This window comes from Bacteroides sp. CAG:189 (assembly GCF_000432295.1).
GTDB lineage: Bacteria > Bacteroidota > Bacteroidia > Bacteroidales > Bacteroidaceae > Bacteroides > Bacteroides salyersiae.
Genome location: NZ_HF991022.1, coordinates 51,794 through 97,955, shown reverse-complemented (window position 1 = coordinate 97,955; position 46,162 = coordinate 51,794). Strand labels below are relative to the sequence as shown.

The following is a 46,162-nucleotide window of genomic DNA, read 5'->3' as shown; positions in this document are numbered from 1 at the left end:
ATTTCAGACATAACTTTAAGTTTTTAATTAATAAATAGTTTTATTTCTTTAATTTTGCGGTGCAAAGGAATAAATATTTATCGTTCTGCGCAAATATTTGATTAAATAAATGCAATCTTTTGCACATTTTTCACTGTTTTGTGCATAGAATAAGCTGATTATGAAGAAAAACATCGCAATTTTTGCTTCCGGTTCCGGCACGAATGCCGAAAATATTATCCGGTATTTCCAAGAGAATGATTTGATTAGGGTGGCGTTGGTGCTTTCTAACAGAAGCGATGCGTATGTTTTAGAGCGTGCACATCGGTTACAGGTGCCCTCAGAGGTGTTTCTGAAGGAAGATTGGGTCTCCGGTGAGCAGATTCTTGCTTTGTTGCATGAATATCATATTGATTTTATTGTTCTGGCCGGTTTTTTGATACGTGTTCCGGAGAGACTTTTGCATGCTTATCCCGATAAAATTATAAATATACATCCTGCTCTGCTTCCGAAATTTGGTGGAAAGGGGATGTACGGCGATCGTGTACATGAGGCGGTGGTTGCTGCCGGAGAGACAGAAAGCGGAATTACTATACATTATATTAATGAACATTATGATGAAGGTGATACTATCTTTCAGGCGAAGTGTCCGGTACTGCCGGATGACTCTGCAATTGATGTGGCACAGAAGGTACACTCTTTGGAGTATAAACATTATCCTTTAATAATAGAGAGGACAATACTTGGGAAATAACAACATCCCCATGTTCCTACAAAAAACATCCGGATGTTGTGCATGACAACATCCGGGTGTTTTAATAATATGAATTTATGGCTGATATAAGAAGAAGCCTGATAATCTCAAGTGCACATGCTTACATGATTGACTATTAATGATCTACATCTTCTTCCTCTGAACAGTTGCGACTCTTCTTGTTTTTTTATTTCTTAAAACGGAAGGTAACCAGTAATCCTTTATGGTCGGTTGGCCATACGTTTTTGGGAGTGAGGAATTGATCTTTTGACGTTTCTTCTACTCTTTGGCTCCGTACGATAGAACCTTTAGGGCCGAATATAACCGCCTTTTCTGCTTGAAGGCCTTTCCCTTGATAAAAGATGAAATCAATCCGGTCCCGTTCGTCGGCTTTGGGAGCCCATGTGAGTTTTTCGGGAGTTTTTAAAGGGTTGTCCGATGGATAAGTAAATCCGGGATGGGTGAGTGGGTTAGGATAAATTTCGCGATAGCTGTCAATGAATCCTGCATCTTCGAGCAGAGTGGTTACTGTCCAGGGGATTACCATGCCATTATGGTCGTACAGATTTTTGTTTGCTTCCACCCAGTCACGATGGGAAGGTTCGTTGAAGTCACCACCCAAAATGATGCTGTATCCTTCTGCTATATCTTTACGTGCCTGTTCAATAAATAAGCGAATCGCATCATCACGTTGTGAATCAGTATTGACCTTTAGAACTTCTTCTACTGTTCGTGGTCTGGCTATTTCTTTCCAAGTAGAACCGTCGTATCCGCGTACATTATAATATGCGCAATCCAAATAATCCAGATGAGCCGTATAAATGGCCACTTTATGTCCGTTTACGGTAGATAACAATCTGTAAATGCTGCCATGATCCTCCTTCTCGGGAAATACAGTCAGGGAATCCGTAATGGGATGTTTGCTCAATAAGCCACTGTCGTAGCTGTAAAAAGAGTAATAAGTCATGCCTTTTTCACGCAATGAAGACAGGACTCGGGCACTGAAGTTGCTATTCTTATAATTTCTGACTTCACTGAATGTGACGAAATCCGGTTTCAGACGAACGATTTCATTAATGATTGCTTCATAGCCACCTGGCACAGATGTTCCTTCCTGCCAGATATTCCATTGCAAAACAGTAAATTCCCCCGCCTTTTTGCTACTTACCGGGAGAGTACACAAAAGAAGAAAAGTAAATAAAAGAATTTTTTTCATGATTTCTGAAATTTAAATAGGTTATGGTTGGTTTTAATATAGTAGTTCAAAAAATACGGCAAATATGGACGTTTTAGCTTATGCTTATATGATAGGCCTCTTTTTCCCTTCTTAGGGGATAGTCTCCCCGGAGCTGTTCGAATTGTTCGGGATGGGCTTTCAGCCTGTTGCTGTCTTGTTGCGGATCATATATTTTCAACCATGCTTCTTCCGTGGTTGCCGCTTGTATCGCGAGGTTTTCCGGTTGTATGGGAGTAATGTTATATGTTGTTTTTATTCCGAAATACCGGCAAAGAGAGTCCAATGACATGCGGGTCGCATTGGCTTTTCCGTCTGCCGAATAACCGGCAATATGGGGAGTGCCTATCATTACCTTATTTAATAGTTCGAGGTTTATATTCGGTTCGTTTTCCCAGACATCGATAATGGCTTCGGAAATATAACCATTCTGCAGGGCATTTAACAGTGCTTGGGTTTCTATCACTTCTCCGCGAGAGGTGTTGATGATAACCGGTTTACGCTTTAATGACCGGAAAAAAACTTCATCGGCCAGATGGAAAGTCTTGTATTTCCCGTCTTTATATAAAGGGACGTGAAAAGTTATCACATCGCATTCCCGGGCAATTCGCTCCAGTGAACAGAAGTTCGTGTTCCCTTCCTTTTCTTCTCTGGGAAGGTCGTTTAGTAACACTCGCATACCTTGTTTTTGAGCAACGTCGATGATTTTGCCTCCTACATTTCCTACTCCCACGATGCCTATACACATTTTGTGAAGTTCTTTTCCTTTTACGAGTTTGAGAAGGGCAAGTACAGACTCTATATATTGTGCTACGGAGGCAGAGTTACATCCCGGAGCATTGGCCCATGTGATGCCGGCTTTCCGGCAGTATTCCGTATCGATGTGATCGAAGCCGATGGTAGCAGTTACAATAAACTTCACTTGGCTGCCTTCCAATAACTCGCGGTTGCAATGTGTCCGTGTACGGATAATTAATGCATCCGCATCGCGGACCAGTTCCGGAGTGAAGTCTTTTCCGGGAATATATACCACTTCATCGGCGATTCTCTCAATGGCTTTTTGTATGTAGGGTATTTTGTTGTCTACAATAATTTTCATATACATTTTTCTTTAGAGACAAGCAAAGATAGAATAAAAAAGTAAGAAAGGGTTGCTTGTGTGAGAAATATTCTTTAGCTTTGTCTTATTGTACATATATATAAGCAAGTTAAGATTATGACATTTAGTAACCTTTGCAATGACATCTTTTGGAAATCGACTAACGATTATCATATTACGGACAGTGTAGACGCTCCGATGAACAATCCTTACGAGCTGAAGTCGATAGAATATTATTTGTATCTGAAGAACTGGATTGATGCCGTGCAATGGCATTTTGAGGATATTATACGTGATCCCCAGATTGATCCGGTGGAGGCATTGAAACTGAAGCGTAGAATTGATAAATCCAATCAGGACCGTACGGATCTGGTAGAGTTGATCGACAGCTATTTCCTTGATAAGTATAAAGAAGTGCTTGCTCTACCGGATGCAACGATCAATACGGAAAGTCCGGCTTGGGCAATAGACCGCCTTTCTATTCTTGCATTGAAAATTTATCACATGCAACAGGAAGTGGAACGCACGGATACAACAAAAGAGCATCATGACCAGTGTCAGGTGAAGCTTGCTATCTTGCTGGAACAGAAAAAAGACCTTTCAACGGCGATCGACCAGTTGTTGGCAGATATTGAGGCCGGAAGGAAATATATGAAAGTATACAAACAGATGAAGATGTATAATGATCCGGCTTTGAATCCGGTGCTTTATGCTAAAAAATAAGAAATGTCCCGTATTCTTGTAATTCGTTTTTCTGCGCTCGGTGATGTCGCTATGACTATTCCGGTGGTCTATTCGCTGGCGGCTCAATATCCTCAACATGAAATAACCGTATTGAGCCGTGCGGTTTTGCAACCGCTTTTTCAGGGATTGCCTGCCAATGTGCATTTTATGAGTGCCGATCTGACCGGTAAGCACCGGGGATTATGGGGATTGAATACATTGTATTCAGAGTTGAAAAAGCAACATTTTGATTATGTGGCTGATTTTCATAATGTTCTGCGTACGAAATATCTTTGTCTAAGATTCCGGATGTCTGGAATACCGGTAGCATCCATTGATAAAGGGCGTAAAGGAAAAAAGAAACTGGTACGCCGTCATGATAAAGTATTAGAGAATCAGAAAAGTTCTTTCAGGCGTTATGCCGATGTCTTGGAGAAGTTAGGCTTTCCGGTTTTATTGAATTTTACCTCGATCTATGGTGAGGGAAAAGGAGACTTTTCTTTGATAGAGCCGGTGACGGGACCTAAAGGTGATGGGATAAAGTGGATTGGTATTGCTCCTTTTGCCAAACATGAAGGCAAAATATATCCTATAGAATTGGAAGAACAGGTAGTAGCTCATTTTGCCGGTCGCCCCGATGTAAAGGTATTCCTTTTTGGGGGAGGAAGGAGTGAACAGGAGGTTTTTGACTCGTGGATATTGAAATACCCGACTGTAGTATCGATGATCGGTAAGCTGAATATAAGCACCGAACTGAATCTCATGAGTCATCTGGATGTAATGCTTTCTATGGATTCTGCCAACATGCACCTGGCTTCATTGGTGAATACGCCGGTTGTCTCGGTATGGGGAGCGACTCACCCTTACGCCGGATTTATGGGATGGAAACAGTTGCCTACCAATACGGTACAACTCGATCTTTCCTGTCGTCCTTGTTCGGTATACGGGCAGAAAACCTGTTTTCGCAAGGATTATGCGTGTATGCGGAATATTAAGCCCGAGCAGATCATACAGAAGATAGAAGGTATGTTGGTTGATTAGGAATATTGTTCAGAGATAACCGTTTGAAATACATTGTTTGATTACATGGAATCTTTATTATACTATCTGATTTTTGCTTTTTGGTTTGTTGTTTCTCTTTTGCCGTTGCGAGTACTTTATTTTTTTTCAGATTTACTTTATTTCCCTCTTTATTACTGTATTCGATACCGCAGGAAAGTGGTACGCCGAAATTTGGTAGACTCATTTCCGGAGAAAAGCCTTGAAGAGATTGTTCGGATTGAAAAGAAGTTTTATTCTTATTTCTGTGATTATTTGATGGAAACGATAAAGCTTTTTACAATTAGTGAAAAGCAGATGCGGAAGCGGATGAGGTTTGAAGGAGTGGAAGACGTAAAAGCTGCTTTTGAAGAGGGGCGTTCGTGTTGTGTTTACCTGGGGCATTACTGTAATTGGGAGTGGATCACTTCGCTTCCCTTGCATTTTGATAAAGAAAAAGTTGTATTAGGACAAATTTATCATGTGTTGGAGAATAAGACCTTCAATGATCTTTTTGTGCGTGTCCGTAGTCGTTTTCAGGCTGTGAATATCCCGATGGCAGAGACACTCCGTAAAATAATCTCCTATCGCCGTGAAGGAAAAAAGATGATTATCGGGTTTATATCGGATCAGACTCCTTTTTGGAACAACATTCATTATTGGACAAATTTTCTGAATCATGACACACCGGTACTGACGGGTGCGGAACGCATAGCGCGACAGGTGGATTTTGTGGTCTATTATGCGGATATTGTCCGTGTGAAGCGTGGGTATTATGTATGTCGGTTGAAGAAGGTTGCTCACGACCCTCGTCAGTTGGAAGAGTTTCAACTGACGGAATTGTATTTCAGAGAGTTGGAAAGAACAATTCAACAAGCTCCGCAATATTGGTTGTGGACTCATAACCGTTGGAAACGTACCCGCGAAGAGTTCAATCGACGATACGATGAAGAAAGTAAACGGGTGAGACTTGATTAGATTGTTTTTCTATACACGTTTAAAAGGTCTTTAGTGAGCTTTTCTTCTTCGAATAATAATGCGTACTTTTTCCCTTCCTTTATCATTCTTTCTCTGAGCGATTGATCGGTTAATGTCTGCTCTATGGCTTTTGCCAGCCCTTTATCGTCTTCGGGATGTATGTATATGGAATGGGGGCCGCCGGCTTCTTCCAGACAGGAACCTGTGGCGCCGATTGCCGGTACGCCGCTGTTTAATGCTTCCAGTAAAGGTATTCCGAATCCTTCAAAGAAGGAGGGATATACGAAAGTGGTTGCCATCTGATAGAAAGCGGGTAATTCTTTGAAAGGAATGTTGCTTAATAAACGCATCCGGTTTTCCAGGTGGTTCTTTCTTAAGAAATCTTCTACGGTTTCCGCATACGGTGTCCGTTTGCCAATGGCGATAACGGTTATCGGCTCTTGGATATGTAGCAATGCCTTGGCTATCAATAACAGATTTTTTCTGCTTTCAATGCTTCCTAAATATAAAATATAGCGTTGTGGAAGCTGGTATTTTCTTCTGATTTCCTCCTTTGTATTTTCGGGTACTGTTTGCTTGAATTGTGCATCACATCCTTGATAAACAACATCGATCTTTTCTTCGGGAATATGAAAGAAAGATATGATATCCCGTTTGGTGCATTCACTGACTGCGATGATCCGGTCGGCATTCTGACAGGCTTTACGGAACTTGTATGCATATATTTTGCGATCGATATAGTGATAATATTCAGGATATCTTAAAAAGATAAGGTCGTGGATTGTGACAATGCTTCGTGTGTTTTCCGCTTTACGGATATTCAAAGGGAGTTCGTTACTCAATCCGTGAAAAAGACGGATATTTTCTTTTTCAATATCGGAAGTAATTCCCCATACCCGCCAGAGTGAGCGGAATTTTTTCCAGAATGTGGTTTGAGGATAACGCAGTTCCACGTTGTTCGCTTTTTCTATTCCGTTTAGCGAAGAAGTCCGGTTCGGATTGGGAATATAGAGTAAATAGCGTTCATTGGGTGCAAACCGGGTCAATGCTTCAATGACGAAGCGACTGTAATTGCCTAAGCCGGTTTTGTTCTGTGCGGCGCGTTTTGCATCGAAACCTATCATCATGATCAGTTTGTATATGAGTTGAACAGATTATCTTTATTTTATTGCCAAAGATAATTATTTGTACCCAATATTCAGGTACATTTATCTGTCATTCTTTTTAATAGATAATATTTTGGGTGAGTTCCATAAAAAAAATGTAACTTTGCAAATAAAAACAGCGAGTGTAATGATATTGCTAAGTTTTGATACAGAAGAATTTGATGTTCCCCGTGAGCATGGGGTAGATTATCCATTGGATGAGGCTATGAAAGTATCAGTCTACGGGACAAATCGTATCTTGGACTGTTTGTTGCGTAATGACGTGAAAGCGACTTTCTTTTGTACCACGAATTTTGCAGAGAATGCCCCGGAAGTGATGAAGCGTATAATCGATGAAGGGCACGAAATTGCTGCACATGGCTGTGACCATTGGAATCCGAAACCGGAGGATGTGGCCCGTTCCAAACAAGTCTTAGAGAAGTTAACGGCATGTACTATCTATGGTTATCGTCAGCCGCGTATGTTTCCGGTGTCTGAGAGTGAGATAGCCCGGCAAGGGTATTTGTATAATTCTTCTTTGAATCCGGCTTTTATTCCCGGGCGTTATATGCACTTGACAGAGCCTCGTACCTGTTTCATGAAAGAGGGGGTATTGCAGATACCCGCTTCTGTGACTCCTTGGTTGCGTTTTCCTCTGTTTTGGCTTTCTTGTCATAATTTGCCTGCCGGATTGTATCGTTGGTTATGTCGTCGCACATTGCGGCATGACGGATATTTTGTCACTTACTTTCATCCTTGGGAATTTTATCCTCTGGGAGAGCATCCGGAGCTTAAAATGCCCTTTATTATTCGTAACCATTCGGGAAAAGGCATGGAGAAGCGTCTGAATGACTTGATCTGTTATTTTAAATCGACAGGAGAGAAATTTGTCACCTATTCTGAATTTGCCAGAGAGAAGCGACAGAATCTATAAATACGGTAAGATTATGAAATTAGGTATTGTAGCCCCTTGTTATAATGAACATGAAGTTCTGGCGGAATCGGCCGGACGTCTGACTGTCTTGATGGATGATCTCGTTGCAAAGAAGAAAATAGATGCGGATAGTTTCATTCTTTTTGTCAATGACGGAAGCCGGGATAACACATGGGAGATCATTTCTCATTTGTTCGAAGTGAATCCTTATGTCTATGGGGTGAACCTGGCTGGAAATGTAGGCCATCAGCATGCTATAATGGCGGGAATGATGACGGCAAAAGACATGTGTGATGCTGTGATAACGATCGATGCCGATTTGCAGGATGACTTGAAGGCTATTGAAGAAATGGTGGATCGTTACAATGAGGGATATGATATTGTATATGGTGTGAAGATATCGCGTGATGCCGACTCCTTCATGAAGAGGAATACCGCTCTTGTATTTTATAAGTTGCAGCGTTCGTTGGGAGTGAAAGCCATTCATAACCATGCTGATTTTCGCTTGATGAGCCGTCGGGCTCTGGAGCAGCTCTCGCATTTTAAGGAACGGAATTTGTATTTGCGGGGGCTTGTTCCGTTGATTGGTTATAAGTCGACCACGGTAGACGATGCTATTAGTGAGCGTACGGCCGGTAAGTCAAAATATACGCTGAAGAAAATGTTGGCTTTGGCAATGGATGGCATTACTTCTTTTTCCACCAAACCTATTTCATTAATTTTAGGAGCCGGATTTTTCTTCCTGTTTATCAGTATTGTCATGACCGTGTATATCTTGCTGTCTTATTGGGAACATGCTACGGTTCCCGGATGGACTTCTATGATGCTGTCTTTGTGGTTTATCGGTAGCATTGTGCTTTTAGCCATAGGGGTTATAGGGCAGTATATAGGTAAAATCTATATTGAGGTCAAGAATCGTCCCCTCTATAACATTGAAACACTTTTGTGTGATAAGAAGAGTAAACTCCAAGATACGTCATCGAAATAATTATTGAAATAAGAGTATTTTATGAAACAAGTGCAACGACTTTACCTGTTTTTACAAAAACCGTTTTTTAGTGATTATCGTACTCTTTTTGGGCTATGGTTGCTATTGCCGGTCATTGCCACTCTCCTGAAATTGTCGAAACATAATAATTTTCTGATATTCAGATATGTATATTGGCATACTATCGAGCAGTTACCGTTATATGTAGCTTATGATGAGTATTGGGATACGAATCATTATGGACCTTTTTTTAGTTTGGTGATTGCACCGTTTGCAATGCTTCCTGTACGGTGGGGGCTGTTTTTCTGGTTGATCGTTTTGTCCCTGTCTTTGTATTATGCAATACGTAAATTACCTTTTTCCGACCGGAAACGGATATTTCTTTATTGGTTTTGCGCACATGAGTTGCTGACTGCCCTGTTTATGTCGCAGTTTAATATTGCTATTGCAGCCATTATTGTAGCTACGTTCTATTGTATAGAGAAAGAGAAGGATATTTGGGCGGCGTGCTTTATTATGTTGGGCACTTTTGTAAAGCTGTATGGTATTGTCGGACTGGCCTTTTTCTTCTTTTCCAAGCATAAGGTGAAATTTCTCCTTGCTTTGTTGGGGTGGGCGTTGGTTATGTTTGTTGCTCCTATGGCTATCAGTAGTCCGGATTATATCATTTCCCAATATGTAGGATGGTGGGATAGCCTGTCTGCCAAGAATGCCGAAAATATATTTTCCGGCGGACAAAACATCTCTCTGCTTGGCATGGTGCGTAAAATTTCCGGATGCGCCTCTTATTCCGATTTGTGGCTTATACTCGGTGGACTTATCATTTTTGGATTGCCTTATCTCCGTATTGCTCAGTATAAATATAAGGCATTTCGCTATGCATTGCTGGCATCCGTGTTATTATTTGTTGTTTTGTTCAGCACCGGAAGTGAATCCAGTACCTATATTATTGCTTTTGTCGGGGTTGGTATCTGGTATTGGTCTGTTCCTTGGAAGCGTTCGAAGTGGGATATTGCACTGATGGTTTTTGCTTTTATATTGACCAGCTTTTCACCTTCCGATCTGTTTCCTGCCTATTTGCGGAAGGAATTTGTACAACCCTATGCGTTGAAAGCGTTGCCCTGTGCCATTATCTGGTTTAAATTATCGTATGAGATGTGTTTTAGAAATTACATCGAGATCGGAGAAAGTAAGATAGAATGTTGAAAGATAAAGAAAAACTGTTTGAGTTTATCCGTTTTTGTTTTGTTGGAACGATTGCTGCCGGAATTCATTACGGGATTTATTATTTGTTACAGGTATATATTAATGTCAACGTAGCTTATACGACCGGTTATTTGATAAGTTTGGTGTGTAATTTCTTTCTGACGGCTTATTTGACTTTCCACAGTGCACCGTCTATTAAGAAAGTAATTGGTTTTGGAGGGAGTCATCTTGTCAATTACTTAATTCACATGTTTTTGTTTAATTTCTTTTTATATATCGGAATTTCGCGGATATTAGCTCCTATATTGGTATTGGCAGTTGCAGTTCCGATTAATTTTTTGTTACTTCGCTGGGTGTTTAAGCACAAAAAGAAAGAATGTGCCGAAAATTTTGAAGAAAAATGAATTTCCATTTAATGTTAGGAGAGAAGAAGATGAAGAACAGTTTTAAGACGATATTTTCAGCGCCTTTGGCTCTTATTGTCAATTTGTTGTTAATATACGTGAGCTTTAGCTTGTGTCGGTTGTTGTTTATTTGGGTGAATCATAATTATTTTACCGATTTGACTTTCTCGCATTTTTGGGAAATGTTTCGCGGAGGTTTGGTTTTTGATACGTCGGCTATTCTTTATACTAATGCCCTTTATATTCTGTTGGTTCTTTTTCCGTTTCATTATAAAGAGAATCCTAAATATCAATCTGTTGTGAAGTGGATATTCGTCATTACCAATATGGTAATGATTATAATGAATCTGGTAGATACGGTTTATTTTCAGTATTCCAACAGACGTACTACTACTTCTGTTTTCAGTCAATTTGCCAATGAAGATAATCTGGCGGGGATTTTTGGCATTGAATTGGTACGACATTGGTATCTGGTCTTGATAGCTGTGGCTTTCGGATATGCGTTGTTTAAACTTTATCGCACTCCGAAGGTAAATACACAGCATCGGCTGGTGACGTATTACTTGACTTATTTAATCGTGTTGGTAGCATTTATCCCTTTGTGTGTTTTTGGAATGCGCGGGGGAATAGGAAGGGATGTGCGACCTATTACAATCAGTAATGCCAATCAGTATGTAAACCGGCCGGCAGAAACTGCCATTGTATTGAATACCCCTTTCTCGATATTCCGTACTATCGGAAAGAAACCATTTGTCGTTCCCGATTATTTCGCGGATGAGGCGGAGATGACCGCGCTGTTCACTCCCGTTCATGTACCGGCTGACAGTGTGACTTTTCGCTCCAAAAATGTGGTGGTACTTGTGCTGGAAAGTTTCGGTAAGGAGTATTTTGGTTCTCTGAATAAAGAGCTTGAGGATGGAAATTACAAAGGTTACACTCCTTTTCTGGATTCTTTGGTTTCCGAAAGTCTTGTTTATAAATATTCTTTTGCCAACGGGCAACAGAGCATTGATGGTCTGCCCTCTATTCTATCGGGAATACCGCGTTTTGTAGAACCCTTTTTTCTGACTCCTGCCTCCTTGAATAAATTGTCGAGTGTTGGTGGTGAACTCAAGAAGAAGGGATATTATACTGCTTTTTTCCATGGTGCGAGAGACGGTTCTATGGGCTTTCAGGCTTATGCACGTGCAGTGGGATATCCTGATTATTTCGGGCGTGAGGAGTATGGGAATGATGATGATTTTGATGGGAACTGGGCTATTTGGGATGAAGAATTTCTACAGTTCTTTGCTGATAAGATGAGCAGCTTTCCCCAACCTTTTTCTGCGGGTATTTTTACTGCTTCGTCACATCACCCTTATGTAATTCCGGATCGTTACAAAGGGGTTTTTCCGGATGGTACTCTTGAAATACATAAGTGTATTCGTTATTCGGATAATGCTCTGAAACTCTTTTTTGAAAAAGCTTCTAAAGAATCATGGTTTGAAAATACATTATTTGTGCTGACTGCCGATCACACCAATCAGACAGAACATCCTGAATATTGGACAGATTACGGCCGTTATGCCGTTCCTATTATTTTCTATACTCCGGATGGTGATTTAAAAGGATATAGAGATGCCATAGCACAGCAAATCGATATCATGCCGACAGTACTGAGTTATCTTGGGTATGACAAGCCTTACGTCTCTTTTGGGTGTGATTTATTGAATACGCCTGCTGAAGATACTTATGCGGTAAATTACAATAATGGCATTTACCAATATTTTAAAGGCGATTATATGTTGCAGTTCGACGGTGAGAAAACGGTAGCTGTTTATGCCTTTAAAACAGATAAGCTGTTGAAAGAAAACTTGGTTGGTCAAGTACCACAGCAAGGAGCTATGGAACTTGAGCTGAAAGCCATCATTCAGCAGTACATGGAGCGGATGAATGGAGATAGGATGACGGTGGAATGATAATTCTCAAATTTGTTGATATACATTCATTCTTTGCTCTATTAGTTTGTCGGTATCATATGCTTCTTTTATCTTTTTAAAAGCATTAGTTCTGAATGTCAATTGAGTATTAGGATCGTTCATGAGGGCGAGTGTGCTTTGAGCGAAAGCGCTGTGTGTATTCTCTATGTAGCAGTCTTTTCCATTCTCAAATGTCAGCCCTTCTACTCCGACTTGAGTGGTGACGAATGGTATGCCATTGTTGGCGGCCTCTATAATCTTCATTCTCATTCCGCTACCGGTAAGTATAGGTACGATCATGATTGAGTGGCTGCTGTAAGGGCTGATAGAAGGGATAAATCCGGTCATTTCAACCTGCTTATATGTCTGACGGATCATTTTCTGGTTTCTCTTTCTCCATTTTCCTATAATGAATAGAGTAGTTTGAGGTTTCTCTTTTAATATATCATTCCATACATTGTCGAGAAACCACATAATTCCTTCGTAGTTAGGCTGGTGCTGGTCTCCTCCGATGAAAATCAGACTATTGGAAAATTTGTAATCTGCCGAGATTTCAGCAGGAGAAGGAATGATAGCCGGTGATACGAATATGGGCCGGATGACTCCTTCTTCGTTCAGGATGTTCTTGTCTGTCTCTGTTAACGTAATGATGCCCGTACATGCGTTCATTGCTGTCAACTCTTGCTGCTTTAACATATTGAATTGGTAGTAATCTTGTGATGATAAGGATTTTACGTCTTTAATGAATCTTAGGTTACGGATGAAGTGGATCTCGTGTTGCACATAGATGCGTTTAATGTCGGGGAATGCAAATGCCAGATTCAGGGAATTTGCAAATTCAAATTGTATAATCTCAATGTTATTTTCATTTATTACTTGTTGCAAAAAACGGACAAAGCCATAATCGATAGCTCCCTCGAAAGAATGAGATAGGTAAGGATTTATAATAGTCCTGTTATTATCAATCTTTTTGTATAGCTTTTTTATTTTCTTTCTGTATTTTCTGATGAGCCAGCAAGGGCGCTGCTCTTGATAAGGATGAAATTTTACATCAGGCCACTCTTTTTTTAAAGCCGTTTCATTTTTTATATTTGTAGAAACGTATGCAAAAGAGATTTGCATTTTTTTTCGAAGAGCATTAATCATATGATACTGGGCTTGTGCTCCTCCTGAGTTAAGTGGGTATGGAAAAACCGAGGTTGTAATTAAAATATTCTTTTTTGACATTAGTAGCTTGGATTTTCGACAAATATAAGAAATATTTTTGTAAACTTGTCAAGGCGGATATTTATTTGTATTTTTGTTGTAACTAAATGCATTTATGCATAGAAAAGGGTTTGGAAATGAGTATAGTAAGTGTTATTATTCCGGTTCATAATACTGCAGATTATCTTCGCAAGTGTGTAGAGTCAGTGAGAGACCAGTCTTTGAAAGATATTGAAATAATTCTGGTAGATAATCTTTCAACAGACGATTCTCCTGCAATGTGCGACGCATATGCTAAGCTTGACTCGCGTATCAAAGTTCTCCATTTGCCTGTTGCAGATCTTTCGACGGCACGCAATGCCGGTATTAAAGAAGCAACATCTGAATATATAGGTTTTATTGATAGTGATGATCATATATCCTCCACTATGTATGAGGAAATGGTTGATGCATTGGTACGGAATCAGGCTGATATGACGTATTGTAATTTTTGTTATGAATATCCGGATATGCACACTGACTCTCCCTATCCTAACTCCGGGGAGGTTCATCTGTGTTCTCAACGTGAAGTTTTAAAGGAAATGATGCAGGAGAAAATGAGCTGTTCGGCTTGTACGAAGCTGTTTAAGAGGGAGCTGTTTGATTCATTTCTTTTTCCCGAGGGAGTTCTTTATGAAGATAGGGCGGCGATGCATCAATGTATACTTCTGTGTCAGAGGATAGCATGGGTTGACAAAGCGTTTTATTTTTATGTAGAACGCCAGGGAAGTATTTGCCATACTGTTAAGCCTATGAACTTGTATCATCATTTTTTGTCAGAGTTTGCACGGATACAATTTATAAAAGAACAGGCTTTGTTCGAGGGAAAAGAACTTTATGTTGAATTGACGAGAATTATAAATATCTGTTTTGCTTTATTCAAACAGATTCTGTCGATGACCAAAGTGATGTATTTTCGGGAACCGATTGAGGATATGAGGCAAAAGTTGAAAATTTTGCTTTATTTGTCGAAAGAAGAGATAGAGCCTCGGTGTTATAAACGTTTGAGGAAAATTGTTTATTTCTGGAAGCCATACTACTTTTTCAATTTCTATTTTAAGAAAAAAGATTGGCGTCCTTGATGTTGAAACGAATATCTGGGAAAAAATAGATAATGTGCTCTTCATGCTTTTAAAATTATTGACTTTCAATTAAGATTAATGCATAGAATTTGCTCATGTTATAAAAAAACTCGACTTTTGCATTCATTGGATTTCTTATCCTTTTAAAGTTATAACGTATTAATATTTAAAATATAAACATGCAAGCAGTTATTCTGGCTGCCGGGATGGGAAAACGTCTGGGCGAACTGACAAAGAACAATACAAAATGTATGATTAAAGTTAATGGAATAACTTTAATAGAGCGTGTTTTAACTCAACTGTCTTCTTTACCCCTGACGCGGATCATTATTGTAATAGGGTATAAGGGAGAAGAACTGAGGGCTTTTTTAGGAAATACCTATAATGGACTTGCCATAGAATATATAGAGAATAAGATTTATGATAAAACGAATAATATATATTCTTTATCTTTGGCAAAGGAAGAATTGCAGAAAGATGATACTTTATTGATAGAATCGGACTTGATTTTTGAAGACTCTTTATTTCGTCTGATCTTGGACAATCCTTATCCTAATTTAGCTTTGGTGGATAAGTATGAAACTTGGATGGACGGTACAATGGTGCGTTTGGATGATGAAAATAACATTGTAAACTTCATACCGAAGAAAGCATTTAAATACAGTGATGCGGAACAATACTATAAAACTACGAATGTTTATAAATTCAGTAAAGAGTTCTTAACGACACATTATGTTCCGTTCCTGGAGGCCTATACTAAAGCGTTGGGCAATAATGAATATTACGAGCAGGTGCTGCGTGTTATAACGTTGCTGGATAACTGCGATTTGAAGGCCCTTCCACTGACCGGACAGAAATGGTATGAGATAGATGATGTTCAGGACTTGGATATTGCCGAATCTCTTTTTGCTCCTTCTGGAAAACAAGTATCGCTTTATCAGAAACGTTTTGGAGGATATTGGCGCTTCCCTAATCTTTTAGACTTCTGTTATTTGGTTAATCCTTATTTCCCTACTCGTCGTATGCGGGAGGAAATGAAAGCTAATTTTGATATTTTATTGACGGAATATCCGTCGGGGATGAATGTCAACAGTCTTTTGATTGCTAAGTATTTTGGTATAAAACAAAGATTTGCTTGTGTAGGTAATGGCGCCGCCGAATTAATTAAAAGTCTGATGGAAAAGCTTAGCGGTAACATAGGTGTGGTATTTCCCACTTTTGAGGAATATCCTAACCGGTTGGATAATCGGACGGTGATTCCATATGTTCCGAATAATAAAGATTTTACTTATACGGTTGAGGAACTTCAAGCTTTTTTTGAAGATAAGCCTGTCTCTTCGTTGTTGTTGATTAATCCGGATAATCCTTCGGGCAATTTTATATCTATACCGGATGTGCAGAATCTGATAAGGTGGACTCAGCGCAAAAATATCCGGTTGATTATTGATGAGTCATTTGTTGACTTTTCTACAGAAGGCAAGCTGAACTCGCTTCTCTCAAATGATATTCTGGAAAAGAATGGACATCTTATTATAATAAAGAGTATTTCAAAATCTTATGGTGTGCCCGGACTTCGTTTAGGGGTACTTGCTACTTCTGACACCAGACTGATTGACAGCATTAGAAAAGATGTAGCTATCTGGAATATCAATTCGTTTGCCGAATTTTATATGCAAATCTTTGGCAAATACGAAGATGATTATCAGAGGGCTTGTAAGAAGTTTGTTGTGGAACGGGAACGTTTTTGGGGCTTGTTGCAGCAAATTCCTTATCTGAGGGTTATCCCTTCGCAAGCCAATTATTTTTTATGTGAGATTATTTCTGACTATAGTGCCGGGGAGCTAACCCGGTTGTTGCTTGAACGGCATAATATTCTTATAAAAGACTGTTCTGCGAAATCGGCATTTAATGGTGGAAATTATATCCGTATTGCGGTACGGAGTGAGAAAGACAACAACCGACTGATTGACGCGCTGAGCGTTATAAATAACAGAATATGATTACTATCGATTCCCAGCAAATAGAAAATTTATTTATTTCTCCTTCTTTGTGTGTGGATTGGGTTACACAAAGTTTCCGGATGAAAAAGGATAGCCAATTGCCGGCAAAAGTTTCCGTGCACCCTGCAGGAAATGATTTTTTTACTACTATGCCTTGTTTGCTCCCTTCGGATAAAGAGCGGTTCGGTGTTAAAGTAGTGTCTCGTATATTGGGTAGAACCCCTTCTTTAAGTAGTGATATACTGCTTTACAATAGTGCAAATGGAGAGTTGCTGGCGTTGATAAATGCGGATTGGATAACAAGCATGCGCACAGGGGCGGTAGCTACGTTGGCAATTAAAACGCTGCGTTCTTCTTCCGCCCGGAAATATTCTTTCATCGGATTGGGAAATACGGCAAGAGCGACATTGCTTTGTCTATTGAGCAGTTTCCCGGATGAAATATTTCAAGTCGTTTTATTTCGTTATAAAGATCAGGCAGAGTATTTCATTGACTATTTTAGAACATTTGGAAATGTCGTTTTTAGCGTTGTGGATACGATGGAGGAATTAGTGGAAGATGCGGATGTCTTGGTGTCCTGTATCACTGATGCGGATGGACTTTTAATAGGAAACGATGCATTGTTTAAACCCGGTATATTGTTGGTTCCGGTGCACACGCGTGGCTTTCAAAATTGTGATCTGTTTTTTGATAAGGTTTTTGCTGACGATACTGAGCACGTTAGAAGCTTCCAGTATTTCAATCAATTTAAACGGTTTAATGAGATAGGAGATGTACTTGATGGAACATGCCGTGGCCGGGAAAATGATAAGGAGCGAATTTTGTCGTATAATATTGGACTGGGGCTTCATGATGTCTTTTTTGCATCTAATATATACGATATGATAACTAACCGTTAATGAAACTGTTATGGCCAATCAAGCAGAATTGAGAGAGCGTTTTAATCCGGATGGTTCATCGTTGCGCAACCACCAATTGCGTATGTTGGAAATGCTGAAGTATATTGACGGTGTATGCAAAAAGCACAATATCTCTTACTGGTTAAGCTCCGGAACTCTCTTGGGAGCGGTGAGGCATGGCGGCTTCATTCCTTGGGACGATGATCTGGATATTGAGATGCTTCGGAAAGATTATTTGAAGCTTGTGAAAGTTCTTGGACGGGAAATTGACTCAAAATATGCTTTGCAAACGCATAAAACAGATACACATTATCTTTATCCTTTTGGGAAATTAAGGGATTTACATTCTGTGATTAAAGAGACACATGATGCAGATATCTTTTATAAGTATAAAGGAGTGTATGTTGACTTGTTTCCTTTAGAGCCATTGTCGGAAAAGCTGGCACGGAAGTTTGTCAGAAAGCATCAGAAGCTGAAAGACAAGGCTGCTTTGGAGAAAGACAGGCAGAAAAGAGAAAAGCTGATTGTCCGGAAGTGGTTTTTCTTGTCGGTCAGATATTTCTGGATTCGTCTTTGGTCATGGGTAAGTATTCGTGACGAAGTCAGGCATACTTGGGGAAGTTGGTTCTCGATATCTCGCAGAAAGAGTGAATTGTTTCCTCTTTCACAGGTGGAGTTTGAAGGGAGCTACTTTCCTGCTCCCCGAAGTGTCGACAAGTATCTGACCCGTCTCTATGGAGATTATCTTCAATTACCGGATATAGAGAAAATAGAGGTGCATACGGCAGATGTAGAATTGGATTGAATTATAATTTCCCTTGTTTTTTGTAATGCATCAGGTTTAGAAATCCCAGCCAGGAAGAGAAGCGGTATACTTTGATGATTTTTCTTTGTCTTCCCGGCAGGCATTTGAGTAATTGCGGACGCTTCTTTATATCTTTGACAATACGCTTCATATCTTTGTCTGCATTCTCATAATATCCCCAATGCATGCATAAAAAAGCCATTTCTATATTTTTTAGTATCAGGTTGTTACGATAGGATTCGTATAAGCCTTTTTCTATCATGAATCTTTCTATCCACTTGGTGTAAGTCCGTAAGTCTTCGTGTCTTTTAGGGGTTATGTCGTGGCAAATGGACGACTCTATTTGTCTGTAATAGAGAATGGGCTGTTCCAAAGCTACTACTTTTTGTGTGTGATATAATAGTTGTACCATTAATATGGCGTCTTCACCGAAAGATATTTCCGGAACGAATGATATATCGTTTCTTTCAAAAAGAGAACGGGAAAGAAAGTTGGACCAGACACTCCAATAAGCTCTTCCTGAAAGAATCTCGTTAAAATATTCCATACCTGTCATTTCCTGAAATGAAAAATGCCCGGAAATGTCCATCTTGTTTTCTGAGTAATAGAAAAAGAAAGGGGCAGCAACAACTTCTGCATTGGTTGCTTCTGCTTTATCAGTTAAATATTCAATCGCATTTTCTTGCAGAAAATCATCACTGTCCAGGTATTGAATGTACTTCCCTTTTGCTTGCTCTGTGCCTGATTTTCTGGATAAGGATGGTCCTTCATTGATTTTATCTATATATTTAATTCGGACATCGAGTTGTGCATATTGTTTTATAATATCTAAACTGCCGTCTGTGCTTCCATCATTTACCAGGATTAGTTCCCAGTTTGTGTAAGTCTGCTTTAAGACACTATCTATACATGTTTTTAAATATTTCTCAGCATTATACACTGGAGTTATGATTGAAACTAAAGGAAAAACAGGTTGCATGGTGGCTTGTATATATGTGTTTAGATTCTTTTTGGTGAACTTTATTTATTATCTGTATGATTGCCTTTATGGTGTTCTGTGAGCTTTGCGAGCATTACAAATTGATAATATCCTTCCAGGCAGGCTTTTATAAAGCCTTCTTTACCGTCTCGTATACCTCCTTTCAGTATATATGTTTTGAAGAATCGGAAAAAAGGGCGATAAAAGAATGCGAGGGTTCCATATCTTTTATTTTTTTTTCTTTCTACTTCATTTCGGGTATATTCATTGGTTTTTCTTATAATATCAGAAACGCTGTCATTGGCCAGATGGACAAAAGCTAACTCTTTACGTCTGGCAGGAATCGAAAACAATGTTCCTTCTACTATAGGGGACACATGGATTATGGGGGGCCATACAGTTCCTTCTTTTTTGAAAAACCTTAAAATATGATCCGGATAATGACAATGCATGAACCTGCCCATAAAATAGTTCTTGCGTGGAATGTAAATACCTGCAGGGCAATCGGGGCTTGCTATCTGTTTATAAAGATATTCTTTTAATTGCTCGGGTACCACTTCGTCTGCGTCTACTACAAGCACCCAAGGATGTGAAGCCTGTTGGATAGCAAAGTTGCGTGCTGGTTCTACGATATTATGGTTTCCCTTCTTGAAAGTTACAATTTTGCAATTAAATGTTTTTGCAATCTCAATTGTATTGTCAGTGCTTTCCATATCACAGATAACTATTTCATCAAAACCTTTTACGGCTTCAAGAACCTGTTTTAAATGTTTTGATGCGTTATAGGTATTTATGATAACTGATATTTTCATTGTGATATGCTTTATTGATTCGTTTCTAAAGCAAAGATAGAAAGAATTATAATTGAATATTATATAATTAGCTTTTTATTCTGTTTTTGATCTGCATGATGTGAAAGATATTAGTTGAAAAATTGGGTTAAAACGAATGGAATTGGTCTGATTCTTGTGATGAAGTAATTAGATTTACTGATTGATGTTTGTGCGAAAGTTATTAAAAAAGAGAATATACTATCATTTTGCTGTTGTATTGATTGTTTTCCTGTAATTCACTTTTGCAAAAAAGTAGTAAATAGAAAATGGGTTGCATGATAATGTAGATAATATACGGTTCTTATTGCATATTTTTTGCTTAAATTGAATATATATGTATATTTTCTTGGTATCTTAGTCGGAATGTCTCTACTTGATAAACCCGGTTGCTCTACGAGAAACGACTTGAAAGTCGTAGAGGAACGGTAAGATTCTCTATGAGAAAAAATAATTCTTTTTGAAAGAACGCTTTTTGACTCTAATTGCTTCTCTGTTTTGGAGGGCTTTCGTATGGAAAAAAGTATGAAATATGTAGGTTCTGATGGTGAATTGCCGGCGGATGTTGAAATTGAAGAGAAATATGTCAGTTAATTACTTGTGAATAGATGATTTTGGAAAAAGGAGTTAGGGAATAATGGCGTTTTTTACATTCGTACCGGTATCTTCTCTTAACGAAAGGATTCTATGAAAAAAAGAATGTCGTTTTGTCAAATTGTAAGTTTAGAGGGAGATTTTTTATTTGTATTCATGCAGACTACTAAAGTAATGAAGGAATGTTTGTTTATGTTTTTGTCAAAGATGGAAATATAAATGATATTCTTTTTGTATTGCAAACTTGTATTTTCCTTTTTTTTATTTCTGCATGTGTCTTTCACATTTTATTGTATGTATTTGGAAATTTAAATTAAGCAGAAGAAAAGTGATAATAATTAAAAGGCTATGAGTTTATTAACCATCTTGGTAGGAAGAATTAAGGCTTAAAGTTAAAATAATCAGTTTTTTATTGTTATTTTTGCAGAATATAGAGCGAAAGTAAGTTCTTAGGAAAAGTAAAAACAAATATTGTGAATATGATTTTTGTAAAAGGATATGGGCAAATGTGTAATAACATTCTGCAATACGCACATGCCTATGTATGGGGAAAGGAAAACAACGTAAAAGTCGTATCAATGCGTTTTGCTTATAAATATCGTTACTTTGAAGTCTGTACTTATAAGTATCACCGTTGGCCGGTTTATCTTTTTGCAAAAATGTTGATTAAATTGCAGTTGATAAAGTGTTTTTTTCTGGACGAGCCAACAGATGTAACCCCTGATGTACTTGCAGAGTTGAAAAGGCATCGAATGGTTGCTATTGATGGTTGGCAGTTTCGTTTTCCTGAATTATTTATGAAATATCGGACAGAAATTAAAGATATGTTTGCCTTTAAATCTTTGGTTTTAAATAAAATAAAATCTTTTTTAGAGGAACATACAAAAGCAGACGGTACGGACGTACGTTTGGCCGTTCATATTCGCAGAGGTGATTATAAGGTCTGGATGGGCGGAAAATATTTTTTTAATGATGATGTGTATATTGAGCACATACGTCAGTTTTTGGACAATTTTCCTGATAAAAAAGTTTCTGTTTTTATTTGTACCAATGATCGTAATTTAAATGTGAATTGTTACAGGGAGGCTTTAGGGCTGAAAAGTATTTATTGTCCGAAGGGAAATGAGGCGGAGGACTTGTGTTTGCTGTCTCAGTGCGACTATATAATAGGTGTAAAGAGTACTTTCTCGTTGATGGCTGCATTTTATAATAATCGTCCGATTTATTGGATCATGGATAAGAATGCGCCATTGCAATTGAGTAATTTTAGTTCTTTTGAAAAATTGTTCATGACTGTTTAACCTAACTTTAAGAGAGATGGATACAAAAGTGTCATTGCTGATTTCTACGTATAATTGGGAAGATGCGTTACGATTATGTCTGTTGAGTGCTTCTATTCAAACGGTTTCTCCGGATGAGATTGTGATAGCTGATGATGGTTCGAGAGAGGATACTCGTAAATTGATAGATGATTTTAGAGTAGTATTAAAAGTTCCTATAGTCCATATTTGGCAAGAAGATAAAGGATTTAGAAAAACTTCAATCTTGAATAAGGCTATTGCGCAAGCTAAAGGCGATTATATCATCCAGATAGATGGTGATGTAATTATGGAACGTCATTTTATCCAAGATCATATTGAGATGATGGATAAAGGATATTTTGTCTGTGGAAGCCGTACTAAGTTAGGACCAATGGTGACTAAAAGATTGATTAGTGATATCAGTTTAAAGCTGAATGTTTCGGAAATTAAAGCAGGGTTTATCCTGAATGGCTTTCGTTCCAGATTACTGCGCTCTTTCCTGGCAGAACGGTATGCAAAAGTCATAGATCATATGCGTGGGTGTAATCTGGCTTTCTGGCGGGATGATTTTATATCAATAAATGGGTATAATGAGGATTTGCAGGATTGGGGACATGAAGATGGAGAGCTGGTGTATCGTTTGCATTTTGCAGGAGTTGGAAAGAAAGCTTTAAAGATGGGAGGAATTGTTTATCATCTTTGGCATAAGGAGGCTTCCCGCCATAATGAGGGGCAACATTTGCATGCTCTGGAAGTAGTAAAGGAAAACCATGTTAAGTGGTGTGATAATGGAATTGATAAATATTTGAGATGAACGAACCTCTGGTCTCTGTAATTGTACCGAATTATAATCATAGTGCCTATTTAATGTCACGTATTGATAGTATCTTGGCTCAAGATTTTGATAATTTCGAGTTGATACTTCTGGATGATTGTTCTACTGATAATAGTCGTGATATCTTGTTAAAATATCAATCCGATAATCGGGTTACCCATATCGTGTTTAATGAACAAAATAGTGGTACGACTTTTAAACAATGGGATAAGGGCTTGCTTTTAGCTCGAGGTAAATATATTTGGATTGCTGAAAGTGATGATTTTGCTGAAAAGAATTTTTTAACAGAAACGGTTACGGCATTAGAAGGAAATCCGGATGTCGTTTTAGCTTTTACCGGTTCGCAGATGGTAGATGCTGATGGACAACACATGGCGTTGGATTGGGATAAATTTTCATCTAAATTGCCGTTGCAGACAAAATTTGCGAGTAGAGATTTTCTTATAAAGAATATGCTATGGGGCCCCAGTGTATATAATGCCAGCATGGTGTTGTTTCGAAAAGAATGCTATACGAAAGTGAATGGTGGCTATAAAGAGTTTCGTTATTGTGGTGATTGGCTTTTTTGGATAGAGATATGTCGGCAGGGTAATGTTATTCGTATAAACCGTAAATTGAATTATTTTCGACAGCATGATAATAAAGTATCACCAAAGGCAGAAAAAGAGGGTGCATATTTTATAGAGGGGGGGCGAATTCTTGAATATATGATATCTTTGCTGAATTTATCCTCTTATCAACAATACGTTGTTGGTGGACGTACTTTAAAACGACTTTTGAAAGATGCTAAAACCCGCATTGGGTTGAAGCAGAAAGCTTTGAATGCTCATCCTGAATTATTCCGGGGGGGAGTATTTTCTATTTGGCTGTATGAATTTGATAAGATATTTAATATTTCACACTTACATCGTTAAAGATAGAATAAAGGAGGGTGTTGATAATGCTTTTTTATTATACTTGTTGAAAAATACATGCTGATGAATGAGAAGGGGATAATAATGTGCCAGACAAACTATAATTAAGATAATTGTTGAATTCCTGTGTTTTCTATCGATGTTTAGATATGATTTTCGGAGATTTTCCTCTATCTTTGTCGCCTAAATCATTTTAGTACAAGTTAATGAAAGAATTCTTGCAACTCATGAAACGGTTCGTATCTCCTTACCGGAGATATGTGGTGGGAGCCGTGTTTTTGAATATTTTGTCAGCAGTATTCAATATATTCTCGTTTACGCTATTGATTCCCATCCTTCAAATTTTATTTGAAATGGATAGTAAGGTATATGAATTTATGCCTTGGGATTCGACTGGGAGCTTGAAAGACATAGCTGTGAATAATTTCTATTATTATGTATCACACATGATTGAGGTAAATGGTCCGTCGATGACTTTGCTTTTCTTAGGACTGTTTTTGGCTTTTATGACTTTGCTTAAAACCGCTTGTTACTTTGCTTCTTCGGCAGTCATGATTCCTTTGCGTACAGGAGTAGTTCGGGATATTCGTATTATGGTTTACTCAAAGGTGATGTCATTACCTTTGGGCTTTTTTTCAGAAGAACGGAAAGGAGATATTATCGCTCGTATGAGTGGTGATGTGGGGGAGGTAGAGAATTCTATAACCAGTTCGCTGGATATGCTGATCAAAAACCCCATACTTATCATATTCTATTTTGGAACATTGATCATCACCAGTTGGCAGTTGACCCTGTTTACTCTGTTGGTTCTTCCCGGGATGGGATGGCTTATGGGAGTGGTTGGTAAGAAACTGAAACGGCAGTCGTTGGAAGCGCAGGGAAAATGGAGTGATACAATGTCACAATTGGAAGAGACGCTGGGAGGATTGCGTATTATCAAAGCATTCATTGCAGAAAAAAGAATGGTGGATCGCTTCGCCAAATGCAGTAATGAATTGAGGGATGCCAATAACCGGGTGGCTATGCGGCAGGCGCTGGCACATCCGATGAGCGAATTTTTAGGTACCATATTGATTGTTATTGTACTATGGTTCGGTGGTTCGTTGATCTTAGGGAAGAACTCTACGATTGATGCTCCTTCGTTTATTTTCTATATGGTGATTCTGTATAGTGTTATCAATCCGTTGAAAGAATTTTCTAAAGCCGGATACAACATTCCTAAGGGATTGGCGTCTATGGAGCGCGTAGACAAGATATTGAAGGCTGAGAATAATATAAAGGAAATTCCTAATCCGAAACCATTGAACGGCTTGAATGATAAAATTGAGTTTAAGGATATTTCATTCAGTTATAATGGTAAGAAAGAAGTCTTGAAGCATGTCAATCTGACTGTGCCTAAAGGAAAAACAATCGCTTTGGTAGGGCAATCCGGATCGGGTAAGTCGACATTGGTTGACCTGTTGCCGCGTTATCATGATGTGCAGGAAGGTGAAATAACGATTGATGGTACCAGTATAAAGGATGTGCGTATCTCTGCTTTGCGAACCTTGATTGGCAATGTTAATCAGGAAGCTATTCTGTTTAATGATTCTTTCTTTAATAATATTGCTTTCGGTGTAGAGAATGCGACTATGGAGCAGGTGATTGAGGCTGCGAAGATTGCCAATGCACATGACTTCATTATGGAGAAAGAGGATGGCTATAACACCAACATCGGTGATCGTGGAAGTAAGCTTTCGGGTGGCCAGAGGCAACGGATCAGTATCGCACGCGCTATCTTGAAGAATCCTCCTATTTTGATTCTGGATGAGGCTACTTCTGCTTTGGATACGGAATCCGAACGTCTGGTACAGGAAGCGTTGGAACGTCTGATGAAAACTCGTACGACGATTGCAATAGCCCATCGGCTTTCTACAATAAAAAATGCGGATGAAATATGTGTTCTCTATGAAGGGGAAATAGTAGAACGCGGTAAGCACGAAGAATTATTGGCCTTGAATGGGTATTATAAACGTCTTAATGACATGCAGTCGCTTTGATAAAATTGCAGATACGATGAAACTCAATAAATATGTCCGTAGGATAGCCTGTTGTCTGACGGTTGTTACTTTGCTTGGCTCGGCAGCCCATGCCCAGATGGTAGAACGTTTATGCCGGACGGATTACGAGATTGATCCGGAAAGACAGGGAGAACTTCTGGTTGAACTTGATAATATCAGCTTTTTTAAGGACAATGAGTTTGCAGGAAGCGTTATAAACGGATACTCTTTGCCCGGTCTGTGGCTACAGCCTAAGGGAGTGTTTTATCCATTGAAGAATATAAAGTTGGAATTGGGAGTTCATGCCTTGATTTATAGCGGTGCTTATAAGTTTCCCAATTATGCTTATCATGATATTGCAATCTGGAAAGGAAACCAGTATCAGCGTGGTACGCATATTTTGCCTTATTTCCGTGCGCAACTGGCTTTGTCGCGGGTAAATCTGGTTCTGGGTAATCTGTATGGCGGTGAAAATCATAGACTGATTGAGCCCCTTTATAATCCCGAACTGAACTTGACGGCCGATCCGGAAACCGGATTTCAAGTATTGTGTGACTTAAAACGTTGGCATTTCGATGCCTGGATCAACTGGCAGAGCTTTATTTTTGAAGCGGACACCCATCAGGAGGCTTTTACGGTCGGTCTCTCTTCTTTGGTTAAATTTAATAGACCGGAATCTCGTTTCCATTATTATTTGCCGGTACAGATGACCATTCAGCACCGGGGGGGAGAACAGATTGTGGATAACGACCGTCCTGTGCAAACTTTGGCAAATGGTTCTGTTGGCGCCGGTATTGTTTGGAACGTAAACCGCAAAGTGTTGAAGCGGATAAATGTTGAGGCGGACATGTTGGGATATTATCAGGAATCCGGCAAGTTGTGGCCTTTTGACAAAGGGGTGGGATTATACACGAAAGCCTCTTTTGATTTAGGAAATAATATTCGTGTAAAAGGCGGCTATTTTGTTTGCAAAGATTTTATCTCTTTATTCGGCATCCCTTATTTTGGTGCTGTTTCTATGAAGACAGAGGGAGCGGTTTACGATGACCCTCAAACTTGTTTCCTTTCCGTCGAATATTCCCGGACTTTTGGAAAACACTACGCTTTCGGTGCAAAAGGCGATCTGTATTATTCAATGCCCGGTACCATGAAGCTGGCGAGTGGTGAACTTGTTCCGGAAGGAAGCATGACTAATTTCTCATTTGGTGTTTATCTTAGAGTAAATCCGGCTTTTCTGATTAAGAAATTCAAGTAGTCTGCAATTATTTTCGTCCGAAATCAGCAGGAATCTCTCCCCATTCTTTGGTCTCCCATTTCAAAATACGGGTGGAATAGGTGTTTTCTCTTAACCACTTTTCCGCACGTTCGATAAGGAGAAATAATGCTTCCGTCTCCGGGGTACGGGGCAGTTTGGTCTTACATTTTTTCTGTTTCACCCAGCTGATTGCATTTACGCTATCGCTATATATGGGCATATCAAACTCCTTTTGTTTCAACAAGGCAAGTCCGTGTACCAATGCCAGAAATTCTCCGATGTTGTTTGTACCTTTCATGGGGCCGAAATGAAAAATCTCCTGCCTGCTGGCCACATGTACTCCACGGTATTCCATCGGACCGGGATTACCGCTACAGGCGGCATCCACTGCGAGACTGTTTTCTACTACGGCTGCGGGTAATACTTCGGAAGAGGGTTTGTGCTTGTTTTCTGTTTTTACGGCATTTTTTCCGATATAGGCATAAGGAGACGAATGAAAGGCACGTTCAGCTTCTTCGTGGGTACTGAAGGATTTGTATTTAGCACCTTCATAACCTTTTGTTTGGAGTTGGCATTCTGTCCAGGAGGTATAAATCCCCGGAGTACCTCCTTCCCATACCACGTAAAACTTTTGTTTACCCATTTATCTTTTTCATTTGAGTGGCAAAGTTACAAATATTTTCTTTTACCGAACAACTTTTCATGATCGGTTGTTCTTTGTTATAGATATCATAATAAAGAAAGGAGTTATAATGGAGAAATCTTTTAAAGAGGCCTTAAAACACAGAAGGACTTACTATGCAATTACAAACCAGTCGCCGATTTCCGATAAAGAAATAGAAGAAATTATCGATTTTGCCGTAACACATGTACCATCGGCTTTTAATTCACAATCCACCCGTGTCGTATTGCTATTGGGCGATAACCATCGGAAATTGTGGCAGATCGTTAAAAATACATTGTGGAAGATAGTGACTCCGGAAGCTTTCAAAAATACAGAAGCGAAGATAGATCATTCTTTTGCCAGTGGATATGGTACGGTACTGTTTTTTGAGGATCAGAATGTGGTGCAGGATCTGCAGAATAAATTTATCAGTTATAAAGATAACTTTCCGGGATGGGCTATGCAAACATCTGCCATGCACCAATTAGCGGTGTGGACGATGCTTGAAGATGCCGGTTTTGGTGTTTCTCTGCAACACTATAATCCTTTGATCGATGAAGAAGTTCGTTGCACATGGGAACTTCCGGCAAGTTGGCATTTAATAGCCGAGATGCCGTTTGGAATGCCCGCCGGAGAACCGGGCGATAAAGAATTCAAGGAACTTTCGGAAAGAGTGAAAGTTTTTAAATAAGCATATCGATTTTATTTACTACATACCGTGAGCTTTTTAATATATAATTGCCTATCTTTGTCTCAAAAAGATAGGCAATTATGATTCGTATATTTCTGACCGGCTATATGGGAGCCGGTAAAACGACATTAGGGAAAGCATTCGCACGGAAATTAAATCTTCCGTTTGTCGATCTGGACTGGTATATGGAAGAACGTTTTCATAAAACGGTAGGCGAATTGTTTGTGGAACGTGGTGAGGCAGGTTTCCGGGAGTTGGAAAAGAATATGCTGCATGAAGTAGGCGCCTTTGAGGATGTTGTGATCTCCACAGGTGGCGGTGCTCCCTGTTTTTTTGATAATATGGATTTTATGAACCGCAACGGTAAGACGGTCTTTTTGAATGTACATCCCGATGTGCTGTTCCGTAGGTTGCGTGTGGCTAAACAGCAACGTCCTATTTTACAGGGTAAACAGGACGACGAGTTGAAAGAATTTATTATCCGGGCATTGGAGAAACGTACTCCTTTTTATTCGCAAGCCCAATATGTTTTTAATGCCGATGAACTGGAGGATCGTTCCCAAATAGAAAAATCGGTGGAAAAGTTGCGTGACTTATTGAAACTGTAGCTTATTTGTACCTTTTGTAAATATCTTATTTAAAAAACATGGCTTTCTGATTGTATACTATGGATTTATAGTTATTTTTGTTGCCTTAAATAATTTATAAACACAACTGAATACATTAAAATGAGAAAGTGGCGTATTGAAGATTCTGAGGAACTCTACAACATTACAGGTTGGGGTACTTCGTACTTTGGTATTAATGACAAAGGTCATGTTGTTGTTACACCGCGAAAAGACGGCGTCGGCGTCGACTTGAAGGAACTGGTCGATGAGTTGCAGTTACGTGATGTGGCATCTCCCATGTTGATACGTTTTCCGGATATTTTGGACAATCGTATTGAAAAAACAGCTCACTGCTTTAAGCAGGCTGCCGAAGAGTACGGCTACAAGGCTCAGAATTTCATTATTTATCCAATCAAGGTAAATCAGATGCGTCCGGTTGTGGAGGAAATTATCAGCCACGGAAAGAAGTTCAATCTCGGTCTTGAAGCCGGATCTAAACCCGAACTTCATGCTGTGATTGCCGTAAATACGGATTCTGATTCATTGATTATCTGCAACGGATATAAAGATGAAAGTTATATAGAACTGGCGTTATTGGCTCAGAAGATGGGAAAACGTATTTTTCTCGTCGTAGAGAAGATGAATGAATTGAAACTTATCGCTAAGATGGCGAAGCAATTGAATGTAATGCCTAATATCGGTATTCGTATCAAGTTGGCTTCTTCCGGAAGTGGTAAGTGGGAAGATTCGGGCGGTGACGCCAGTAAGTTCGGGCTGACTTCCAGTGAATTGCTTGAAGCATTGGATTTTTTGGAAAAGAAGGAGATGAAAGAGTGCCTGAAGCTGATCCATTTCCATATCGGGAGCCAGGTTACTAAAATCCGTCGTATAAAGACGGCATTGCGTGAGGCGTCTCAGTTTTATGTACAGCTTCATGCGATGGGCTTTAATGTGCAGTTTGTCGATATTGGAGGCGGATTGGGAGTTGATTATGACGGTACCCGTTCTTCCAGCAGTGAAAGTAGCGTGAATTATTCTATTCAGGAATATGTCAATGACTCGATCTCTACTCTCGTGGATGCCAGCGATAAGAATGGTATTCCTCATCCGAACATTATTACTGAAAGCGGCAGGGCATTGACAGCTCATCATTCGGTGCTCATTTTTGAGGTATTGGAAACAACTACTCTGCCCGAATGGGACGATGAAGAAGAAATCGCTCCGGATGCTCATGAGTTAGTGCAGGAGCTATATGGGATTTGGGATACATTGAATCAGAATAAGATGCTTGAGGCTTGGCACGATGCACAACAAATTCGTGAAGAGGCCCTTGATCTTTTCAGTCATGGTATTGTCGACTTGAAAACACGTGCACAGATTGAGCGCTTATATTGGTCTATTACCCGTGAAATAAATCAGATAGCTGCCGGATTGAAGCATGCACCGGATGAATTCCGTAGTTTATCCAAATTGTTGGCAGATAAATATTTCTGTAACTTCTCATTGTTCCAGTCGCTTCCCGACTCTTGGGCTATTGATCAGATATTCCCTATTATGCCTATTCAGAGACTTGACGAGAAGCCCGATCGTTCGGCTACCTTACAGGATATCACCTGTGACTCGGATGGAAAAATTGCCAACTTTATTTCAACGAAGAACGTATCACATTATATGCCGTTGCACAGCTTGAAAAGTAAGGAACCTTATTATCTCGGCGTGTTTCTGGTCGGAGCTTATCAGGAGATATTGGGTGATATGCACAACTTGTTCGGCGATACGAATGCAGTACACGTTTCCGTAAACGAGAAAGGTTATTCCATTGAGCAGATTATCGATGGTGAGACGGTTGCCGAAGTGTTGGATTATGTGCAGTACAGCCCCAAGAAATTGGTGCGTACATTAGAGACGTGGGTTACCAAATCCGTAAAAGAAGGAAAAATATCGGTAGAAGAGGGGAAGGAATTCTTGTCGAATTATCGTTCGGGACTTTACGGATATACATATTTGGAATAGAGGGTGGGGAGAGACTTATCTTTTAGAATATATGAGAGAAAAATTGACTGTTATTAAAGTGGGCGGTAAGATTGTAGAAGAAGAAGCTACACTTAACCGATTATTAGATGATTTTACAACGATAGAAGGCCATAAAGTGCTGGTACACGGCGGGGGGCGTTCGGCTACGAAGATAGCGGCGCAGCTTGGCATTGAGAGTAAAATGGTGAACGGACGCCGTATTACAGATTCTGAGACACTGAAAGTGGTGACGATGGTATATGGCGGATTGGTCAATAAAAACGTGGTTGCCGGCCTGCAGGCTCGCGGAGTGAATGCTTTGGGATTGACCGGAGCGGATATGAATGTCATGCGTTCGGTGAAACGCCCGGTGAAAGAAGTGGATTACGGTTTTGTGGGTGACGTGGAAAAAGTGGATGCTTCACTGTTATCCGATCTTATATATAAAGGTGTGGTTCCTGTTATGGCACCGCTTACTCATGACGGTAAAGGCCATATGCTTAATACCAATGCCGATACCATTGCCGGAGAGACGGCAAAGGCGCTTGCCACTCTTTTTGATGTGACTCTTGTTTTCTGTTTTGAGAAGAAAGGCGTGTTGCGTGACGAAAATGATGACGATAGCGTGATTCCTTTGATCACCCCTGCGGAATTTAAGCAATATGTGGCCGATGGCATTATTCAGGGGGGGATGATTCCAAAGCTCGAGAACTCTTTTGCAGCAATTGATGCCGGAGTTTCGGAGGTTATAATAACTTTAGCATCAGCTATTAGCGGAGAAGAAGGAACACGGATCAAAAAATAATCCGAAAAAAATAAGAGTGTACCTGTAACTTTTCATATTCTCATCCGTCATTCTTATAGAGATGCAAGAAATCAGCTTCCGAAACGATATATTGCCTTTGAAAGATAAACTCTTTCGACTGGCCCTCAGAATAACTTTGGATAGGGCAGAGGCCGAGGATGTTGTTCAGGATACCATGATACGGGTGTGGAATAAGCGTGATGAGTGGCAACAATTTGAATCTGTCGAGGCTTATTGCCTGATAGTGGCAAAGAATCTGGCGATAGACAGAAGTCAGAAGAAAGATGCCCAAAATGTAGAACTGACCCCCGAAATGGCGGAAGAAGCGGATACATCCGGCCCCTATGACCGATTGGTGAATAATGAACGTATGAAAATTATTCATCGGTTGATTGATGAACTTCCCGAAAAACAAAGGCTTATTATGCAGTTGCGGGATATAGAGGGTGAGAGCTATAAAGATATTGCAAAAGTGCTTCAACTGACGGAGGAACAAGTTAAAGTAAACCTTTTCAGGGCAAGGCAAAAAGTGAAACAACGGTATATAGAGATTGACGAATATGGACTATAAGTATATAGAACAGCTTTTGGAGCGATATTGGCAGTGTGAGACTTCCTTGGAGGAAGAATCGGAGTTGCGCGCTTTCTTCTCAAAGGGAGAAATACCGGCTCATCTGCTTCAATATAAAGACCTGTTTGTTTATCAGCAGGTTCAGCGTGAGACGGGGCTGGGCGAAGACTTCGATGCACGTATTCTGGCTCAGGTAGAACCGCCAGTGGTGAAAGCACGGCGTCTGACATTGGTCGGAAGGTTCATGCCTCTGTTTAAGGCGGCTGCGGTTGTTGCTTTTATGCTTTCATTGGGGAGTGTGGCACAGCATACATTTTTCGCCAATGAAACTTTGGATTATAATTACGATACTTATACAGATACATATGATGATCCGGAAGTGGCTTATAAGCAAGTTTCTTCTGCATTGATGATGCTGTCTGAAGGAATCAATAAATCACAAGACCAAAACTTGGCCGACAGTGTGCGGTTGGGCGGAGTCGATATGATTAACGAATAATGAAGAGCGTTCTTTTAATGTGCTGGATGGCATTGCTATCTGTAGCCGTATCGGCTCAGGACTTTGCTTCGCGTTTTCTGACTGAACATAAGGCGGATTCAAATCTGACGTGTATAACTATCAGCCCGAAGATGATGGAGGAGATCATGAAAAGCGATGCTGAGAAAGATGATGAAGTTCTGGAGATTATTTCTAATTTGAAGAGCATGCAGATGCTGACTGCCAAAGTGGAAGGGCAGAAGTATTACGATGAAGCTCTAAAGGTGGTGGAAAAGAATTCCGGAAGGTTCGAACCGTTTCTTTCTTTTAAGGATAAAGCTGAAAATTGTCAGATTATGATCCGAAAGAAGAAGGATGCGATTGTCGAGTTGGTGATGTTGATGCATGAAAAGAATCAGTTTGCCGTGATTAATTTTACGGGCAATATGAGTCCGGAATTCATTTCGAAGCTGGCAGCTTCGATGAAGCCCAAGCGCTCTTGATAAGAAAAGACATTTTCATTTGCTTTAAACATAAATATAGTTAGTGTGCTTAATTAAAACAACTTGAGGCTGTGAAGTTTCAATTCTCTCAAATTTTTATAGAAAAACTAACTAAATAGATGGGCTACCGCGTGATGCAGTAGCCCTTTTATTTATCCTGCCGGCTCATATGGATTGCTTGGAAAAAGGAGGAAGAGAATGGCATTAAAGAGAAAAGGAAGTTGCCTCACGGAAACTTCCTTTTTCCATCTCTGTTAGAGAGATAAAGTTATATGTAAAGAGAGAATTTTATAATTTACGCAGTCCCTTTTTGGAGAAATCTATTTGTGGTTCTCCTCTGTAGGCTACTTCACCACTGCCGGAGACACGCCCTTTCAAGCTTTCTGTGGCATAACAGCTTATATCTCCCGAACCATTGATAGAGGTCGTTACATTCTCTGTTTCCAATTCGGAAGCTTGAATGTCTCCTGAACCGTTGATACTGTATTCGGCATTTTTGCAGATTCCGGAAAGGGAAATATCTCCCGAACCGTTGATACCTACTTCTGCCTTTAGGGCATCTATCCTGTTCAATGTCATATCTCCCGACCCGTTGATGGATAATGATAACAAATTACAGCTTATTTTGTTTCCCGCAATGTCTCCCGAACCTTGTATTTTAATACTTAAATTATCGTCGGTTTGTATTCCGTTTACAAGTTTGATATCACCGGAACCAGATAAGGCTATTCGGTTGAGTGCAGGACCGGAAACTCTTATTTCCAATTTTCCCCTGTTCTGTATGCTTGTGTTGTTTTTGAATTTTACGGTCAGGCTATTGTTTTGCACATAGATATCCAGCAGTTCTACTATATTATCTTGGCCGTATACCTCTACAGAAGGCTTTCCTTGGGCCTGTTTATAAATAACATCCGGGCTTCCTGTTAATTGTAGCCCGTTGAATTTCTCTACTTTGATCTGCTTGGTTATGTAGTTATTGCTTCCGGTCACCCGATTGCTGGGCGAACAGGCAGTTATTGTCCAGATCAGTAAAATTGCAGCGAATGAAGAAATTGAAATTGATTTCATGTTTTTATATATTTAAATACCCTTGATACTTCCCACACCCTTTTTGCTGAATGTTTTTTGTGCAGGATTTCCTTTATAGTTAATACTTCCTACTCCTTTGACGGCTGCGTCTAAAGATTGGGTAGCATTGCATGAGATATTGCCCACTCCATTGGAGGAGGCTTTCACGTGTGTTGCTTCCAGATCCGTTGCTTCTACATCGCCTACACCCTTAGAACTGAGATTGGCGTTGACTACTTTCCCTTTTAGGTTTACGTTACCCACTCCCATCGAGTTTACGGTCAGATTCTGGCAGTCCAGTTCCTGAACATTGACGTCGCCGACTCCTTTGCTTTCGATGTCGAGCCTGCCGGTAACAAACTTATTATCGATGTGAATGTTTCCTACGCCTTTAAATTGGATCCGGTTCAGATCCGGAGAGCTGATGGTTATTTTGAGTTTCTTGGCATTCTTTATTTTCTTATGCTTATCCATAGCTAATATCAGAGTATTACCTTTTACCGATACCTGTATTAACTTGACAAAATTATCCGGTCCATAGATTTGCAGGGAACTTTTCCCATCTGTAGATTGGGTATAATAAATGTCACCTACCGTAGTGGCATCTATGGAATTGAAATCTTTTATTTGGTAATCCCGTGTGATGTAATTTTTGCTGGGAGCTATGCCTTCCGCTCTTTCTGAGATAAAGGTACAACCGGTCAGTAATCCAGTCAGGAATATGATTAAGAATACGTTTAATTTTGCTTTCATCTTATAAGTTTTTTTGAGGTTTCTGTTTATTAGACGTAGACTCTTTCAAAAAGGTTGCATCGGGTACTACTTTTTTTTGAGTCTGTTGTATTTGTTCTTCCCGCAGAATATTTGTTTATTTGCAGGTGTATGGAAAAAATAGATAAGATACTTGAAGATGAAGAATTGGGGCTTTTGGTGATACGTGTTAATCCACGTGCCAAGCGGCTGATTTTCCGGACGAAAAGTGATGCCATTTATGTAAGCGTACCTCCCGGAACCACATCTGCCGAGATCACCGATGCTATCAATCAATTGCGTGTGAAATTGCGTGGCTTCAAGGAGAAGACTGCTCGCCCATCGATAGATTTGGATTACCGGATTGAGACGGAATATTTTAAGCTGTCTTTGGTAGCCGGTGAGCGTGATCGTTTTCTGGCGCATTCGGAGTTAGGAGAGATGCGTATCGTTTGTCCCCCGACTGCTGATTTTACTGATAGTAAGTTGCAGGAATGGTTGCATAAGGTCATTGAGGAAGCGCTGAGAAGAAATGCAAAAATCATTCTTCCGCCACGACTGTACATGCTGTCCGGCCGGCATAACCTTCCTTACAAGAGTGTGAAAATCAATTCCAGCCGTGGACGGTGGGGGAGTTGCTCGGCTCGTAAGGCAATCAACCTGTCTTACTTTCTTGTTTTGTTGCCTCAGCATTTAATAGACTATGTGCTGCTTCATGAATTGTGCCACACGCGTGAGATGAACCATGGCGATCGTTTCTGGTCGTTACTCGATTCGTTGACCGATGGGAAAGCGCTTGCGCTACGCGAAGAATTGAAAAATTATAAGACGGAGATTTGAAAGGATGGCAACGTCTAACGGGAAAGTTGTTTAATTCCGTCGGCATCTTTTTCAAAGCGGTAGCTGCCCCCCTTTTCGCTTAAGTCGAATGTAGACAGTTCGTCTGTCAGATTATCGACGATCATCAGCGCATTTTGCTCCGCAAATCGGCCTACTTCGATTGCGAAGGGCTCTTCGGTTATTCGTTTATTTATTATCAGACTGTCATTGATGAAAAGTGAGAGCGAATCACCGGTGAATCCTTTGGTAAGATGGATCGTGTAAGTTTCTATGAAGTGGCGTTCTTCCTGTTTTTCGCGTTGCAGCCTCATACTCATATAGACAAAGATGACTACAACAAAAATAACGGCGAATGCCAGAATACCATTGCCTACCATAAATTGCTTATTAGTGTTCAGACGATGTGCCATAACGATTCTTTTAAAATTTCGGTGTAAAGGTACTGATTTTATTTGTGATTACCGGTATAGGAATGTCCGAATCATAGCGAATCGTAGCGAATACCTATCAAAAAAATAATAAAGGCTTTGTTCGTTTGCAAAAGGTACAGAAGTCGGAATTAAAAGTATGGAATAGAAACTTGAATTGATTCCTTACCCCTTACGCTTCCCCTTGTTCATCAGTGTTTGCGTGCGGAAGGGGGGATTGTCAATGTTCGATTATGCTTTATGTGAATATGGTGATTGTGCCTCGTATTTCCAGCTCTTGGAGCCCCTTCCGCTCTGTAATGGCGGCAAGCAAGGCATTTCAGAATTGCGTAAGGGATCTGTGCAGACTCTCGCTGTCTATGTTTCTGTTCCTGTCTTTGTCAAATACTTCTTATGCTTTTGGCTGGATATTTACCGCCTGACGCTGCGAATTCCTGCTTGTGGAATTCAAGTTTATCTCCTTCGGCAATATTATATCGGGTACATTGTATTATCTTTGCTCACGTATCATAACGATATCCGGTGTACGGCTTACTACAAATCAAATTGATAACATGAACAAGAAACTATTATTTCCTTTGGTATTCGCAGGATTTGCATGGTCTGTTTTTGCACAGAATACGATAATCTCCCCGGCTATTCCTGTTGATAAAGTGATAGAGGATAAGGTTGAGAAGTTGCTCGAAAAGATGACTCTGGAAGAGAAAATAGGGCAGATGACCGAATTGACGATCGATGTGTTGACTGATAAGAAAACAACAGGGCAACCGGGTTTTACTTTTGATGAAGCCATGCTCGATACCGTGATCGGTAAATATAAAGTGGGATCTATACTGAATGTACCTTATGGCGAAGCACAGACGAAGGAGGTCTGGGCCACTCTTATCAAAAGAATTCAGGAAGAATCGATAAAGTCTATGGGAATTCCCTGCGTGTATGGCGTTGATCAGATACATGGCACCACCTATACGGCCGGTGGAACTTTCTTTCCGCAGGGCGTCAATATGGGGGCTACATTCAATCGTGAACTGGTACGGAAAGGAGCCGAGATATCGGCTTACGAAACAAAAGCCGGATGCATTCCTTGGACGTACGCGCCCGTTGTGGATCTTGGCCGTGATGCCCGTTGGCCTCGTATGTGGGAAAATTATGGAGAAGACTGTTACGTCAATACAGAGATGGGACGTGAATCTGTGATTGGTTTTCAAGGCGAGGATCCGAACCATATAGGCCCCAATCGGGTAGCTGCCTGTTTGAAACATTATATGGGTTATGGTGTCCCCGTATCCGGCAAAGATCGTACGCCATCGTCTATCACGGTGCAGGAGATGCGTGAAAAGCATTTTGCCCCTTTTCTGGAATCTGTGAAAGCCGGTGCTTTGTCTGTTATGGTGAATTCTGCTATGAACAACGGGCTTCCTTTTCATGCCAATTATGAACTTTTGACGAAATGGCTGAAGGAAGACCTTAATTGGGACGGGCTCATCGTAACGGATTGGGCGGATATAAACAACCTGTATACCCGTGACAAAGTGGCCGCTTCCAAGAAAGAAGCCGTAAAAATGGCTATTAATGCCGGTATCGATATGTCTATGGTGCCTTATGAATGGAGTTTCTGTAATTATCTGAAAGAACTTGTGCAAGAAGGTGAAGTTCCTATGAGCCGCATTGATGATGCTGTACGCCGGGTACTGCGCATGAAATTCCGTCTCGGGCTGTTCGACAAGCCATATTGGGATCCTTCGGAATACCCGGAATTTGCGAGTAAATCGCATGCTGCAACTGCTTTGCTGGCGGCAGAGGAATCACTTGTCCTATTGAAGAATGCGGATCGGATCCTGCCACTTGCTTCCGGAAAGAAAATATTGATTACCGGACCGAATGCCAATTCGATGCGTACGCTGAATGGCGGATGGTCTTATTCCTGGCAAGGCCATAAGGCAGATAGGTTTGCCGGTGAGTATAATACGATCCTTGAAGCATTCAAGGCAAAATTCGGTGTGGGAAATGTGGTATACGAACCAGGAGTGACTTATAAGCAGAAAGGTGCTTACTGGGAAGAGAATGCTCCGAAAATAGAAAAAGCGGTTGCTGCCGCTTCGGAAGTGGACTATATTCTGGCCTGTGTCGGTGAAAATTCTTATTGTGAAACACCGGGCAACCTGACTAATCTTTTCCTCTCACAAAACCAGTTGAATCTGGTGAAAGCTCTGGCGGCTACCGGAAAACCGGTAATTCTGATTCTGAATGAGGGGCGTCCGCGTATTATCAATGAGATAGAGCCGTTGGTAAAGGCGGTTGTCAACATCATGTTGCCGGGTAATTACGGGGGCGATGCACTGGCTAATCTTTTGGCCGGCGATGTCAATTTCAGTGGGAAGATGCCCTATACTTATCCTAAAGATATCAATTCTTTGGTGACTTATGATTATAAACCGTGTGAAGACCTTGAGAAGATGCAGGGAGCTTATGATTATGATGCGGTGATGTCTGTTCAGTGGGCTTTTGGCTACGGGCTTAGCTATACGACTTTTGCCTATGATCGTCTGAGCGTGAATAAACCTTCGTTTACTGCCGGTGATGAACTCGTTTTTACGGTCGATGTGACCAATACCGGTGATAAGGCAGGTAAGGAGAGTGTTCTGCTTTTCAGTAGTGATCTGGTGGCTTCCTTGACCCCTGATATCCGCCGTCTTCGTGCTTTCGAAAAGGTAGAACTGCAACCGGGTGAAACGAAAACCGTTACATTGAAAGTAAAAGGCAGCGATTTGGCTTTTGTAGGCTATGATGGTAAATGGATACTGGAAAAAGGAGATTTCAGAATTCAAACAGGAAAGCAAACGCTGAATATAACCTGCTCGGAAACAAAAAAGTGGAATACACCGAATAAATAAAATCAATCTGTTGATTTTAAGAAATATAGTTGCATCCTGATACTATGAATAAAAGGTATCAGGATGCTTTTTTATACGATTATCCACGATCTTGTGTTGCAAAACATATTTCTTATTCTTGTTGATCTTAAATAAATTACCTTTCTTTGCAGCAGGATGGTTCAGCATAGTTGCCGGACATTTTCTGAAAACCTTTTGATCTGTAGATATGGAAATTATATTCGGACAGCAAACAACCAAAGTGAAGCAATTGGCCGATCTCATCAGCCAAGATATTTCAATGGGTAGATATAAGGTAGACGATGCTTTGCCTTCTATCAATCAGTTGAGCCGGGATTATAAAGTATCACGTGATACGGTTTTCAAAGCTTTTATCGATTTAAAAGACCGAGGAATTATCGATTCCACCCCCGGAAAAGGGTATTATGTGGTAAACAGGCAGAAAAGCATATTGTTGTTGCTCGATGAATATTCCCCATTTAAAGACACCCTTTATAATAGCATTATCAAGCATTTGTCTTCCCGTTATAAAGTCGATTTATGGTTTCACCAATACAACGAGAGCTTGTTCAATGCTATTCTTCGTGAATCCTTGGGGCGGTATAATAAATACGTTGTTATGAACTTCGATAACGAAAAGTTCTCTCCTAATCTTTATAAAATAGACTCTTCCAAACTCTTATTGCTCGACTTCGGCAAGTTCGACAAGAAAGATTATTCTTATATATGTCAGGATTTCGATGATTCTTTTTATCAGGCATTATTGCAGCTGACCGATCGGTTGCAGCACTATAAAAGGCTCGTTTTGTTGTTTGTGAAAGGGACAAAGCACCCCCGGAGTACTTGTGACAGTTTCCGGAAGTTTTGTGCCGACCGGGAATTCATGTGCGAAGTGAGAGAGGATGTGGAAGGAATGAAAGTGCGCGAAGGCGAGGTTTATATCGCTATCCGACAGGTCGATGTGGTACATATCATCAAACAAAGCCGGATAGAAGGTTTGGTTTGCGGAACCGATTTCGGCTTGTTGGCCTATAATGAAACTCCTGCTTATGAAGTGATAGACAGGGGAATAACTACGCTGAGTATCGATTGGGAAAAGATGGGGACATTGACAGCCGATTTTATCCTTACCGGCAAGCAGGTACATACGTATTTGCCTACCGAGATACGTTTAAGAGGATCTTTATAGGATTTTTTATTCCTATATTTCAGCACAGTTCAGTACAGATGGAAATGTTTTACTTATTTAAATCATAAGAATATGAAAAAGTATCCGAGAATTGGAATTCGCCCTACCATCGATGGTCGTCAGGGTGGTGTTCGTGAAAGTCTTGAAGAAAAGACAATGAATCTGGCTAAAGCCGTAGCCGAATTGATCTCTACAAATTTAAGAAACGGAGACGGTACTCCGGTAGAGTGTGTGATAGCCGACGGTACAATCGGACGTGTGGCCGAAAGTGCTGCATGTGCCGAGAAATTCGAACGTGAAGGGGTGGGGGCAACCATTACCGTGACATCCTGCTGGTGCTATGGAGCCGAAACAATGGATATGAACCCGTATTACCCGAAGGCGGTCTGGGGATTTAACGGAACCGAACGTCCGGGAGCCGTTTATTTGGCAGCCGTATTGGCAGGACATGCACAGAAGGGCCTGCCGGCTTTTGGTATTTACGGACACGATGTACAGGATCTGAATGATAATTCCATTCCTGCCGATGTAGCCGAAAAGATATTGCGTTTTGCCCGTGCTGCCCAAGCGGTAGCTACTATGAGAGGAAAATCCTATCTTTCTATGGGTAGTGTTTCCATGGGTATTGCCGGTTCTATCGTTAATCCGGATTTCTTCCAGGAATATCTCGGTATGCGAAATGAGTCTGTCGACCTCACAGAAATCATCCGTCGCATGACAGAGGGTATTTATGATAAAGAAGAGTTCGCCAAAGCAATGGCCTGGACCGAAAAGTATTGTAAGAAGAACGAAGGAAAAGACTTCAACCTTCCGGAGAAAACAAAAACCCGTGAGCAGAAAGACGAAGACTGGGAATTCATTGTCAAGATGACTATTATCATGCGCGATTTGATGCAGGGAAATCCGAAACTGCGTGAGATGGGCTTCAAAGAAGAGGCTTTAGGGCACAATGCCATCGCTGCCGGATTCCAGGGGCAACGCCAATGGACCGACTTTTATCCTAACGGGGATTATTCGGAAGCCTTATTGAATACCTCTTTTGACTGGAACGGTATTCGTGAAGCTTATGTGGTAGCTACCGAAAATGATGCCTGTAACGGCGTAGCGATGCTCTTCGGGCATCTGTTGACAAACCGTGCGCAGATATTCTCGGACGTGCGTACCTATTGGAGCCCCGAAGCGGTAAAGCGCGTGACAGGAAAAGAACTTACAGGCATGGCTGTCAATGGTATTATTCACTTGATCAATTCCGGTGCTACAACGCTCGATGGAACCGGTCAGCAAACCGATGAGAAAGGTGAACCGGCGATGAAACCTTGCTGGGAGATCACGGAAAAAGAGATGGAGAAATGTCTGGAAGCTACTACCTGGTATCCTGCTAACCGTGATTATTTCCGTGGCGGCGGCTTCTCTTCCAATTTCTTATCCAAAGGAGGCATGCCTGTTACGATGACACGTCTGAACTTGATTAAAGGATTAGGCCCAGTACTCCAGATTGCCGAGGGATGGACGGTAGAGATTGATCCGGAAGTTCACCGTTTGCTGGATGAACGTACGGATCGTACATGGCCGACCACTTGGTTTGTACCCCGTTTGTGTGATAAACCTGCATTCAAAGATGTTTATTCGGTAATGAACAATTGGGGGGCCAATCATGGTGCTATCAGTTATGGGCATATCGGACAGGATCTGATCACATTAGCTTCTATGTTGCGTATTCCTGTATGTATGCACAATGTCGAAGAAGACGCCATCTTCCGTCCGGCCGCATGGAATGCTTTCGGTATGGAGAAAGAAGGAGCGGATTACAGAGCATGTGCTGTTTATGGTCCTATTTATAAATAATGGAATAAAATGATTAATCGATTTATATTAAACGAAGTTTCATACTTCGGACCGGGAGCACGGGAAGTGCTCCCGAAAGAGATCGCCCGTTTGGGGCTGCATAAGGCTCTGGTCGTTACGGATAAGGATCTTATTAAATTCGGGGTGGCCGATAAAGTGTTGAAAGTACTTGAAACAGCTTCTGTTCCATACGAGGTTTTCAGTGATGTCAAACCGAATCCTACCGTAGCTAATGTCAAGTCTGGTCTACAGGCTTTTGCAGCTTCGGGTGCCGATTTTATTCTTGCAATCGGTGGCGGTTCATCGATCGATACTTCCAAGGCGATCGGTATTATAACCAATAATCCGGAATTCAGTGATGTAGTATCTCTGGAAGGGGTGGCAGATACGAAAAACAAATCTGTTCCCATTATTGCTTTGCCTACTACGGCGGGTACGGCGGCCGAGGTTACTATTAATTATGTGATTACCGATGAAGCCAATGAAAAGAAAATGGTTTGCGTAGATCCCAATGACATTCCCGTAGTTGCCGTTGTAGATGCCGAATTGATGTATACCCTTCCCAAAGGGCTGACAGCTTCTACCGGGTTGGATGCTTTGACGCATGCCATTGAAGGACTTATAACGAAAGGTGCCTGGGAGATGAGCGATATGTTCGAGATAAAAGCGATCGAAATGATTGCCCGTTATCTTGAGACGGCTGTCAATGAGCCATCCAATGCCGAAGCCCGTAATGGTATGGCGGTTGCCCAGTACATTGCCGGTATGGCGTTTTCTAATGTAGGTTTGGGAGTTGTGCATGGCATGGCACATCCGTTGGGAGCTATTTTCGATATACCTCACGGTGTAGCAAATGCCTTGCTGTTGCCTATTGTGATGGAGTTCAATGCTCCTGCGGCACTCGATAAATATGTAGAGATAGCCAAGGCTATGAATGTATATACGCCGGATATGACTCGTGAAGAAGCCGCTGCTGCGGCGGTCAAGGCAGTCCGGGAACTTTCTGTCCGTGTAGGGATCCCGCAGCATTTATCCGAATTGGGAATAAAGGAAGAGGATCTGGATAAGTTGGCTGCGGCGGCGTTTGCCGATGTATGTACCCCGGGAAATCCCCGTGAAGTGAGCAAAGAAATAATACTTGAACTTTATAAAAAAGCATTGTAGTCATTATGATAACGAATGAACAGATAGAACAGTTTATAGCCCAGGCTCATCGTGTAGGCGATGCCGGACTTACTATTTGCAGTAGCGGTAATATCTCCTGGCGTATAGGGGATGAAGTGCTGATTTCCGGTACAGGCTCTTGGGTGCCTTCTCTGCCCAAAGAAAAGGTCTCCATCTGTAAACTCTCGACGGGAGAAGTGCTGAATGGTGTGAAGCCGTCTATGGAGAGCGGTTTCCATTTCGGTGTTCTCCGTGAGCGTCCCGATGTGAATGTGGTGCTTCATTTCCAGTCTCATTATGCTACTGCGGTGGCTTGTATGAAGAATCGTCCCACTAATTTGAATGTAACGGCCGAAATACCTTGTCATGTAGGCAGAGAAGTGCCGGTAGTTCCTTATTATCGTCCCGGTTCGAAAGAATTGGCACAAGGGGTGATAGATGGATTGAAAGACCACAATTCGGTATTACTGTTAAAGCACGGACAAGTGGTATGTGGAAAAGACTTCGACGAAGCTTTTGAACGTGCCATGTTCTTCGAGATGGCATGTCGCATTATTATCCAGTCCGGCGGTGATTATACCGTGTTGACGCCCGAAGAGATTGATGATCTCGAGACTTACGTTTTGGGTAAGAAGACTAAATAATAAGATGAAAAGGAGGGGAAAATGGGGATGTATTTCCAAGTCTCTTTTTCTCCTCCTTATTATTTAGAAAAGAGTTGAGCTATGAATACATATTTAGCAGTGGATTTTGGTGGAGGTAGCGGGCGAGTGATGGCCGGCACCATTGACAACGGGCGGTTAACACTGGAGGAAGTATATCGTTTTCCCAACCGGCAAATCCGGATGGGGAACTATATTTATTGGGATTTCCTTGCATTGTTCGGTGAAATGAAAACCGGGCTTCGTCTGGCTGCCCATAAAGGATATTCCATAAAAAGTATCGGAATCGATACTTGGGGGGTCGATTTCGGATTGATAGACAGGCAAGGCAATTTGTTGGGCAATATGGTTTGCTATCGCGATCCGCGCACGAATGGATTACCCGAAGAACTGTTCGGGCATATGGATATTTCCCGTCATTATGCGGAGGCCGGTATTCAAGTGATGCCTATTAACACGCTTTTTCAGCTTTACAGTATGAAAAAGAACGGGGATGTACAATTGGAACTTGCAGATAAGTTGCTGTTTATGCCCGATCTTTTCAGTTTCTTTTTGACAGGCGTGGCAAATAATGAATATTGCATTGCTTCCACCTCCGAAATGCTCGATGCCCGCAAGCGTACTTGGAACTATCCATTAATAGACAGTTTGGGTTTACCCGAACGTCTTTTCGGAGAAATAGTAATGCCCGGAACCGTACGGGGAAAACTGAAAGCCGATATTGCTGAAGAGATCGGTATGAATGGTGAGGTCGATGTGGTTGCCGTAGGTTCGCACGATACTGCAAGCGCCGTATTTGCAGTGCCTGCCGTCACCGGTGGTGTTAATACCCGAAAAGCTTTCCTGAGTTCCGGAACCTGGTCACTTCTTGGAGTTGAATTAGACGAACCTATCCTTACCGAAGAGGCTCGCTTGGCAGGGTTTACCAACGAAGGAGGTGTGGGAGGTAAAATCCGTTTTTTGCAGAATATCACAGGCTTGTGGATTTTGCAGCAACTTATAGCTCAGTGGAAAGAACGAGGCGAAGATACGGAGTACGAAACTCTGATAACTGCTGCGGAGAATGCGGAAATCGATTCAATTATTCGTGTGGATGACGAGGTCTTTCAAAGTCCGTTGAATATGGAGAAAGCAATTGCCGATTATTGCCGTGAACATCGCCTTGCCGTACCAAAAACTTGTGGTGAATATGTTCTTTGTATACTTAAATCGCTCGCGCAACGTTATAAACAAGGAGTCACTCAGTTAAACAGCTTGTTACCGTCACCTGTTACCCAACTTCATATCATAGGGGGAGGGTGTCGTAACCGCCTTCTCAACCGCCTGACGGAAGAAGCATTGGGCATTCCGGTGTATGCAGGTCCTGTTGAGGCCACTGCTATTGGAAATATCCTTGTGCAAGCTTTGGCGTGTGGGGAGATTAAGGCACGTGATGAAATTACAAAAATTATTTAAAGGGACAGATAAAAATAAAACCATGGAAACATCTATTAAAAGTTATGCGGCTAAAGAGCATCATCAACCGGTGAAACGATATTGCCGGACATTGGATCTGCGTGACGATCCGAAGCTGATAGCCGAGTATCGCCGACGCCACAGCCAAGCGGAAATCTGGCCGGAAGTTATCGCCGGTATCCGGGAAGTCGGTATCCTTGAAATGGAAATTTACATTTTGGATACACGTTTGTTTATGATAGTCGAGACTGCACTCGATTTTGATTGGGACACGGCAATGGAACGGCTTGCCACTTTGCCCCGCCAGCAGGAATGG

The 46,162-nt window shown here is 40.9% G+C and carries 43 protein-coding genes; 33 read left to right on the top strand and 10 right to left on the bottom strand.

Annotated features, from left to right (window positions below; all coding sequences use genetic code 11):
• Positions 1-160 precede the first annotated feature (160 nt).
• Positions 161-733 carry a phosphoribosylglycinamide formyltransferase gene (gene purN, locus QVP90_RS04835; protein WP_021935803.1) on the top strand — a complete coding sequence of 191 codons (573 nt, stop codon included), beginning with the start codon at positions 161-163 and terminating at the stop codon, positions 731-733.
• Positions 734-920: 187 nt separating this feature from the next.
• On the opposite strand, the gene QVP90_RS04830 is transcribed toward purN, so the two are convergent.
• Together QVP90_RS04830 and pdxB are read right to left on the bottom strand one after the other, a co-directional pair.
• On the bottom strand, positions 921-1,949 hold the full coding sequence (locus QVP90_RS04830; RefSeq protein ID WP_005927527.1) for an endonuclease/exonuclease/phosphatase family protein: 1,029 nt from the start codon (positions 1,947-1,949) through the stop codon (positions 921-923).
• Between the two features lie 73 nt (positions 1,950-2,022).
• Positions 2,023-3,066 (bottom strand): 4-phosphoerythronate dehydrogenase PdxB, encoded by a 1,044-nt coding sequence (gene pdxB, locus QVP90_RS04825; protein WP_021935802.1) that lies wholly within the window; start codon positions 3,064-3,066, stop codon positions 2,023-2,025.
• A 117-nt stretch (positions 3,067-3,183) separates the two neighbouring features.
• Between pdxB and QVP90_RS04820 the strand changes: the two genes are divergently transcribed.
• The 3 genes from QVP90_RS04820 to QVP90_RS04810 are packed head-to-tail and all read left to right on the top strand — an operon-like array spanning position 3,184 to position 5,805.
• Positions 3,184-3,789, top strand: a complete 606-nt coding sequence (locus QVP90_RS04820) for a DUF4254 domain-containing protein (RefSeq protein ID WP_005927523.1) — start codon at positions 3,184-3,186, stop codon at positions 3,787-3,789.
• A 3-nt stretch (positions 3,790-3,792) separates the two neighbouring features.
• Positions 3,793-4,830 (top strand): glycosyltransferase family 9 protein, encoded by a 1,038-nt coding sequence (locus tag QVP90_RS04815; RefSeq protein ID WP_021935801.1) that lies wholly within the window; start codon positions 3,793-3,795, stop codon positions 4,828-4,830.
• A gap of 45 nt (positions 4,831-4,875) precedes the next feature.
• A complete protein-coding gene (locus QVP90_RS04810; RefSeq protein ID WP_021935800.1) occupies positions 4,876-5,805 on the top strand; it encodes a lysophospholipid acyltransferase family protein in 930 nt (309 codons plus the stop codon).
• On the opposite strand, the gene QVP90_RS04805 is transcribed toward QVP90_RS04810, so the two are convergent.
• Positions 5,802-6,932 carry a glycosyltransferase family 4 protein gene (locus tag QVP90_RS04805; RefSeq protein ID WP_192917477.1) on the bottom strand — a complete coding sequence of 377 codons (1,131 nt, stop codon included), beginning with the start codon at positions 6,930-6,932 and terminating at the stop codon, positions 5,802-5,804. The genes QVP90_RS04810 and QVP90_RS04805 overlap by 4 nt on opposite strands.
• A 166-nt stretch (positions 6,933-7,098) precedes the next feature.
• Here QVP90_RS04805 and QVP90_RS04800 point away from each other — a divergent pair, with 166 nt between their 5' ends.
• The 5 genes from QVP90_RS04800 to QVP90_RS04780 are packed head-to-tail and all read left to right on the top strand — an operon-like array spanning position 7,099 to position 12,440.
• Positions 7,099-7,884, top strand: coding sequence for a polysaccharide deacetylase family protein (locus QVP90_RS04800; RefSeq protein ID WP_005927512.1), 786 nt, complete (start codon positions 7,099-7,101; stop codon positions 7,882-7,884).
• A 10-nt stretch (positions 7,885-7,894) separates the two neighbouring features.
• A complete protein-coding gene (locus QVP90_RS04795) occupies positions 7,895-8,872 on the top strand; it encodes a glycosyltransferase family 2 protein (RefSeq protein WP_187373826.1) in 978 nt (325 codons plus the stop codon).
• A gap of 21 nt (positions 8,873-8,893) precedes the next feature.
• Positions 8,894-10,078 carry a glycosyltransferase family 87 protein gene (locus tag QVP90_RS04790; RefSeq protein ID WP_021935798.1) on the top strand — a complete coding sequence of 395 codons (1,185 nt, stop codon included), beginning with the start codon at positions 8,894-8,896 and terminating at the stop codon, positions 10,076-10,078.
• Complete coding sequence (locus QVP90_RS04785; protein ID WP_005927505.1) at positions 10,072-10,482, top strand: GtrA family protein; 411 nt, start codon at positions 10,072-10,074, stop codon at positions 10,480-10,482. The genes QVP90_RS04790 and QVP90_RS04785 overlap by 7 nt, the downstream gene beginning before the upstream one ends.
• Positions 10,479-12,440: an LTA synthase family protein gene (locus QVP90_RS04780; protein ID WP_021935797.1), complete on the top strand. Its 1,962-nt coding sequence runs from the start codon at positions 10,479-10,481 to the stop codon at positions 12,438-12,440. The genes QVP90_RS04785 and QVP90_RS04780 overlap by 4 nt, the downstream gene beginning before the upstream one ends.
• Positions 12,441-12,446: 6 nt before the next feature.
• Here QVP90_RS04780 and QVP90_RS04775 read toward each other — a convergent pair whose 3' ends face one another.
• Positions 12,447-13,562, bottom strand: coding sequence for a glycosyltransferase family 4 protein (locus tag QVP90_RS04775; protein ID WP_192912596.1), 1,116 nt, complete (start codon positions 13,560-13,562; stop codon positions 12,447-12,449).
• A 221-nt stretch (positions 13,563-13,783) separates the two neighbouring features.
• Between QVP90_RS04775 and QVP90_RS04770 the strand changes: the two genes are divergently transcribed.
• From QVP90_RS04770 to QVP90_RS04755, 4 genes are all read left to right on the top strand, one after another.
• Entirely contained in the window at positions 13,784-14,767 is a 984-nt protein-coding gene (locus QVP90_RS04770) for a glycosyltransferase family 2 protein (RefSeq protein WP_224203660.1), read from the top strand.
• A 179-nt stretch (positions 14,768-14,946) separates the two neighbouring features.
• A complete protein-coding gene (locus QVP90_RS04765) occupies positions 14,947-16,767 on the top strand; it encodes an aminotransferase class I/II-fold pyridoxal phosphate-dependent enzyme (protein WP_005927496.1) in 1,821 nt (606 codons plus the stop codon).
• Positions 16,764-17,666 (top strand): ornithine cyclodeaminase, encoded by a 903-nt coding sequence (locus QVP90_RS04760; RefSeq protein WP_021935794.1) that lies wholly within the window; start codon positions 16,764-16,766, stop codon positions 17,664-17,666. Before QVP90_RS04765 ends, QVP90_RS04760 begins: the two co-directional genes overlap by 4 nt.
• 10 nt (positions 17,667-17,676) lie before the next feature.
• Positions 17,677-18,471 carry a LicD family protein gene (locus QVP90_RS04755; protein WP_005927491.1) on the top strand — a complete coding sequence of 265 codons (795 nt, stop codon included), beginning with the start codon at positions 17,677-17,679 and terminating at the stop codon, positions 18,469-18,471.
• A gap of 1 nt (position 18,472) precedes the next feature.
• Here QVP90_RS04755 and QVP90_RS04750 read toward each other — a convergent pair whose 3' ends face one another.
• Both QVP90_RS04750 and QVP90_RS04745 read right to left on the bottom strand, forming a co-directional pair.
• Entirely contained in the window at positions 18,473-19,450 is a 978-nt protein-coding gene (locus QVP90_RS04750) for a glycosyltransferase family 2 protein (RefSeq protein ID WP_005927488.1), read from the bottom strand.
• A 41-nt stretch (positions 19,451-19,491) separates the two neighbouring features.
• A complete protein-coding gene (locus QVP90_RS04745) occupies positions 19,492-20,262 on the bottom strand; it encodes a glycosyltransferase family 2 protein (RefSeq protein ID WP_005927486.1) in 771 nt (256 codons plus the stop codon).
• A gap of 1,091 nt (positions 20,263-21,353) precedes the next feature.
• Between QVP90_RS04745 and QVP90_RS04740 the strand changes: the two genes are divergently transcribed.
• From QVP90_RS04740 to QVP90_RS04720, 5 genes are all read left to right on the top strand, one after another.
• Positions 21,354-22,175 (top strand): alpha-1,2-fucosyltransferase, encoded by an 822-nt coding sequence (locus QVP90_RS04740; protein WP_021935792.1) that lies wholly within the window; start codon positions 21,354-21,356, stop codon positions 22,173-22,175.
• A gap of 16 nt (positions 22,176-22,191) precedes the next feature.
• Positions 22,192-22,989 (top strand): glycosyltransferase family 2 protein, encoded by a 798-nt coding sequence (locus QVP90_RS04735; RefSeq protein WP_005927474.1) that lies wholly within the window; start codon positions 22,192-22,194, stop codon positions 22,987-22,989.
• Positions 22,986-23,924: a glycosyltransferase family 2 protein gene (locus tag QVP90_RS04730; RefSeq protein WP_021935791.1), complete on the top strand. Its 939-nt coding sequence runs from the start codon at positions 22,986-22,988 to the stop codon at positions 23,922-23,924. Before QVP90_RS04735 ends, QVP90_RS04730 begins: the two co-directional genes overlap by 4 nt.
• Before the next feature lie 206 nt (positions 23,925-24,130).
• Positions 24,131-25,963 carry an ABC transporter ATP-binding protein gene (locus QVP90_RS04725; protein WP_021935790.1) on the top strand — a complete coding sequence of 611 codons (1,833 nt, stop codon included), beginning with the start codon at positions 24,131-24,133 and terminating at the stop codon, positions 25,961-25,963.
• 16 nt (positions 25,964-25,979) lie between these two features.
• Entirely contained in the window at positions 25,980-27,218 is a 1,239-nt protein-coding gene (locus QVP90_RS04720; protein ID WP_007479302.1) for a hypothetical protein, read from the top strand.
• A gap of 7 nt (positions 27,219-27,225) precedes the next feature.
• On the opposite strand, the gene QVP90_RS04715 is transcribed toward QVP90_RS04720, so the two are convergent.
• On the bottom strand, positions 27,226-27,861 hold the full coding sequence (locus QVP90_RS04715; RefSeq protein ID WP_021935789.1) for a ribonuclease H1 domain-containing protein: 636 nt from the start codon (positions 27,859-27,861) through the stop codon (positions 27,226-27,228).
• A gap of 109 nt (positions 27,862-27,970) precedes the next feature.
• Here QVP90_RS04715 and QVP90_RS04710 point away from each other — a divergent pair, with 109 nt between their 5' ends.
• From QVP90_RS04710 to QVP90_RS04680, 7 genes are all read left to right on the top strand, one after another.
• Positions 27,971-28,573 (top strand): nitroreductase family protein, encoded by a 603-nt coding sequence (locus tag QVP90_RS04710; protein ID WP_021935788.1) that lies wholly within the window; start codon positions 27,971-27,973, stop codon positions 28,571-28,573.
• A gap of 80 nt (positions 28,574-28,653) precedes the next feature.
• Positions 28,654-29,181 carry a shikimate kinase gene (locus tag QVP90_RS04705; protein ID WP_007479296.1) on the top strand — a complete coding sequence of 176 codons (528 nt, stop codon included), beginning with the start codon at positions 28,654-28,656 and terminating at the stop codon, positions 29,179-29,181.
• Positions 29,182-29,301: 120 nt separating this feature from the next.
• Positions 29,302-31,194, top strand: a complete 1,893-nt coding sequence (speA, locus tag QVP90_RS04700) for a biosynthetic arginine decarboxylase (RefSeq protein ID WP_005927456.1) — start codon at positions 29,302-29,304, stop codon at positions 31,192-31,194.
• 31 nt (positions 31,195-31,225) lie between these two features.
• On the top strand, positions 31,226-31,999 hold the full coding sequence (gene argB / locus QVP90_RS04695) for an acetylglutamate kinase (RefSeq protein WP_021935787.1): 774 nt from the start codon (positions 31,226-31,228) through the stop codon (positions 31,997-31,999).
• 61 nt (positions 32,000-32,060) lie between these two features.
• Positions 32,061-32,570, top strand: a complete 510-nt coding sequence (locus QVP90_RS04690) for an RNA polymerase sigma factor (RefSeq protein ID WP_007479291.1) — start codon at positions 32,061-32,063, stop codon at positions 32,568-32,570.
• Entirely contained in the window at positions 32,560-33,069 is a 510-nt protein-coding gene (locus QVP90_RS04685) for a hypothetical protein (protein ID WP_021935786.1), read from the top strand. The genes QVP90_RS04690 and QVP90_RS04685 overlap by 11 nt, the downstream gene beginning before the upstream one ends.
• Positions 33,069-33,551, top strand: coding sequence for a DUF4252 domain-containing protein (locus QVP90_RS04680; protein ID WP_005927446.1), 483 nt, complete (start codon positions 33,069-33,071; stop codon positions 33,549-33,551). Before QVP90_RS04685 ends, QVP90_RS04680 begins: the two co-directional genes overlap by 1 nt.
• Positions 33,552-33,839: 288 nt before the next feature.
• On the opposite strand, the gene QVP90_RS04675 is transcribed toward QVP90_RS04680, so the two are convergent.
• Positions 33,840-34,619: a head GIN domain-containing protein gene (locus QVP90_RS04675; RefSeq protein WP_005927443.1), complete on the bottom strand. Its 780-nt coding sequence runs from the start codon at positions 34,617-34,619 to the stop codon at positions 33,840-33,842.
• Between the two features lie 12 nt (positions 34,620-34,631).
• The gene (locus QVP90_RS04670) at positions 34,632-35,372 is read right to left on the bottom strand and encodes a head GIN domain-containing protein (RefSeq protein WP_005927440.1); all 741 of its coding nucleotides are present in this window, start codon (positions 35,370-35,372) and stop codon (positions 34,632-34,634) included.
• A 138-nt stretch (positions 35,373-35,510) separates the two neighbouring features.
• Between QVP90_RS04670 and QVP90_RS04665 the strand changes: the two genes are divergently transcribed.
• Positions 35,511-36,209 carry a YgjP family zinc-dependent metalloprotease gene (locus tag QVP90_RS04665; RefSeq protein WP_025819011.1) on the top strand — a complete coding sequence of 233 codons (699 nt, stop codon included), beginning with the start codon at positions 35,511-35,513 and terminating at the stop codon, positions 36,207-36,209.
• A 14-nt stretch (positions 36,210-36,223) separates the two neighbouring features.
• Here QVP90_RS04665 and QVP90_RS04660 read toward each other — a convergent pair whose 3' ends face one another.
• Entirely contained in the window at positions 36,224-36,619 is a 396-nt protein-coding gene (locus QVP90_RS04660) for a hypothetical protein (RefSeq protein ID WP_021935785.1), read from the bottom strand.
• A gap of 572 nt (positions 36,620-37,191) precedes the next feature.
• On the opposite strand from QVP90_RS04660, the gene QVP90_RS04655 reads away from it, so the two are divergent.
• The 7 genes from QVP90_RS04655 to QVP90_RS04625 form a co-directional block, all read left to right on the top strand.
• Positions 37,192-39,531 carry a glycoside hydrolase family 3 N-terminal domain-containing protein gene (locus tag QVP90_RS04655; protein ID WP_021935784.1) on the top strand — a complete coding sequence of 780 codons (2,340 nt, stop codon included), beginning with the start codon at positions 37,192-37,194 and terminating at the stop codon, positions 39,529-39,531.
• A 208-nt stretch (positions 39,532-39,739) separates the two neighbouring features.
• Entirely contained in the window at positions 39,740-40,720 is a 981-nt protein-coding gene (locus QVP90_RS04650) for a GntR family transcriptional regulator (protein ID WP_021935782.1), read from the top strand.
• Between the two features lie 72 nt (positions 40,721-40,792).
• Complete coding sequence (gene fucI, locus QVP90_RS04645; protein ID WP_021935781.1) at positions 40,793-42,565, top strand: L-fucose isomerase; 1,773 nt, start codon at positions 40,793-40,795, stop codon at positions 42,563-42,565.
• A 9-nt stretch (positions 42,566-42,574) separates the two neighbouring features.
• Positions 42,575-43,729 (top strand): lactaldehyde reductase, encoded by a 1,155-nt coding sequence (gene fucO, locus QVP90_RS04640; protein ID WP_021935780.1) that lies wholly within the window; start codon positions 42,575-42,577, stop codon positions 43,727-43,729.
• A 5-nt stretch (positions 43,730-43,734) separates the two neighbouring features.
• The gene (locus QVP90_RS04635; RefSeq protein ID WP_005927419.1) at positions 43,735-44,373 is read left to right on the top strand and encodes a class II aldolase/adducin family protein; all 639 of its coding nucleotides are present in this window, start codon (positions 43,735-43,737) and stop codon (positions 44,371-44,373) included.
• 81 nt (positions 44,374-44,454) lie between these two features.
• Positions 44,455-45,846, top strand: a complete 1,392-nt coding sequence (locus tag QVP90_RS04630) for a rhamnulokinase (RefSeq protein ID WP_021935779.1) — start codon at positions 44,455-44,457, stop codon at positions 45,844-45,846.
• Between the two features lie 22 nt (positions 45,847-45,868).
• On the top strand, positions 45,869-46,162 hold a 294-nt coding region (locus QVP90_RS04625), incomplete at its 3' end, for an L-rhamnose mutarotase (RefSeq protein WP_288203955.1).

Excerpts from the sequence above, each read along its gene's own strand:
- pdxB (WP_021935802.1), bottom strand. The coding sequence starts at position 3,066 with ATGAAAATTATTGTAGACAACAAAATACCCTACATACAAAAAGCCATT.
- QVP90_RS04770 (WP_224203660.1), top strand. The coding sequence starts at position 13,784 with ATGAGTATAGTAAGTGTTATTATTCCGGTTCATAATACTGCAGATTAT.
- QVP90_RS04690 (WP_007479291.1), top strand. The coding sequence starts at position 32,061 with ATGCAAGAAATCAGCTTCCGAAACGATATATTGCCTTTGAAAGATAAA.
- QVP90_RS04815 (WP_021935801.1), top strand. The coding sequence starts at position 3,793 with ATGTCCCGTATTCTTGTAATTCGTTTTTCTGCGCTCGGTGATGTCGCT.
- QVP90_RS04680 (WP_005927446.1), top strand. The coding sequence starts at position 33,069 with ATGAAGAGCGTTCTTTTAATGTGCTGGATGGCATTGCTATCTGTAGCC.
- QVP90_RS04775 (WP_192912596.1), bottom strand. The coding sequence starts at position 13,562 with ATGCAAATCTCTTTTGCATACGTTTCTACAAATATAAAAAATGAAACG.
- QVP90_RS04785 (WP_005927505.1), top strand. The coding sequence starts at position 10,072 with ATGTTGAAAGATAAAGAAAAACTGTTTGAGTTTATCCGTTTTTGTTTT.
- fucI (WP_021935781.1), top strand. The coding sequence starts at position 40,793 with ATGAAAAAGTATCCGAGAATTGGAATTCGCCCTACCATCGATGGTCGT.
- QVP90_RS04755 (WP_005927491.1), top strand. The coding sequence starts at position 17,677 with ATGGCCAATCAAGCAGAATTGAGAGAGCGTTTTAATCCGGATGGTTCA.
- QVP90_RS04715 (WP_021935789.1), bottom strand. The coding sequence starts at position 27,861 with ATGGGTAAACAAAAGTTTTACGTGGTATGGGAAGGAGGTACTCCGGGG.
- QVP90_RS04660 (WP_021935785.1), bottom strand. The coding sequence starts at position 36,619 with ATGGCACATCGTCTGAACACTAATAAGCAATTTATGGTAGGCAATGGT.
- QVP90_RS04830 (WP_005927527.1), bottom strand. The coding sequence starts at position 1,949 with ATGAAAAAAATTCTTTTATTTACTTTTCTTCTTTTGTGTACTCTCCCG.
- QVP90_RS04630 (WP_021935779.1), top strand. The coding sequence starts at position 44,455 with ATGAATACATATTTAGCAGTGGATTTTGGTGGAGGTAGCGGGCGAGTG.
- QVP90_RS04790 (WP_021935798.1), top strand. The coding sequence starts at position 8,894 with ATGAAACAAGTGCAACGACTTTACCTGTTTTTACAAAAACCGTTTTTT.
- QVP90_RS04780 (WP_021935797.1), top strand. The coding sequence starts at position 10,479 with ATGAATTTCCATTTAATGTTAGGAGAGAAGAAGATGAAGAACAGTTTT.
- QVP90_RS04670 (WP_005927440.1), bottom strand. The coding sequence starts at position 35,372 with ATGAAAGCAAAATTAAACGTATTCTTAATCATATTCCTGACTGGATTA.
- QVP90_RS04820 (WP_005927523.1), top strand. The coding sequence starts at position 3,184 with ATGACATTTAGTAACCTTTGCAATGACATCTTTTGGAAATCGACTAAC.
- QVP90_RS04730 (WP_021935791.1), top strand. The coding sequence starts at position 22,986 with ATGAACGAACCTCTGGTCTCTGTAATTGTACCGAATTATAATCATAGT.
- QVP90_RS04745 (WP_005927486.1), bottom strand. The coding sequence starts at position 20,262 with ATGAAAATATCAGTTATCATAAATACCTATAACGCATCAAAACATTTA.
- QVP90_RS04650 (WP_021935782.1), top strand. The coding sequence starts at position 39,740 with ATGGAAATTATATTCGGACAGCAAACAACCAAAGTGAAGCAATTGGCC.
- argB (WP_021935787.1), top strand. The coding sequence starts at position 31,226 with ATGAGAGAAAAATTGACTGTTATTAAAGTGGGCGGTAAGATTGTAGAA.
- QVP90_RS04760 (WP_021935794.1), top strand. The coding sequence starts at position 16,764 with ATGATTACTATCGATTCCCAGCAAATAGAAAATTTATTTATTTCTCCT.
- QVP90_RS04765 (WP_005927496.1), top strand. The coding sequence starts at position 14,947 with ATGCAAGCAGTTATTCTGGCTGCCGGGATGGGAAAACGTCTGGGCGAA.
- QVP90_RS04750 (WP_005927488.1), bottom strand. The coding sequence starts at position 19,450 with ATGCAACCTGTTTTTCCTTTAGTTTCAATCATAACTCCAGTGTATAAT.
- QVP90_RS04805 (WP_192917477.1), bottom strand. The coding sequence starts at position 6,932 with ATGATGATAGGTTTCGATGCAAAACGCGCCGCACAGAACAAAACCGGC.
- QVP90_RS04705 (WP_007479296.1), top strand. The coding sequence starts at position 28,654 with ATGATTCGTATATTTCTGACCGGCTATATGGGAGCCGGTAAAACGACA.
- QVP90_RS04735 (WP_005927474.1), top strand. The coding sequence starts at position 22,192 with ATGGATACAAAAGTGTCATTGCTGATTTCTACGTATAATTGGGAAGAT.
- QVP90_RS04675 (WP_005927443.1), bottom strand. The coding sequence starts at position 34,619 with ATGAAATCAATTTCAATTTCTTCATTCGCTGCAATTTTACTGATCTGG.
- fucO (WP_021935780.1), top strand. The coding sequence starts at position 42,575 with ATGATTAATCGATTTATATTAAACGAAGTTTCATACTTCGGACCGGGA.
- QVP90_RS04685 (WP_021935786.1), top strand. The coding sequence starts at position 32,560 with ATGGACTATAAGTATATAGAACAGCTTTTGGAGCGATATTGGCAGTGT.
- speA (WP_005927456.1), top strand. The coding sequence starts at position 29,302 with ATGAGAAAGTGGCGTATTGAAGATTCTGAGGAACTCTACAACATTACA.
- QVP90_RS04720 (WP_007479302.1), top strand. The coding sequence starts at position 25,980 with ATGAAACTCAATAAATATGTCCGTAGGATAGCCTGTTGTCTGACGGTT.
- purN (WP_021935803.1), top strand. The coding sequence starts at position 161 with ATGAAGAAAAACATCGCAATTTTTGCTTCCGGTTCCGGCACGAATGCC.
- QVP90_RS04810 (WP_021935800.1), top strand. The coding sequence starts at position 4,876 with ATGGAATCTTTATTATACTATCTGATTTTTGCTTTTTGGTTTGTTGTT.
- QVP90_RS04655 (WP_021935784.1), top strand. The coding sequence starts at position 37,192 with ATGAACAAGAAACTATTATTTCCTTTGGTATTCGCAGGATTTGCATGG.
- QVP90_RS04710 (WP_021935788.1), top strand. The coding sequence starts at position 27,971 with ATGGAGAAATCTTTTAAAGAGGCCTTAAAACACAGAAGGACTTACTAT.
- QVP90_RS04740 (WP_021935792.1), top strand. The coding sequence starts at position 21,354 with ATGATTTTTGTAAAAGGATATGGGCAAATGTGTAATAACATTCTGCAA.
- QVP90_RS04725 (WP_021935790.1), top strand. The coding sequence starts at position 24,131 with ATGAAAGAATTCTTGCAACTCATGAAACGGTTCGTATCTCCTTACCGG.
- QVP90_RS04635 (WP_005927419.1), top strand. The coding sequence starts at position 43,735 with ATGATAACGAATGAACAGATAGAACAGTTTATAGCCCAGGCTCATCGT.
- QVP90_RS04800 (WP_005927512.1), top strand. The coding sequence starts at position 7,099 with ATGATATTGCTAAGTTTTGATACAGAAGAATTTGATGTTCCCCGTGAG.